We start from the raw sequence: 55,803 nt of genomic DNA, 5'->3' as shown, positions 1-55,803 counted from the left end.
CCCTGGCGGACCACGACCCTCAATCCGGCGAGGCGTTGGCAGCACATGGCTTGGCCGAGGCGCCGCGGCTGGGCGAGGCCATCGACGTGTCGGCGGGCTGGGAACGAGTGATTTCCTGGCTGTTGGCCCCCTGGCTCAACGCGCGGCTGGTGGCCACCCAACAGCTGCAGGCGCTACCCGAAGCACTGGCCACCGACTGGTGCCTGATCGACCAGGCGCTGCCCGCCGGGCTGCCCAATACGGGCCAGCGGCTGCACGCACTGGTCACCGGGGCGGGGGCCTTGAGCGAGTGGTTGGCGAGCATTCACTTCGTCGACAGCGCGGATGACATTGAGGCGCTGCTGCCCAGCCTGGCCAAGGGTGAAAGCGTGGTCAGCCGCGATGGCGTCTGGCGTGGGCGGGGGTGGCTGCATCAGCAGGCCAACGGCGAAGGCGTGGATGCCCTGCTGGTGACCCGCCGCCGCTTCACAGAGCTTGCCGAGCAACGCGCCCAGGCCGAAGAGGCGCTGGCGCTGCTCGATGCGCAGTGCGATGCGGCCAGCGAGGCGCTGGACGCGCTGGAGGAGCAGCGTGAGCAGCAGGCCGAGCAGGAGCGTGATCACGCCAGCGCCCGCCAGCAGCTGGCCATCCAGGAGCAGCGCCTGGCCCAGCGGCTGGAGCATCTGCAAGGCCGTGCCGCCGAGCTGGACGATGAGCTGGCCCAGCTGCAAGAGGATGAGGCGGAGTTAACGCTTACTTTGGAAGAGCAGCGCGCCCGCTGGCATACCGCCATGGAGCAGCTGGAAGCCGCCTCCGAAGCCCGAGAAACCAGCGCCGAGCAGCGCCATCAACAGCGTGAGCAGCGTGAGCGGCTCAATCAGCAGCACGCCCCGCTCAAGGCACGGCAACAGGCGCTGGCGCTGGAGCGGGAAAGGTTGAAAGCCGAGCGTGACAGCCTTCAAGCCCAGCAGGCCCGCTCCAGCGATAGCGAGGCGCGGCTGACCCTGCGCATTGCCGAGCTGGAAGAGTCGCGGGAAATGCTGGTAGAGCCGGATGAACTCGCCAGCGAAGAGTTGGAAGAGCTGCTGCATCAGCGCGAGCAGCAGGAGCGCCGCCTGAACGCGACGCGCCAGCAGGCCCAGGCCCTGGCCGAGCAGCTGCGCAATGACGAGCTGGCCCGCCAACAGCACGAGCGCAATCTGGAGCAGAGCCGCGAACAGCTACAGCAGCGGCGCATGGATGTGCAAGCGCTGGCGCTCAAGGCGGCCACCCAGGACGAGCAGCTGGCGGAACTGGGGCACAATGCCGATGAACTGGCCGAGACGCTGCCCCAGGACGCCAGCGAACCCACCTGGCAGGAGCGGCTGGAGGATACCTCCGAGAAGATTCGTCGCCTGGGCGCCATCAACCTGGCGGCCATCGAAGAGTATGACCAGCAGGCGGAGCGGCGCAACTACCTGGAAGCCCAGCATGCAGAGCTCAGCGAAGCGCTGGAGACTCTGGAGCGCGCCATCAAGCGCATCGACCAGGAAACCCGGGTGCGCTTCAAGGAAACCTTCGAACAGGTCAATACCGGGCTGCAAACCCTGTTCCCCCGCGTGTTCGGTGGCGGGGCTGCCTGGCTGACCCTGACAGGAGACGACCTGCTGGAAACCGGTGTGGCGATCATGGCACGCCCACCGGGCAAGAAGAACAGCACCATTCACCTGCTGTCCGGTGGCGAAAAAGCGCTCACGGCGCTGTCGCTGGTGTTTGCCATCTTCCAGCTCAACCCCGCGCCGTTCTGTATGCTCGACGAGGTAGACGCGCCGCTGGACGATGCCAACGTGGGGCGCTACGCCAAGCTGGTCAAGGAGATGTCGGAGAACGTCCAATTCATCTACATCACCCACAACAAGATTGCCATGGAAGCCGCCGAGCGCCTGATGGGGGTGACCATGCAGGAGCCCGGCGTCTCGCGGCTGGTGTCGGTGGGCATCGACGAAGCCGCCGCGCTGGTGGATTAGCCTTCGCCCAGCTCCCGCATCACCGCGTACAGCGCCGATTTCGCTTCGAAGCCCGCGCCGGGAATGTCCGGTAACCCCACGTAGCCATTCTCGACGCGAATGCCGTCGGCAAAGCCACCGAAGGGCTGGAAAACATCCGGGTAGGACTCGTTGCCTCCCAGGTGCAGCCCCGCCGCGATATTCAGCGACATTTGGTGGCCACCGTGAGGCACCACGCGGCGTGAGGACCAGCCAAGCTCATCCATGACTTGCAGCGTGCGCATGTACTCCACCAGGCCATAAGAAAGCGCGCAGTCGAACTGCACGAAATCTCGGTCTGGGCGCATGCCGCCATGACGGAGCAGGTTGCGCGCATCCTGATGAGAGAACAGGTTTTCGCCGGTGGCCATGGGCAGGCTGTAATGGTTGGCCAGTTCCGCCTGCAGCGCGTAATCCAGCGGGTCTCCGGCCTCTTCGTACCAGAACAGGCGGTAAGGCTTCATTGCCTCGGCGTAGGCAATGGCCGTTGGCTGGTCGAACCGCCCGTTGGCATCGACCGCCAAGCGGCTGCCATCGCCCACCACCTCCAGCACGGCCTCAATACGGCGCAGGTCTTCATCCAGAGAGGCCGCGCCAATTTTCATCTTCACTACCTCGTAACCGCGGTCCAGGTAGCTACGCATCTCGTCTTGCAGCTTGGAATGGTCTTTGCCGGGGTAGTAATAGCCTCCTGCCGCATAGACCCACACCTTGTCGTCGGCCTGCCCGCCGCGATACCGGTCGGCCAGCAGGCGATACAGCGGCTTGCCCTCGATTTTCGCGACGGCATCCCAGATGGCCATGTCGATCGTGCCTACCGCCACGGAACGCTCGCCGTGGCCGCCTGGCTTCTCGTTGGTCATCAAGGTTTTCCAGATCGCGAACGGGTCCAGGTTGTCGTTCGCATGGTCGATCAGGCTGTTCGGGTCGGCCTCCTTGATGCGATCCAGGAAACGGTCGCGCATCAGAGCACCCTGGCCATAGCGTCCGTTGGAGTTGAATCCGTAGCCAATCACAGGCTTACCGTCACGGATGACGTCGGTGACGACCGCCACCACCGAACAGGTCATCTTGGAAAAGTCGATGTACGCATTGGCGATGGGGGAGGCGATAGAGACGGTTTTCTCACGAATTTCCAGAATACGCATGGCAGGCTCCTCAAACAGTGGTCGCATCACCATAGGGGGTGACAGTGGCGGCTGACTAATGCTATTAGTCAGCTACCCCATGCTGAAATGGCATTGCCCGCGATGGAACTGAACTGGTTGGAAGACTTCAATGCCTTGGCCGAACACGGCAGTTTCATCCGTGCCGCCCAGGCGCGCCATGTGACGCAACCCGCGTTCAGCCGTCGAATCAGAGCGCTGGAGCAGTGGATGGGGGTGGCCCTTTTCGTGCGCACGCCCCAAGGCACCACGTTGACCGAGGCGGGCCAGCATATTCAGGCCAGTGTCATCGATGCCGCAGGGCGACTCTATCGTTTACGCAGTGAAGCTCAGGAAGTTGCCCAGCGCGCGACGGCGGCGCTCCAGTTTGCGGCCACTCATTCACTCTCGTTTACTTTCTTTCCGCGCTGGATACGCCAACAAGAGCAAAGTGCCGCGCTGCATGCCGTACAACTTCACTCCGATACCATGGCCAACTGCGAGCAGCTCTTACTGCGCGGAACGGCACAGTTTTTATTGAGCCATCGAGACCCCGCCGTCGACTCGCCTCTGGAAGCGGAACACTTCGAGAGTCTCACCGTCGGTCAGGATCGATTGATTCCTCTGGTGGGGCGCGAGCTGGGGCTTGGCGCGGCTTCCTCTTTTTTTCCTTATTTAGCGTACACTGACGCCTCGGGGCTAGGGCGCATCTTGCGCCATCGTCTGGGTCAGCGGCAGCCAGCCACACTCTCCTCCCAGGCCCATTTCAGCAGCCATCTGGCCGCCGTGCTGATGTCCATGGCCATCGAGAACAAGGGGTTGGCCTGGCTGCCTGAAAGTCTTTCCGAACAAGAAGTTGCGGAAGGGCGCCTGGTGCGCGCGCTGCCCCCGGAGTGGGACGTGCCGGTGGCCATACAGCTGACACGGCCGCGCCAGTTGGCCAGCCCCTTCGCCAGCGCGTTTTGGCAAACGCTGGTGGCTACTCAGAGAGGTCAGAAAGTGACCACTCGATAGCGGCACTTTATGGGCTTGATAAGGTCTTTAGATTGGCCTAAAAAGCGTATATGCAAGTTTAAAAGTGCAAATGCCTGCAAAAAGTGGCCCTTTTTGTAATAATCGCGCTATGCTTGGCACTAAACGTATCTTGATAAGAAGGTCCCCCATATTTGGGTGCCGCGCACGCGCTGCATCTGGTAACCGGTTAGTTGACCCATGGAATGCTCGACATGGAATTAAGAGAGTGGTTAATCATTCTAGGACTGGCTCTGGTGTCGCTCATCGTCGTTGATGGTGCGCGAAGGCTTCAGCGTCAACGGCGTGTCCCGCAGCTGGATCAGGCTGGCAAGGATCTGCCCGCCGTCAAGCCGGAAGAGTTGAGTGACGAGGCCAAGGAAGCGGAAATCAACTGGGAACTGCCCAATGGCGGTGCTCGGGTCGTCAAACCCGCCGATTACAGTGGTCTGGGCCAAAAGCCCAAGTTGAAGCGTCAGGACCACCCCGGGCCTTCCAAAGTCCTTTCTGACTTCCGCCGCTCGTTTGCTCAATCCGTGACCGCAAACGCAAAGTCGTTTACTTCGAAGTCTTCCAAACCTGCCGTGGCCCAAGCGGCAGCAGCGAACGGTGAGACCGCCAAGCGCAGCGAGCCCCCGAAGGCGGCTCCATCGCGTGCCGAACCGTCGATGTCTCCGTCGCCCGTCTCAACTCCTGTTGCACACAGTGCCATGCCCGAGGCAGCGTCCGCTGCTTCCCGAGAAGCCGCCTATAGCGAGCCCCGCCGTGAGCCCAGCCTGTTTGCGGGTGAGCCGACGTCTCAGCATGAAGCTGTAGCTCCAGAAGCCACTGTTCCAGAATCCCCTGTTTCAGAAGCTACTGCTCCAGAAACCACTGTTTCAACTGTTTCAGAAGCCACTGCTCCAGAAGACACTGCTCCAGAAGCCACTGCTCCAGAAGCCACTGCTCCAGAAGCCATCGCTTCAAAAGCCATTGCTTCAGAAAGCACCGTCTCAGAAGCCAAGACTCCAGAATCTCTGGTGTCAGAAGAAACTGGTGCCCCAGAAGCTGTGGCTCCTGAAACCATCGCCGTGGCGTCTGCTGCTCCGGTTTCCGTCGAGTCAGCCATCCAGCAGCAGCCTTCTCCAGAAACGGCTGCTCCCACGGTGTCCGAGCCAGCGGTTGAGCCCGTATCCACCGCAGCGGCTGCCGAAGACGACCACAAAGCCACGGCGGCCGCTGTCGCTGAGAGCGTCGAGCCTGTTCTGTCCGCCACGGACACGCCGGAAAGCACGCCGCTGAGCGCCGTAGAGCCGGAACCCGATGCCGAGCCGGTGCTGCGCGCCGAGCCGGAAGATGCCGTCTTTGCCAAGTCCTCCGAGACGCCCAGGCGTCGGCAGCTGCGTTCGGATATCGCAGGCGACGTGGACGAGCTGGATGACGACGAGGTAGACCGCTACCGCTTGGTCGACTTCGAAGGTATTGGCCGCTCCTTCAAGCGCCGTATCATCGAACGCCGCAAACAGAAAGCGATCAAGAAAGCCGAAAAAGCCAAGCGTGCCGAAGCGCTGGCCAAGCAGAAAGCCGAGCGCAAAGCCCTGGAGGCCGAGCAGCGCCGCGTGGCCAAGGAAGCGGCAGAAGCAGAAAAAGCGCGCATTGCTCAGGAAAAAGCCCAGGCTCGCGAGCTGGCGGCGACGGACGCTGCTGCCAAACGCACCTCGCGTGGCAAGGCCCCGGCGCTGGACAGCTACGATGACGCCGACCGCTACGCAGCCCCCGCCGCTGCCCGCGGTGCCTATGACGATGCTGCTTCCCATCATGATGACCGCTATGCGGCTTATGATGCAGGTCGCACCGATGCTGCCGACTACGATGATGCCTACGCAGAATTCGATGGTGCCTATGAAGAGCCTGCCTATGAGGCACGCGAAAGCGTGGTACGCGCTCATCCGACGCTGGAGAAAGCGCTGCGCCACGACGTCAACGGCGAACACGCACGAGAAACCCTGGCCGATGCCGAAGAGATGATCGTCATCAGCGTGCTGTCTCGCGACCCGGAAGGGTTCGACGGCAGCAAGCTTCTTGAACTGATGATGGCGTGTGGCCTGCGTTACAGCCGTACCATGGGTGTCTTCCACCGGTTCGAAACCGAAAGCGCCGAGAGCGAGCTGCAGTTCTCCATGGTGAACGTGCTGAAGCCCGGCACTTTCCCCATCGAAGAGATGGACGAGTTCGTCACCCCGGGCATCACCTTCCTGATGCCGCTGCCCGGTGCGCTGGATAGCGCCGCTGCCTTCGAGGCCATGGTGGAAACCGCCATGGTGGTGGTGCGTCACATGGGCGGTGAATTGAAAGACGAGAACCGCAGCGTCATGACGGCGCAAACCATCGAGTTTGCCCGCCAGCGGGTGCGCGAGTTCGAGCGTCGCCATCGACTGCATCGCCAGTTGCAGGCACGCTAAACGTTTCTGTCATGCCCACACCCGCCTTCTACCCGAAGGCGGGTGTTTTTGTTATTGCCGTTTCGATTGCTGTCCGTTTTTAATACTGTCCATTTTCATGTCGCACTGACCCCTTTTTCATCTGTTTCGGAATGCCCGCATGAGTTCGCTAGACCCCGCCCTGCTAGAAGAGATTGGCCAATTGCGCGCTGATCTGGATGACGCCAATTATCGCTACTACGTGCTGGACGAGCCCACGCTGACCGATGCCGACTACGACCGCAAGCTGCAACGTTTGCAGCAGATCGAGGCAGAACACCCTGACCTGATATCGCCAGACTCGCCCACCCAGCGAGTGGGCGCGGCCCCGGCGGAAGGCTTTCCGGAAGTGGCCCATGCCATTCCCATGCTGTCGCTGGACAACGCCTTCAGCCGTGAAGACATCATCGCCTTCGCCCAGCGGGTGGCCGAACGTCTGGAGTGCCAGCCCGAGGAGATCGAATTCAGCTGCGAACCCAAGCTGGATGGCGCAGCGGTCTCGCTGGTGTACGAACAGGGCGTGCTGGTCAGCGGTGCAACGCGTGGCGATGGGCGTACGGGCGAGGGCATTACCTCCAACCTGCGTACCTTGCGCTCGGTGCCGCTCAAGCTGATGGGAGGCACGTTGCCCGAGCTGGTGGAGGTGCGTGGCGAGGTCATCATGCGCCACGCCGGGTTCGAAGCGCTGAACCAGCGTGCCCGAGACGAGGGCAGCAAGGTGTTTGCCAACCCGCGTAACGCGGCAGCAGGCAGCCTGCGCCAACTCGACCCGCGCATTACTGCAACGCGACCGCTGGAGTTCCACGCCTATCAGGCGGCGCGGTTGGAGCCCGAGATGGGCGATACCACCCATAGCGCCTTGATGGCCAGGCTCTCCCAACTGGGGTTCAAAACCAGCGCCGAGCTGAGCGTGTTGCAGGGGCCAGACGCCGTGGCCGACTACTGTGAACGGCTGGGCGAAAAGCGTGATCAGCTGGGCTACGACATCGACGGCGTGGTGATCAAGGTCAACGACCTGCGCCACCAGCGGGAGCTGGGCTTCGTGGCCCGCGCGCCACGCTGGGCGGTGGCCTTCAAGTTCCCTGCCCAGGAAGAGGTCACGCTGCTCAACGACGTGGAGTTTCAGGTAGGCCGTACCGGCGCGATTACCCCGGTGGCACGGCTAGAGCCGGTTACGGTGGCTGGGGTGACGGTGTCCAACGCCACGCTGCACAATGCCGACGAGATCGAGCGGCTGGGCGTCATGATTGGCGACACCGTGGCCATTCGGCGGGCGGGGGACGTGATTCCTCAGGTGGTACGTGTCGATGTCGAGAAGCGCCCTGCCGAAGCCCGCGCCATTGTATTCCCTGACCAGTGCCCGGTGTGCGGCTCCGAGGTCGAGCGCCTGGAAGGCGAGGCGGTGGCCCGCTGTTCCGGCGGCCTCTACTGCGCGGCCCAGCGCAAGGAAGCGCTCAAGCACTTTGCCAGCCGCAAGGCCATGGACATCGACGGCCTGGGGGAGAAACTGATCGAGCAACTGGTCGAGCAGGACTGGGTCAAGACCCCCGCCGAGCTGTTCCACCTGACCGTCGAGCAGCTCAAAAGCCTGCCGCGCATGGGTGAAAAGTCCGCCACCAACCTGGTCAATGCGCTGGAAAAAGCCAAGCAGACCACGCTGCCACGGTTCATTTACGCACTGGGCATTCGTGAAGTGGGCGAAGCCACTGCTGCCAACGTGGCCAACCACTTTGGCACGCTGCAAGCCCTTCAGGAGGCCGACACGCCTGCGCTGGAAGCGGTCAACGACGTGGGGCCCATCGTGGCGAAACACATCCATACCTTTTTCCGGCAGCCGCACAACCTCGACACCCTGGACGCGCTGATTGCGGCGGGGGTCGTCTGGCAGGAAACCGAGGTGGCCCAGGGGCCCACGCCGCTGGAAGGCCAGTCCTGGGTGCTGACCGGCGCCATGGAGAGCATGACCCGTGACGAAGGCAAGGCACGTTTGCAGGCGCTGGGGGCCAAAGTGGCGGGCAGCGTGTCCAAAAAGACCACCTGCCTGGTGGCCGGTGAGGCTGCGGGCAGCAAGCTCACCAAAGCCGAGGAACTAGGCGTCGAAGTGATCGACGAAGCCACCTTTATCGAGCGTTTGAGCGCGTGGGAGCAGAGCGAATGAGCCGTTTCATAGAAGTACCCGCCCGCATGCTGCCGCCCGAGACGCTGGATGCGCTGCTGGAGGCGTTCGTGACCCGCCAGGGCTACGATACCACTGATACCGGCGAAGGCATGCGCGGCTGGGTCGCCGAGGTCAAGCGGCAGCTGGAGCGTCACGAGCTGATCATCGCCCATGACCTGGAGCTGGAAATGACCGAAGTGATGACGCTCGCCCAATGGCGTGCCTTTGGGCGAGAGCTGGCCGATGACGAGGAAGAGGGCGATTACTGAGCGCGGATCAGCGCACTGATCAGGCGCCTTCCCGGGTGCAGGTGGTCCACCAGCGGCTGCTCCAGGGGGAGCGGCTCATCGCACAGGCTGGAAGCCAGCACTTCGGCGCACAGCGGCGCGCTGGCCAGCCCACGAGAGCCATGGGCAGTGGAGATCCACAGCCCGCCATGGTGTTGGCCTGGGGTCTCTGGCACCTTCGAGGCATCCTTGGCCAGCGCCGCGTAGGCCGTGCGCCACGCGGCCGCGTCGGGCACTGGCCCGGCATAGGGTGTCTTGTCGGGGCTGGCGGCGCGCACGGCGGCTCGGCCCGTCAAGGCGCTGGGTGTCAGCGGGCCCGTGGCGGCCTCCAGCGCCGCGACCCAGTCGGGCAAGGCCTGGCGCAGCTCGTCGATATTGCGCTGATGGTCTGCGTCGGCGGTGTGGGTGGTGGCATCGTTGGGCACGAAGCTGGCGCCGAAGGTGAGCACGCCCTCCAGCGGCGGCGACACATAGCCCCCCGCACACACCACGCGCTGAGGAGCCGCCGTGCCCTCCGGCAGCGGTAGCTCGCTCACCTGGCCACGCACCTGCTGCAGCGGCAGCTCCGCCGTCTGGGCGAAACGGTTGGCCAATGACGCCGTGGCAATCACCACCTGGTCGGCGGCCAGGGTGTCGCCGTTGGCCAGGGTGATCTGCCAGCCCGCTGGCGTGGCGTGCAGCGCCGTGGCCTCCCCGTGGCGCAGGGTGATGCCGGGGTGTTGCAGCAGTTGCTCGCAGAGCCGTTTGGGCTGTACCCATCCCGCCTGTGGGTAAAAAAGGCCCTGTGCCGCTGCCGTGGGCACCCCGGCCAGCGCGTCGGGGGCCTCGCTGGCCGCGACCAGCGTTTCCGGCAGCGGGTGGTGGGCCATGAAGCGCTGCTGGCGGCTGGCCTCTTTCTCGCTCAAGGCCAGCTGCACCACGCCGCAGGGCTGCCAGAGGGGCGGCTGCTGTGGCCCCGCGGCCGCGAGTTGGCCCAGCCAGCGCTGGCTGTAGAGCAGCCCCGCCAGGTAGAAGCGGCTCTGCAGGTTGGTCTCCACCGCAAGCTTCACGTACAGCGCCCCCTGCCGATTACCCGACCCGCCCGCGCCGGGCTGCTCACGCTCCAGCACCGTTACCTGGCGGCCGCGCCGTGCCAGGGCGGCCGCCACGCTGCTCCCGGCCATGCCTGCGCCAATCACCACGATGTGCTGTGAGCGAAGGGTGGGCGGTGGCGTAAACCACGGCGTCCGCTGGCGACGGTTGTCCACAGGCGGTGTGGCAATACTGCCGGCCAGCATTTCCCGCTTGCGACCGAAGCCAGGCACCTTCTGCCATGCGAAGCCTGCGGCTTTCAGGCCGCGCTTGACGATTCCCGCGCAGGTGAAGGTGGCAAAGGTGGCTCCGGGCCGCGAACGGGCCGCCATGGCAGCAAACAGCTCGGGCTGCCACATCTCCGGGTTTTTGGAAGGGGCAAAGCCATCCAGGAACCAGGCATCCACCTGGCCTTGCAAGGCTTCCAGCCGTTCGGTGGTGTCGCCAAAGTGCAGGTCCAGGGTGACGCGTTCGCTCAGGTGCAAACGGTGAACGCCGCTGACGGGATCGGGCCACAGGGCGCAGAGCGCCTGTGAATAACTGGCCAACGATGGCCAGGCGCTCAGGGCACGCGCCAGGGCAGTGTGGCCTAACGGGAATTTTTCGGTAGAGAGCAGGTGCAGCCGTGCCCCTGGCGGGGCGTGGCGTTCGAAGCAGGCCCAGGCACACAGCATGTTCAGCCCGGTGCCAAAGCCGGTTTCTCCAATCACGAATGCTCGGGGTGCCTGCCACTCGGCAAACCGCTGGGGCAGGTGGTTGGCCGCCAGAAAGACGTGTTCGGTTTCCGCGCGACCGTCCTCCCGGGAAAAATAGACGTCACCGAAGGCATCTGAGTGCGGGGCATCGTCGTTCCAGGAGAGCGTCGGGGCGGTCATGGCCGCCAGCGGGGGCAGGTCAGTGGGGCGCTGGGTCACGCGAATATCCGTGGTGGTCGAAGGGTGAACGAAGGTGGTCAAAAAATGATCAATTTGTTCAGCAGGGCGCTATCTCTGGCTTATAGAAAAGCGTCCGCCGTGTTTTCACAGAGTTTTCCACAGGCTCTGTGAAAAAGCAGGCGGACCCTCCACAGTCGCCCTTGTGGGTCAAGGCAAAACTTTCTTGAACGGCTTAACAATTACCTTGGCATAGACCCCGGCAATGATGTAAGGGTCGGCGTCCGCCCAGGCCTTGGCCGCTTCCAGGCTGTCGAATTCGGCCACTACAAGGCTGCCGCTAAAGCCCGCTTCGCCGGGGTTGTCGGTGTCGATGGCCGGGTGGGGGCCAGCCAATACCAGACGGCCTTCGTCACGCAGCGCTTCCAGCCGTGCCAGATGGTCCGGGCGGGCGGCCAGTCGGCGCTCCAGGCTATTGGCCACATCTTCACTGATAATTGCATACAGCATGGGGATAACTCCTTGAAGGCAGTGCGGTTGGGGAAGCCTTGCAATCGCTCCCGGCATTGACCGCGTGCTGGTTAACGCGCACCATGGCGAGCTGTTGTTGTACCACACGCCTATTCTGACAAACTCGCCACACGGCGTCATGCTAATGCCACGACTTCCTGAAGCTTTTCCCCCTGCACTGCCCCGTGTGTTCGATGCCGATCAGCGCTACCCGGTCGATTTGCACATGCACTCTACCGCCTCGGATGGGTCGCTGCCGCCTGACGAGCTGGTGGCGCTGTGTGCCGCCCGAGGCATGACGCACATTGCCCTCACCGACCACGACACCATGGATGGCACGGCAGAAGCCAGCCTGGCCGCCGAGCAGGCGGGCCTGTGTCTGGTGCCCGGCTGCGAGTTATCCACGCGCTGGCAGGGCATCAATATTCACGTGGTGGCGTTGATGCCGGGCGGCCTGCAGGGAGCGCTGGTGGAGGGCCTGGAGCAGCAGCGCCAGGCGCGTATCCAGCGGGCTGAAGTGATTGCCGAGCGGCTGGAGAAAATGGGCCTGCCCGATGCGTTGGCCAAGGCCCGCGCCCAGGCCGGCAGCGACCGCCCGTTGGGGCGCCCGGATTTTGCCCGTGCCTTGGTGGCGGAAGGCGTGGTGGCCGACTGGGCCGGAGCCTTCAAGCGCTACCTGGGCAGCGGCAAGAAGGGCGATGTGAAAGCCCACTGGCCCGAGATTGCCGATGCCGTGGGCTGGGTGGTGGCGTCCGGCGGCGTCGCGGTGCTGGCCCACCCGCTGCGCTACGGGCTGACCCGGCGCAAGCGCGGCCTGTTGCTGGATGCTTTCACCGCCGCAGGGGGCGAGGCGGTCGAGCTGGTCAGCGGCCAGCAAAACCCGGACAGCACTCGCGACCTGGCGCGTCAGCTGGTGGAGCGCTCGCTGTACGCCTCGCTGGGCAGCGATTTTCACTTTCCCGGCAGCCACGCCGCCCCCGGCAGCATGAGCGTGGTGCCACGTACCGCCGCGCCGCCCATCTGGGAACACCCTCGGCTGGCGCACATGCGCAATGCCGCGCCGGGCATGCTGGCGGCTGGGTGATCACGCGCCGTATCGGCTAAGCTGTAGGTATCGCGCCAACGAATGTGCAACGAACGGACCGCCGAACGGCAGGAGCAAGCGATGAGCCAATATTTCCAGATTCACCCCGAGAACCCGCAAAAACGGCTGATCGATCAGGCCACCGAGATCATTCGCAAAGGGGGCGTGGTGGCGTACCCCACGGATTCCGGCTATGCGCTGGGCTGCCACCTGGGCGAAAAGAAGGCCATCGAGAAGATCAAATGGCTGCGCTCGCTGGACGACAAGCACAACTTTACCCTGATGTGTTCGGACCTTTCCGAGATCGGTACCTACGCCAAGGTAGACAACGCCGTGTTCCGGCTGCTGAAAGCCCACACGCCGGGGCCTTACACCTACATTCTGGATGCCACCACGGAAGTGCCGCGCCTGCTGCTGCACCCCAAGCGCCGCTCGATAGGCGTACGCGTGCCGGACCACCGGATTACCCACGCCTTGCTTGAAGCGCTGGGTGAGCCGCTGATGAGCGTGACGCTGATTCCGGTGGGGGAAACGCTGCCCATGAGCGACCCGGAAGAGATCCGCGAGCGCTTTGGGGCGCATCTGGATCTGATCATCGACGGCGGCGCTTGCCACCTGGACCCGACCAGCGTCATCGACCTGCGCGAACTGCCGCCGACCATCGTGCGGGAAGGGCGCGGCGACACCACGCCTTTCCAGTAGCGTTTCACTCGTTCTCTTTCACAAGCCCTTTTTCCAGCTGGCCATGACGCCAGCGCCTCCCGGCGCTGGCGTCATTGTTGGGGGGCTTCCTCGGGCGGTTCTTCCTTGGGCTTGCGCGGGTCTTCGCTCTCTTCGTCCAGCCAGGTGCCACAGCGTAGGCAGTAGCGGGCGCGCTTTTCGTGGCGGTCGTGGCCGCAGCCGGGGCAGGCTTCTTCCGAGTAGCGGTCTTCGCGGATGGAACGGATCACCTGGGCCGAGAATACCCCGGTGGGCACGGCAATGATCGAGTAACCAATCAGCATCAGGATGACGGTGATGGACTTGCCCAGCGGGGTGGCGGGCACGATGTCGCCGTAGCCCACCGTGGTCATGCTGACGATGGCCCAGTAAATGGAGATCGGGATGCTGGTGAAACCTGCCTCATCGGACTCGATGGTGTACATCAGCGCGGCAAACAGGGTCACCAGCATCAGAATGCTGAAAAAGAACAGCAAAATCTGGCGCAGGCTGCGCTTCAGGGCATCCAGCAGCAGCCGTGCTTCGCCGACGAACTCCATCAGGCGCAGGATGCGGAAAATGCGCAGCACGCGCAGAATCCGCACGATCACCAGCGCATGGGCGCCGGGCAACAGCAGTACCAGCCAGGTGGGGATGATCGCAATCACATCGACCACCCCGTAAAAGCTCTTGAGGTAGACGGTGGGCCGCTCCAGGCAGTAAAGGCGCACCAGCAGCTCAAGGCTGAACAGCAGCGTGAACATCCACTCCATGTAGAAAAACAGCGAGTCGTAGCGCTGGGCGTACTGCTCTACGCTGCCCAGCAGAATCACCGCCACGCTCAGCAGGATGGCGATGATCAAGGCGATATCGAACGCTTTGGCCCCCGGGGTATCCGACTCGAAAATCACGTGGAATAACCGCGTGCGCAATCCTTCGGCACCGGGGCTGAGGTCAAAGCTCATGGTTTCGTCCTGAAATAAGCGGCCAAGGGGGATGCGTTTCAGCGTAGCGCGGTTTGCTGACCAAGGCGACGGGCCAGCGTCAACGCTGCAACGCCATACGCCGCCGTGGGCTGGCCGGTGGAGCCCAGCTCGGCCGTCAGCGTGAGGGCCTCGCGCCGTGCGGCGTCATCCAGCGATGGGTGCTGGGCCAGTTCACTCAGCGCCTGTTGGGCCGCCGCCAGGTGCTCGGGGTGGCCACTGTCATGGAAGGCATCCAGCGCCACGGTGGCACGGTGCAGCCATGCGCTGGGGGTGCTGGCCTCGGGCAGCGTCCACTGCTGCTGGCCCAGAGCATTGCCTCGGGCGGCCTTGCTGCTGTCGGAAGGGCGCAGTGCCACCCGCTCTGCCAGTGCCAGGGCCAACCCCCATAGCGCATCGGCGCTGCCCTCTTTCAGCTCCAGTTCGACCTCGCCAATAGGGGCGCGGGCGCTGCCCGCCACGATTTCCCCTTCGTCCACCACCAGCTCGATGGCGCTGCCTTGCCATGCCAGCTGCCAGGTACGGCGGTGGAAATCGGTGCTCAGCGTGGGTTGCAGCGCCGCTATCTGTTCGGCCAACGGCCCTTGAAACGGCGGCAGCTTGGCCAGCCCGACCTGGTCGAGGGCGTGCTCGTCCAGCGGCCACTCCCACTCTTCACGACGCGATAACCCGCCGCCGCCCTGGCCTGCGGTCTTGACCGTTTGCAGCACGCGCTGGCCCAGTCGGCGCAGCCGAACGGCGACCCGGCCAGCGGCCAGATGGCCCTGGGGAGTATCGAAATAGGTGTTGGTCAAGGCCTGCTGCTGGGGCGGCTCTGCCAAGAGCGGATGGGCCAGCAGCGCGTCGAGCGCGCCGGGCCCCAGGGCCAGCTTCAGTTCGACTTCCTGAGGGGCTGCCGGATGAGGGTGTTGGGTCATGACGCTTCCTGCCAAGTGGTCTATGTTGCTTATTGATGACGGTTGAATGAACTTTTTATGACGCAGCCGAGCGCACTCTTTATACTGTCGCCCGCCATTTCCAGGCTCCCCGAAAACAGGCTAAAGGCTCTATGGTAACCTCCAACCCTTTTTCCGCGATGTTTGGCCGCTCGCCATTCCAGCCGCTGCTGGCCCACATCGTCAAGGCCAATGAATGCGCCGACCTCCTCCTGCCGTTCTTCGAAGCGACCCTTGCCGGTGACTGGGACGCCGCCGCCGAGCTGCGCGAGCAGGTGACTTCTCTGGAGCACGAAGCCGACACCCTCAAGACCGAGCTGCGGCTCAACCTGCCCAACAGCATGTTTCTGCCGGTCTCGCGCTCGGACCTGCTCGATTTGATCAGCGTACAGGACAAGATCGCCAACAAGGTGCGTGACATTACCGGCATCATGCTGGGCCGTAAAATGCGCGTGCCCGACGAGCTGGCCGATTTGATGCGCGAGTACATGGCCACCAGTGTGGCCTGCGTGGCCCAGGCGCGCCAGGCGCTGGAAGAGTTGAAGGACCTGCTGGAGTCCGGCTTTGGGCGCAACGTCTCGGACGTGATGCAGAACATGATCCGCGAGCTGCACGTGCTGGAGCACCAGGCGGATGATCAGCAGGTGGCGATTCGCCGCCGTCTTTTCGAGCTGGAAAGCCAGCTTCCCCCCGTGGATGTGATCTTTCTCTACAAGATCATCGACTGGGTCGGCGAAGTCTCCGACCGCGCCGAACGCGTGGGCAGCCGCCTGCAGATCCTGACCGCACGCTAAGGGGCTCCCATGCAGATTATTGCTCAGCACGGCGACATCTTTATCATTCTGGCCTGCCTGTTTGGCTTCTTCATGGCCTGGGGCGTGGGTGCCAACGACGTGGCGAACGCCATGGGCACCTCGGTGGGATCGAAAGCGATCACCATCAAGCAAGCCATCATCATTGCGGTCATTTTCGAGTTTCTGGGGGCCTGGCTGGCCGGGGGCGAAGTCACCGCCACCATTCGTGGCGGCATGCTGGACCCGGCACTGCTGGAAGCCAACCCGCAGCTGCTGGTATACGGTATGTTGTCGGCCCTGCTGGCGGCGGGTATCTGGCTGATGATTGCCTCGGCCCGAGGCTGGCCGGTGTCGACCACTCACTCGATCGTGGGCGCCATCGTGGGCTTTGGTGCCGTGGGACTGGGCGTGGAAGCCGTGGCCTGGAGCCGCGTGGGCACCATTGCTTCCAGCTGGGTCATTTCGCCGCTGCTGGCGGGCACCATCGGCTTCGTGCTGTTCAAATCGGTGCAGTACCTGATTTTCGAGAACCAGGACCCGTTTGCCGCCGCCAAGCGCTACGTGCCGGGCTATGTGTTCCTGGTAGGCTTCATCGTTTCCATGGTCACCCTCACCAAGGGGCTGACCCACGTGGGGCTCGACCTGAGCTTTGGCCAGAGCTTCCTGCTGTCGATTCTGATCGGCATCGTGATCATGGGCGTCGGGGTGGTCATGCAGCGGCGTATCAAGTACGTGCAGAGCGCCAGCGACCACTTCGGCTATGCCAACGTGGAACGGGTATTCGGCGTGCTGATGATCTTCACTGCCTGTGCCATGGCGTTTGCCCACGGCTCCAACGACGTGGCCAACGCCGTTGGCCCGCTGGCGGCGGTGATCAGCGTGGTGCGCAGCGACGGCGTGATCGACAGTGCCGCGCTGGTGCCCTGGTGGGTGCTGGTGCTGGGCGGTGGCGGCATCGTGGTGGGCCTGGTGACCTACGGCCATAAGGTGATCGCCACCGTGGGCACCGGCATTACCGAACTGACCCCCAGCCGTGGCTTTGCCGCCACGCTGGCGGCAGCCACCACCGTAGTGCTGGCTTCGGGCACCGGGCTACCCATCTCGACTACCCACACGCTGGTGGGGGCGATCCTCGGCGTGGGCCTGGCCCGCGGCATGGCGGCGCTGAACCTGCGGGTGATCGGCACCATCGTCATGTCCTGGCTGATTACCCTGCCCGCCGGGGCGGGGTTGGCCATCGTGTTCTTCTTCATGTTCAAGGGCATGTTCGGCTGATACACCTCTCCCCAGGCTAACGCTTGGCGGGTATACGGCGGCACCTTCGGCAGCCGGTCTCGACAGGAGATCGCTGCAATAGAAGGTGCCGCTGTTTTTTATGCTCTGTTAAAGTAAGCGTGATCACTTTCATTCACCTGCTGCCGGAGAGCGGCCCTTGGACACACGTTTCCCCTTTGTCGACTGGTTTCGTAATGCCTCCCCGTACATCAATGCCCACCGGGGGCGAACCTTTGTCATCCTGATTGAAGGCGAAGCCATGGCGTCGGGCCGAGGAGAGCAGCTGATTCAGGATCTGGCCTTGCTGCACACGCTGGGCGTGCGCCTGGTGGTGGTGTTCGGCATTCGCCCCCAGGTGCATGAGGCGTTGACGGCCGCCGGTGTGGAGCCCACTCGGGTGGATGGCCGCTGGGTCGCCGACCGCGCCGTGATGGCCCATGTGGAGCAGGTAGCGGCGCACCAGCGGCTCTGGCTGGAAGCGCGGCTCTCGTTGGGGCTGCCCAGCACGCCGCTGCACGGCGTGGAGCTGAGCGTGATTTCCGGCAATCTGGTCACCGCCAAGCCGCTGGGCGTGCGCGAAGGCGTAGACTTCGATCACAGCGGTGAGGTGCGCCGGGTGCGCGCCAGCGCCATCGAAGGGCTGCTGGAGAAGGGCTCGCTGGTGCTGCTGCCGCCGCTGGGGTTCTCCAGCACCGGAGAAGTGTTCGATCTGGACGCCTCGGAAGTGGCCCAGCACGCCGCCGTGGCGCTCAAGGCAGACAAGCTGATTCTGCTGGGCGAATCCGAAGGCCTGGAAGACGAGCAGGGCGCACTGCTGCGCCAGCTTTCACCTTTCGAAGCCGAACCGCGCTTGCAGCAGGCCGTGCCCGGTAGCGAGCTGGCGCGCCATCTCAACGCCGCCTGCACCGCCGCCCGGGAAGGCGTGGCCCGCACGCACCTGCTCTCCTGGCGCAACCATGATGCGCTGCTGGGGGAGCTGTTCACCCGCGACGGCGTGGGCACCATGATCACCCAGCACCGCTACGAGCAGCTTCGCCCGGCCACGCTCAATGACGTGGCGGGCCTGCTGGAGCTACTGGAGCCTCTGGAGCGGCGCGGCATGCTGGTGGCCCGCTCCCGGGAGCGCCTGGAGCATGAAATCGACGACTACATGGTCATCGAGCGCGACGGCATGGTGATCGGCTGTGCGGCGCTGCACGTCTTCCCCGAGACCACCGTGGGCGAGCTGGCCTGCGTGGCCGTGCATGGCAATTACCGGGGCGGCGAGCGCGGCGAGCGACTGGTCGAAGCCCTGGAGCGACGCGCCCGCCAGCGGGGGCTTTCCGATATGTTCGTGCTCACCACCCATACCGCCCACTGGTTCGTGGAGCGCGGCTTCCGCGCCGCCAGCCTGGAAGACCTGCCCCCCCTCAAACGCGAGGCCTACAACCACGCCCGTAAATCCAAGGTGCTGGTGAAAAATCTGGCGGGTTAGTATTGGCGTGAGGAGTGAGGGGTGAAGAGCCAGTAGCAGTATCGTAGCGCGTGGTAACGAGCGCAGCGAGGCACCCGCGAAGGGGCGGCGAGGAGCCGCCCCGGAAGGCTGCTCAGGTATTCAGAATCACGCCACCGTTCAGGTGCAGTGTTTGGCCGCTCATGTAGGATGACTCTTCACAGGCCAGGTACACGTAGGCCGGGCCGATTTCACTGGGCTGTCCGGCGCGTTTCATCGGCACCTGATTGCCGAACTCCGCGACTTTCTCTTCATCGAAGCTGGCCGGAATCAGCGGTGTCCAGATGGGGCCGGGAGCCACGGCGTTGACACGGATGCCTCGGTCCATCAGCGACATCGCCAGCGAGCGTATCAGCCCCTGAATGGCGCCCTTGGTGGCGGTGTAGTCGATCAGCGTGTCATTGCCCTTGAAGGCATTGATGGAGGAGGTGGCGATGATGGTGTCGCCTTCGCTCAGGTGAGGCAGCGCCGCCTTGGTCAGATAGAAGTGGCTGAACACGTTGGTCTGGAAGGTGCGCTGCAGCTGGTCGTCCGGGATATCGGTGATGTCGTCCCAGTCGTACTGCTCGGCTGCGTTGTGGATCACGATATTGATCTTGCCGAACTCCTGCCGGGTGCGGTTGACGATTTCTCGGCAGAAGCTGGGCGCGGCCACATCGCCTTTCAGCACCAGGCAGCGGCGGCCTTCGGCCTCTACCAGCCGCTTGGTCTCTTCGGCGTCGCGGCTCTCCTTGAGGTGCACGATCACACTGTCGGCCCCTTCACGGGCGTAATGCACCGCAATGGCTCGGCCGATGCCGCTGTCGCCACCGGTGATGATCGCCACTTTATCCAGCAACTTCTCGGCACCGCGATAGCTGTCGCGAATGTACTCGGGCTCGGGGCGCATGGCATGCTCATCGCCCGGCTGTTTTTGCTGATGCTGTGGGGGTTGCTGTTGGTCGCTCATGTGCGGTCACTCCTTTTTAGGCACAGACACGTAACTCCTTCCATGAAGGCAAGTACTCATTTCATGAAGGCAAGTACACACGACGCTGCGATGAGCGCTACCACCCGCATCCTGGGGTGCAGAGCGCTCCAGCGCCGTGCTTACAACGTAGACCAAAGGCGCAGGCCGGGGCAAATGCCGGAGCAGGCCATTCACTGCCGATAGCGACAATTAATAAATGCTATTTAAACACTGCATGAGTGGGTGCCAAACGGGCCGGGAAGGGGGTAACTCGCTGCTTTGGAAAGAGAAGCCTGAAAACCAGGCAGGGCATTACACGGCCCTGCGGTGCGGCCTTCATGGCAAGCGGACGGGGAGCGGCTATAGTGAGGGAGGCAACACACACCACCAAGGATCAGGAGGTAGCATGTCCCCGGATAAACACGACCAGAAGCAAGAACAGAAAAAAGACCAGCGCGACGATCATCACGGCGACGCCAACCCGATGCCGGATACCCATCACGTCAATCCTTCCCCGGACGAGTCATCGGACAAAAAGTAATCACCCGTGCGGCGCTATTTCTGATAGCGCCGTTTTACTTCCACGTTCAATCGCCCCTCACCCAGCTTCAATTTGAGCAGCTGGCCCGGCTGAGTATCCTGGGCGCGGCGCACGATCTGGCCTTGTTCGTCCTGGGCGATGGCATAGCCACGGCCTAGTACCGCCAGCGGGCTGACCGCGTTGAGTGCCCGGGCGGCGCTGTGCAGGCGTGCCTGGCGCGCTTCCAGCTGGCGCTGCATGGCGCTGGCCAGGCGGCGTTGCAGGCGTTCGATGCGCTCACTTTCTGCCCGGTGCAGCCGGGCCATGTCCTGGCTGGCCAGCCGGCGGCCGAGCTGGCCAAGCTGGCGCTGCTGTTGGCTCAGCGTGAACTGCATGGCGCGCGCTAGCCGCTGGGTAAGGGCTTGCAGGTGCTGGCGCTGGTGGGCCAGCCGCTCTCCCGGGTGGCGGAGCCGAGCGCGCAGGGCGTCCAGCCGCTGGCTATCGCGCTCCAGGCGGGTTTGCAGGGCGCGCTGCAGGCGCTGTTCGGCTTGCCGAAGCTGGCGCTTGAGGGCGTGCTGGTCGGGCACCAGCCGCTCGGCGGCGGCGGAAGGGGTAGGGGCGCGCATGTCGGCGGCGAAATCCGCCAGGGTGACATCCACCTCATGGCCCACGGCAGACATCACCGGCAAACGGGAGTGGAAGATGGCCCGGGCCAAGTGCTCGTTGTTGAACGCCCACAGGTCTTCCAGGCTGCCGCCGCCTCGGGTGATCAGCACCGCATCCTGGGCGGGGTCGAGTCGCGTCTGGCGGTTGAGCAGCGCCAGGGCAGAGATCATCGCCGGGGCTGCCTCTGCGCCCTGAACCGGCACGGGAATCAACGTCACGTCGGCCAATGGCCAACGCGCTGCCAGCACCGCCAGCACATCGCGGATGGCGGCGCCGCTGGCGGAGCTCAGAATCAGCAGCTTGCGGGGTGGAAAGGGCAGGGGGCGGGCGTTGGCAAATACCCCTTCGCCTTCCAGCTGCGCCTTCAAGCGCTCGTAGGCCGCCAGCAGCTCGCCCAGCCCCGCCGCCTGCACGGCGTCGGCGATCAGCTGGTAATCGCCGCGGGGCTCGAACAGCGAGACCCGGCCGCGCAGCTTGACCTGGTCGCCATCGCGCATCGGGGCCGAGACGAACCGTGCCCGCTGGCGAAACAGCGCGCAGCGCACCTGGGCGCGGTCATCTTTCAGCGTGAAGTAGATATGCCCGGACGCCGGGCGCGACACGTTGGAAAGCTCGCCTTCCACCCACACATCGCCCAGGTCGTTCTCCAGCGCCTTGCGCGCCTTGAGGTTGAGTTGACTGACCGATAGCAGGGGGGCGTTGGGAGCGCTCATGGGAGTTTCCAGTCGCGGGTGAAAGCGGGGATGCGGCCGCTTATTAGACAATACGTGCAGGGCGCACAGCAATGGCCTTGACGGGCTCTCTGGCGTACCATGCGCGCGGAAGGCGGCGCTGCAAGATAAACGTCATCAAAATGTCACAAAACCATGCTAGGGTGCCCGCCGACACAAAAGTGTCACGAAAGCGTCACAATAGATGTTCACCAACAGGGCAGATTGCTCATGTCGAATCTCGGACCTTCACAAGATCGTCCTGCGCTGGCTCGCCAAGCGCCTCACGAAGTGCCCGCCTGGCTAAGAGGTATCTACGCTGGCTTGTGCTTGTATCTGTTCCTGGCTGCTCTGAACGTTCTGGGTGCGGGGTTAGGCACCTTCGGCAGCGACAGCGACGTTCTGACCCGCGCCTTCGCCTATGGCCAGAACCCCTTCATCGCCTTGATGGCGGGCGTGCTGGTCACCATGATCGTGCAGAGCTCCTCGTTCACCTCGGCGCTGATCGTGACCCTGGTGGCCAGTGGCGAAATGACCCTGGGCACGGCGGTATTCGCCATCATGGGGGCCAATATCGGCACGGCCGTCACGGGCGTCATCGTGGCGCTGGCCAACGTGCGCATCAAGCGTAACTTCCGCCGCTCGTTCACCGCGGCGCTGATGCACGACCTGTTCAACATCCTCACGGTGCTGCTGATCTTCCCGGTGGAGTGGCTGACCGGCATGTTCCACGAGCGTGGCTACGGCATCTTCACCCGTTTGGCGGCCTGGCTGGCGGACCTGATTGGCCTGGAAGAAGTCGCCCGCCCCAACAGCCCTATCAAGATCATTACCGCCCCGGTGGTAGATGCCGCCAACTGGCTGGGCGCGGCGCTGATGCCCACCACCGCCGCCGCTGGGCTGATGGTGGCAGGCATCGGCCTGCTGCTGATGTTCACTGCCCTGGTGTTCATGGTGCAGAACCTGCGCGGCGCGCTGCTGCGCCATATGGATGGCCTGTTCCGCACCTACTTCTTTCGTACCGATGCGCGGGCCTACGGCGTGGGTGTGGTCTCGACCGTGCTGGTGCAGTCCAGCTCGATCACCAGCAGCCTGATGGTGCCGCTGGCGGGGGCAGGGGTGGTGCGCCTGCGCCGCGTACTGCCGTTCATGATGGGGGCCAACCTGGGCACCACCGTGACCAGCGTACTGGCGGCGACCGCCAACCCGATTGCGGCGGCGATGACGGTGGCGCTGTTTCACGTTATCTTCAACCTTACCGGCACCGCGATCTGGTGGCCGCTGCGGGTCATTCCGCTGCGTATTGCCACCTGGTATGGCCGCCTGGCAGGGCAGCACATTCGCTATGCGTTCCTGTTCCTGATCGGTGTGTTCCTGATCGTGCCGCTGGTGGGCATCACGCTGACCGAATTCTTTATCCGCCTGCGCTAAGCGCGGCCAGTTGAGAGGTTTCCCCATGTTCAAACAGCTTTTTAGTGCGCTTACCTCGGAAACCAGCATCGACCAGGCCTATGCGGACCTGACCCAAATGCTGGAGCATGGCGCCTGGATGTTCTCACGGGCCAACGAGGTGCTGTACAGCACCGTGGCCGCCGAGGACGTACGCACGCCTCTGTACGAGCGCGACGTGGCGGTCAACGAGCTGGAGCGCTCGATTCGCCGCAAGGTGTTGCGCCACCTGACCGTCAACCCCGGCCACGACGTGGCCATTTGCCTGGCGTTGATGAGCGTGGCCAAGGACGCCGAGCGTATCGGCGATTACTGCAAGAACGTCTTCGAGGTAGGCGCGTTCTACACCGAAGGCTTCCATGTAGACCGTTACCAGAAGCCCCTGGACAGCATCTCCGAGCGCTTGCGGGGGCTGTTCAGCGAGCTGATTGCGGCCACGCGCAACTCCGACGAGAAAAAGGCCCACGGCATCATCACTGCCACCCGGGAGATTCGTCACATCAGCGACGAGCTGATCGAATCCCTGCTGCGGGAAGAGGACAGCATCGAGTTCCACGAAGCCGTGGCCTACTCGCTGCTGGCGCGCCACTACAAGCGCGTGGCCTCGCACCTGGCCAACATCGCCACGGCGGTGACGGGCCGCCTGGAAGACCTCGACTTCCCCAGCGAAGCCGACGACCGCGCGCTGGACTAAACCGCCCGCGCCACACCGCAGTGGGCTTCGCCCAGGCCAACGCAGAGGGCCACCTTCAGCAGATCATCGCAGGATGGTTTGCTGGGGTGGCCCTCGAAACGTTATAATGGGCGATTAACCTTTCACGCCCCATCTTCCCACTTTACATTGGGTGTTGCCGCTATGCTACGTATGGCCCAAGAAGCGCTTACGTTCGATGACGTACTTCTCGTTCCTGGCTTCTCCGACATTCTGCCCAAGGATGTCAGCCTCAAAACCCGCCTGACTCGTAACCTCTCGCTGAATATTCCCCTGCTGTCTGCCGCCATGGACACCGTGACCGAAGCGCGTCTGGCAATTGCAATGGCCCAGGAAGGCGGCATCGGCATCATCCACAAGAACATGACCATGGCCCAGCAGGCCGCGGAAGTGCGCAAGGTGAAGAAGCACGAAAGCGTGATCGTCAAAGACCCGGTCACCGTGAGCCCCAAGGCCAAGCTGGAAGACCTGCTGGCCATGGCCCGCGAATACGGCTTCTCCGGCTTCCCGGTGGTGGAAGGCGAAACCCTGGTGGGCATCGTCACCGAGCGTGACATGCGCTTCCAGCCCAACGTGGGCGACAGCGTGGCCGACATCATGACGCCCCGCGAGCGCCTGGTCACCGTACCGGAAGGCACCGAGCTTGAAGTCAGCAAGGCCAAGATGCGCGAACACCGCATCGAGAAAATGCTCATCGTCGATGACGCTTTCCACCTGCGCGGCCTGGTGACTTTCCAGGATATCGAAAAAGCCCGCACCTACCCCATGGCCGCCAAAGACAGCGATGGCCGCCTGCTGGTAGGCGCCGCGGTGGGCACCGGCCCGGAAACCCCTGACCGCGTGGCGGCCCTGGCCGAAGCAGGCGTCGATGTGATCATCGTCGATACCGCCCACGGCCACTCCAAGGGCGTCATCGACCGCGTCCGCTGGATCAAGGAACACTTCCCGCAGATTCAAGTGATCGGCGGCAACATCGCCACCGCCGCCGCCGCCACTGCGCTGGCCGAAGCGGGTGCCGATGCCGTGAAAGTGGGCATTGGCCCCGGCTCCATCTGCACCACGCGTATCGTGGCTGGCGTGGGCGTGCCGCAGATCAGTGCCGTGGCCAACGTGGCCGAAGCGCTGAAGCCCTTCGACATTCCGCTGATTGCCGACGGCGGCGTGCGCTTCTCCGGCGATTTGGCCAAGGCCATTGCCGCTGGCGCAAGCGCCGTGATGGTAGGTGGCCTGCTGGCCGGTACCGAAGAAGCACCGGGCGAAGTGGAGCTGTACCAGGGCCGTACCTACAAGGCCTACCGTGGCATGGGCTCCATGGGTGCCATGTCGCAGAGCCAAGGCAGCGCCGACCGCTACTTCCAGGACAAGGACGCCGGTGCCGAGAAGCTGGTGCCGGAAGGCATCGAAGGCCGCGTACCCTACAAGGGCATGATGAGCGCCATCGTTCACCAGCTGATGGGCGGCCTGCGCGCCTCCATGGGTTACACCGGCTGCCGCGACATTCAGGAAATGCGCACCAAGCCCGAGTTCGTACAGATTACCGGCGCTGGCTTCAACGAGTCTCACGTTCACGACGTGCAGATCACCAAGGAAGCACCCAACTACCGGGTGAGCTAACCAGCGCAGTTAGTGACACGGCGGCGGGCATTGCCCCGCCGTCTGCTTTTTAGCCAATGCGGGCATTCCGCGTTATAGAGGCTTCGCCATGAGTGACATTCACGCCCACAAGATTCTGATTCTCGACTTCGGCTCCCAGTACACCCAACTGATTGCCCGCCGCGTGCGCGAGATCGGCGTATTCTCTGAAATCCGCGCCTTCGACATCACCGAAGAAGAGATCCGCGAATACAACCCCAACGGCATCATCCTGGCCGGTGGCCCGGAATCCGTCACCGAGCTGGACTCCCCCCGCGCTCCCGAGTGCGTGTTCGAAATGGGCCTGCCGGTGTTTGGTATCTGCTACGGCATGCAAACCATGGCCGAGCAGCTGGGCGGCAAGGTGGAAGGCTCCAACCAGCGCGAGTTCGGCTACGCCCAGATCCGTTTGGACGCCGAAACTGCCCTGTTCAAGGACATCAAGGACCACGTAGACCCCGCCACCGGCAACGCTCTGCTGGACGTGTGGATGAGCCACGGTGACAAGGTCGCCAAGGCCCCGGACACCTTCACCGTGACCGCCTCTACCCCGAGCTGCCCGATTGCGGCCATGGCCTGGGAAGAGAAGCAGTTCTACGGCGTACAGTTCCACCCGGAAGTGACCCACACCCTGCAAGGCCAACGGATTCTCGAGCACTTCGTGCTGGATATCTGTAAAGCCGAAAAACTGTGGACCCCCGCCCAAATCATCGAAGATCAGGTACAGCGCGTACGCGAGCAAGTCGGCGACCGCCACGTACTGCTGGGCCTTTCCGGCGGCGTAGACTCCTCCGTAGTAGCCGCGCTGCTGCACAAGGCGATTGGCGATCAGCTCACCTGCGTATTCGTCGATAACGGCCTGCTGCGCAAGAACGAAGGCGACCAGGTCATGGAAACCTTCGCCAAGCACATGGGCGTGAAAGTGATCCGCGTGGACGCCGAAGAGCTGTTCCTGGAGAAGCTGCACGGCGAAAAAGACCCGGAAGCCAAGCGCAAGATCATCGGCAACACCTTCATCGACGTGTTCGATGACGAAGCCAGCAAGATCGAAGGCGTGGAATTCCTGGCCCAGGGCACCATCTACCCGGACGTGATCGAATCCGCCGCCTCCAAAACCGGCAAGGCGCATGTGATCAAATCCCACCACAACGTGGGTGGCCTGCCGGAAACCATGAAGCTCAAGCTGGTCGAGCCGCTGCGCGAACTGTTCAAGGACGAAGTGCGCAAACTCGGCCTGGAACTCGGCCTGCCCTACGACATGGTCTACCGCCACCCGTTCCCCGGCCCCGGTCTGGGCGTGCGCATTCTGGGTGAAGTGAAGAAAGAGTACGCCGACATCCTGCGCGATGCCGACGCCATCTACATCGAAGAACTGCGCGCCGCCGGTTGGTACGAAAAAACCAGCCAGGCCTTCGCCGTGTTCCTGCCGGTGAAATCCGTTGGCGTGGTCGGCGACGGCCGCCGCTACGAATGGGTCATCGCACTCCGCGCCGTCGAAACCATCGACTTCATGACCGCCCGCTGGGCCCACCTGCCCTACGAGCTGCTGGAGAAGGTTTCCAACCGGATTATCAATGAGCTGGAAGGCGTGTCGCGGGTGACCTATGATGTGAGCAGTAAGCCGCCTGCTACGATTGAGTGGGAGTGATTTTTCAATAAATTGATTAGGTAAAAAGCCACCCGACTTTCGGGTGGCTTTTTTTTTAATCTAAATATAGAATTGTTAAATATGCCTGCTAACTGGGGAGTATGATATGAGAAAAAGGTCAGCGGTAACTCTTCTTGAAGGAACTTTGTTAGCAGGCATGGAGAAGTCTAAGCTCAAATCAACTTGGGGTATATATAAAGGAGATGTTGAAAGCTCTAATGGAGTTATTAGTAGTGTTTACTTAAAGCCAAAAATAAATAATGTGGATTCTTTAAGGGAATTTTTTGCTTCTTTTGTAGCGCAGTCTTATGGGCTTAAAGTACCTATACCATACCTTGTTAAAATTCCCGAAAATTATGGAATAACCTCTTCTCAAGAGGATTTTTCTGGAAAGTATGTTTTTGGTATGGAAATAAAAGAGTATCCTGATTTAAGCAGAGCTGTTTCGGCTGGTTTGTTTAAAGACTCAAATTTTGGCTACGATTTCTTTAAAAACAAAGATGTTTCCATCGCTTGTGTTTTCGATGAAGTTCTTGATAATAGAGATAGGCATCATGAGAACTTACTTTTCAATGGTAGTACAGTTTTTTTTATAGATCACCAAGAAATTTTGCGAGCATGCAAGGAGAGAGGTAAATTTGGCTTTGATTTATTAGAAAATAAAGAGCTAGGTGATGATAACTGGTTTGTAGATGTATCTGGCCAGTTCGTGGGTTTAAAAAGACCCAGCTTGGAGAGAAGAGTGTTAAAAGATGTTAGAGAGAAATCGTTTGAAAGTTTTCCCAAAAAAAATTACGATGAACTCTGGGGTTCTTATCTTTATGTCAGTAAGTGCTTAAAGCTTGACAAAAGTCTGTTTTGCAAAAGATTAGCCATGGCTTATTTTGTTAGATCAAAAAATATAAAAACATTGATTAAAAAGACTTTTGATAGTCATGGGCATGCACAGCTTGGGTTAAACGTATGAAGAATAAAATTTTTTTAAATTGGTGGCCTGTATATCTTGAGCCAATATTGGATTCAGGTGAAAAAATATGTGTTGGTATCTGTTACAGGGATAAGTCAGGCAGTACTTTTTATAAGTTACTTTTGAATAGTGAGATCTCTGGTGCCATCTATCGTGATAAAGCTCTCTCGATGGGAAGATTATCATCGTATTCATGTGAAATGGCCTGCAAATATATAGATTCAAGGAAAATGTATGAAAGCGATCTGCTGTCTACAGAAAAACTTGAGATTTCAGCAGGGGTTTATTTGGGTAGTAAAAGAATTGTGGAAGGGTACAAGTTTGAAGAAATTCATTTGAGAGTGGTGAAAAAAGTTTCTTGTTTTTCTTTTATAGAGTTCTATAGTGAAACAGGTCTTGAAAAGGCGCCACTTGAAAGCTTGGTTGACTTGGTAGAAAAAGATTTTATTGAAAAAGGATCTCATCTCTCAAAAGATTTTAATAAAAGCTTGAAAGTTTATAATTCTATTAAGAAGTTCCATTTTGCTGATAGTCGTGGTTGCTTAGTGGCTGAGTTTTTTAAATTTCAAAAAGGAGCAAAGATCTATAAAGCTGAGATTTCATGCTTGAATCTAGGTATGACAAAAGGGCATTATGAAAAGCAGGTGTTGATTGCGCTTATGGATAAAAAATATGATATAAAAAAGAAAAGGTTACAAGGAGTAAAAGAGGTTGAAGGGGTCGTTCGACATTTAGATATTCACTTGGAAGTTGTTGAGAAGCGAAGCGATATGGTAAGTTATATCGAAGCCAATGCTGCTTAATTTTTTATTTTTCTAAAGTGTGTAGAGCTGTTTAGAATCTCTGTGCGCTTGTTGATAAGAATGCTGGTTTTGCTTATAAATATATTTTAGTTAAAATTTTATTCCATTTTAAAATTTTGTTATCACTGTGCTGCAAGAGCGCCAGTGTATTGCTACCCAGCACGGTATTCAACGGCAGGTTATCGATTTTGGCTAGCGGCCTTTGCCAGGGTTCGGTGGTGGTTGAGTCACGCCATTCTATTCGCTCAGAAAAGCTCTTGGTGTTAACGACCAGAACCAGTGGCTTTTCATCTTCGGTGAAATAGCGGTTGGCGGTGTACTCGACAGCCTCTGCCAAATTTAGATGAATGCCGTCCTCCTTTTTATCGTTTCCACATCGTGCTACATAGCCTAGTCGTAAGGCCGCCTGCCAGTTTTTTTCGGTAATGACTCGATATAATTGCATGCCTGCCCCTTTCTGTATGCCGCCATGGCAACGAATTATGTCACTCGTAACGTGCTCTACTGTATCTCAGTCTATTACACGACCTGGATAATACCAATGTTAGCGCTGCCCTAAAATCAGTCACTGCCCACCGTCACCAGCATCATCGCCATCATGGATAAAGCAATGCCCAGCTTAGCTTAGCCACTGATTGGCTCCTGGCGCACCATCCAGTTTAGTGCTACGGTAATGAGAGGGTGGCATCGGGTATGCAGAAGCTTTGGGATGCTTTAATGGATCAGATGTTAAGTACGGTCTCTTCAGTTATCGGATTATGTGGTATCAAGAATACACTATCGATGTAGGGAGTTTAGCGTGTTCAAAGTAAATCCTTTTTTATATCAACTAAGAGATGGTTTATACAGAGCTACTTGTTTAAATATTAGCGGCTTTAAATTAAAGCTCACCAATAAAAATAGTCAGAAAATATATTCCCGTGAGTAGCAGGATCAAGCCAGTAGCAACTAACATAGCTTTTTGCACCGTATATGGCATTTTTTTTCCGAGGCAAGATGCCAAATAAGCATACAATAAATCTGTTGAAACGCTTATTGATAAGAATATGGAGCATAGGATCATATACTGGATCAAGAAACTTCCGTTATCTACGATGAATAAAGGCAGGACGGTTGCAAAAAAAATAAAACCTTTGGGGTTTAATGACGTAATTAAAAAGCCATTTAAAAAACCTGAACCTTCAAAGTGTGCCTTCTGCTCCCTGATGTGCGTTTTCTTTAGTTCAAGTAATGATTTTATTCCTATTAACAAAAGAAATCCTCCTCCTAAGAGAGTAATATATTTGTTTATAAATGTCATATGGTTAGTTAATGAATAAATTAAAAAATATGAGATGGCCATCAAGAAAAAGTCACCTAAAAATATACCAGGTATTATTTTTAAGCAGCTTTTAAAACCATTTTGCAATCCACTAAAAATCACAAGAGATGCAGTCGGGCCTGGGCTCAATACTTGCCCTATTGTCAGTATTAAGAAGCTAGCCCAGAGCATTATGTTTTCTCCTGAAAATTATTAAATGAAAATTTAATTTCAGCACCACCTATCAAAGTGAAAGGAGTTTTAATATAAGAAAATTCTATTGGTATGCATGGCGGTGACATTCCAGATATAAACTTGGACAGGTTTTTGAGACTGTTTGAAGATGCAATTGTATAAAAATTTCCGCTATTCCAGGTTATTACTGAATACATAAAATGCTTTTCTAAACACTCTTTTATTTCTTCTATGCTAACCTCATTATGATACATTCTGCCTACAATAGTTTCATTTTTTTTGAGTATTTCTTCTTTTTCAAAATATAAGGATTTAAAGTCTTCATTTTTCTGTTTTTCTCGTTTTAAATATTCAGTTTCCGTGTTAGCCTTGAATTTTTCGTTAAGTATAAGAATGCCATCATTTTTAAGTAGCTTGCAAATGTGGCCTAACTGTCCATCTCGGTTGCTAGAGTACATTTGGAAAGTGGTATCTTCCATTAAAACATCAAATCCTTTATAAAAGCTAAAGTTTCTGTAATTAAATTTCAAGATTTTTTGGCTGATTTTGTGAAAGGGGCCCAGAAAGAAGGTAGAGTTTTTTGTATAGTTTCTACTATAGAAGTTTATTTTGTTTTCAATGTTTGGACTGCAAGAAAGGGTTTTTATTTTTCCATTAGCAGCGTATCCAAGCGTGCGAGCTAGAGAACCCTCTGCTGCACCTAGAATATAGTAATTAAGTACTTGGTTAGTCTCTTTTGAATAATTTAGCAATGCGTCTCCTATTCTTACTTCTTCTTCTAAGCGGAAAGGTATGCTGCAGTAGTAATGTAAATCAAAATCGCCCCAAAATTGTTGATGCAGTTTAGAAAATTTAATAAGGTCTTCATTTTCTTCAATTAAGTCGAATTTTATCATAGGCTTACATTTCGGCATGCCAGAAAAGCCTGCTGCGGTGTCAGAGAAGAAGTCGTACATCTCATTCAATCTAGGGGCTTTGTTGCACTCTTCATGAAATGATTTTTCGAAATCCATAGTCATCCCCTTATAAATTTTGGTCAATAGAATCCAAGGGTTAATGCGTAAAGACAATTTTTGAGCAAGTCTTTAGTCTTGGGTTGAGAGCAAGATCGGTAGGTCTTCATTATTTAGCTATTGACTTGATAGGGCTTGCAAAAAATTATTATTTTTTTAAATTTTCATCAAAAGTTTTAATGTTGCACACTGATCTAGGCAACATCCTCATAGAAAATCATTATTTCAATTAAAACCAAGTGTTTATGGTGTTTATGAAACTTTATAGGATGATGTTTTCTATTCCTCACCTTTAGTTATATTCATATGTCAAAAAAACGTCTGATGTTGGTAAATGCTTTGATGGTTTAATGTTGATATAGTAACCAATAATATATAATATTATGTAAATTGATTGTATGTTGGGCTGAATTCATTTTTAGCGTAAAGGTGCGTTTATGGCTTATGTTGAAAATACTTTAAAACTAAAGCAGGATTGTTTTTTTAAAATATCAAAAAATGAAAGTGCGTTTTGGGAAGGAGGATGTGCAAGTTTGGTTTGTCGAACTGGATTGGGGCGGCAAGAAATATCGATAACTACAGAAAGTCCGACTCTATATTTGAATTTAAAGGGGAGGGCTGAATGTGGTGAGTATTATTTAAATGGGCGTCAAATTCCTTTTGTTGTCAGAAAGCCTGGTTCATTAGTCTTCTTGCCAGCTGGTTATACTTGGGAGGGGTGGGATACAGGTGATTCTACAGCCTCTTACTTGTCAATTGAATATGACGTTTCTTTTATAAAAAAGTTAGATGATGAGTTTTCAAATGCTCTTGGTTTTAGGTTGACACCAAAGCTGGGCTTTGAGCACGAAACTATACAGCAAGCTGCAAGATGTATAGCGAAAGAGGTGAGTTATAAAAATATAACTAGCCCGTTGATGGCGAAAAGCTATGCTACTGCTATTATGTTAGAAGTTTTCCGGTGTGGTAGTAATAAAGTGCAATTCGCTAAGGGCGGGCTTTCGCCAGCTTGTTTGTCTAGAATTTTAAGTAAAATAGAAGGTGAGATTAAAAGTTCAATTTTCATTGACGAGCTTGCTGAAGAAGCAGGCTTAAGTACCTCACATTTCATCCGTGCTTTCAAACAGTCAACTGGGTACGCACCTTATTGTTATATTAGTAACTGTCGCTTGAGCTATGCAAAAAGCTTATTGAAATCAACGTCAATGTCGATCACGGATATTTCTTTAGAGTGTGGTTATTCTAGTTCAAGCCATTTTTCAAATACATTTCGGCAAAAGATGGGGACTACGCCTAAAAGGTACCGTATCAGTTGCCGTTAACCCCCTTGTTTCTATTCTGGATGGGAGCTAGCCCATTCCCTGAAAGTGCATCCAAAAAAGTGTGTTTGGTATCGATATTAGTCACTGTCCACCGTGACCAGCATCATCGCCATCATGGATAAAGCGATCCCCAGCTTGGCGTAGCCACTGATTGGCTCCTGGCGCACCATCGAGCCTAGTATCACGGGAAGGAGTGGGTAGAGCGACACCATCAGGATGCTGATCATGGCCAGTTGCCCTTCCCGCGATAGCGCATACAGCGTTAGGCCAAGGGCGCTAATGCCGCCTGCAGCGGTAGCGAACAGCGGGTGTTGTCTACTGGCTGGCTGGGGGCATCGATAGAAGGGAAGCAGAAGGGCAGCCCCTGCCAGCATACACACGGCAATGCCGTACTCGGCGGCGGGCTCCGGCACTTGCCCGAGTGCGAATAGCTGGAGGGCAAAGCCTGCCCCTGCGCCCAAACCAAGCCATAAACCGCTATAGTTTTTGCAAGTGCCGTGCATGGCCTTGGGAGTTCTCCCTCCGGTTGTTAGCCAGATGGCAGGCAGAGCCACCGTCACGCCAAACCATACCCATTTGCCGGGGCGCTCATCCAGAAACAGCAGTGAAAGTGCCAGTGCGATGACCACCATGGCCACCGAGCTGACTGGCACCACCAGGGCGAAGGCTGCCCGAGAAAGGCCCCAGTAGAGTAGCAGCGCGCCTAATGCCGAGCCAATACCCGCCAGGGCGCCCCATTTCCAAACGCCGGGTGCCCAAGTGGCGAGCATCACCGCACCAGGAAGGGCAACGAATGCGCCGCCCAGGTGTGTGAATAAACCAATATTCAGCGCTGGGTAGTGACGTGAAAGCAGGCCGTTGATGAAGTGCGTACTGCCAAGCAGCAACATGGCAAAAAGGGCAAGGGCGATAGACATGGTGGCTCCCCGTCAGGATGATCGATAAAGGCACCAGCTTAAAAAGCGAAAGGGCGCGGTGAGAAATTCGATTAGCTCATCCCAGCCATGAGGAGAGGTCATGATCCGGGGCGCAGATATCACCATTGCTCAGTTACGGGCACTGTTGGCCGTTGAGGAAGCGCAGTCGTATACCCGTGCAGCTGAACGTTTGGGTGTTAGCCAATCAGGGGTCAGCCATGCCATGCAGTCATTGGAGCAGCGTGTCGGCGGTGCCTTGATGGTGAAAACACCGCAGGGAGTCGAGCCGACGGCGCTGGGTGAGTTAGTACTCGCTAGCGCGAGAAAGATCATGGGTGAGCTACAGGTGCTCAGTCATCAGGTATCGCACCACCATCATGAAACCGACACGACGCTCAAGATTGCCGCGATACCCAGTGCGCTGCATGGTTGGTTAGCCTCGGTGCTGTCAGTCTTTTCGAGCCGATACCCAGAAGCCATGGGGCTGGTGCTGGAAGGTGTGGAGGAGGAAATCAAGGAGTGGGTAGAAAGCGGCGTGGTGGATGTTGGCATCACAACGGATACCACGCGGCTCAACCTGGGCTACTGGCGTGAGCACTTTGATTGGCAGTTGATCAGACAAGACGAGATCGTTGCTGTGCTGCCCAGTAGCCATCCGTTGAGCCAGCATGCCAGCGTAAGCGTCTCAGCGCTGGCTGAGCACCCGTTGGTCATGTCATCCGGGGGCTGTGAGGCTTTGATTCAGCAAATTTTTGCAAACTCCTTGGATGCATCGGAAGGGGCGGTGCAGGTCGATTTTTGGGTGCGCGATACACGCACGTTGCTACAGATGGTGGCTAACGGTGTGGGCGTCAGTCTGGTGCCCACGCTGGCGTTGGTGAATAAGCTCAACGCCGATCTGGTGACGCGCTCGTTGTCGCCTCGTGGCGTTCGCCAACTGATCGCCTTCTGGCCCAAAAAGAAGCCGCTTGGCCCCGTCGGGCGGCAGCTGCTGCAGGCGTGCCGTGCCTAACCAGGCAAGAAGTCGGAGCGCATATTCATCGCTTTGTGAGGAGTAGCATCATCTTGATGCACTCTTAGCCCATCAGAGAAAAGATGATGTGCTGGACCTTGGGGGCGACGTAACCCCCTTTTAGTGTCCGATTCTATGGGCTAGGAAACTGGCCATAAAAAAGCGTTTCAGCGCAGAAAAGACTATTTGATGCCGTCGCGTGGAGTGACCTCCAATATTCTGAGCGCTCAATATTAGCAGCGTAGTATGTGACGACGCGTGCGGGTACTACACTGCTGCCAAGGCTCCAGTACCTCAGTCTGGACTTAGAATCGCGCGGTGTTTTACCTTCTCCTTGTTATGGTGTCTTCCTAATCGAAAGAAACCTGCTTTTTCGAATAGCTCGGTCAAGAGAGTTGACAAGGAAGCCATATTTTACCCGGTTGGCGGCTGTTAGGCTGCTGTAGCAGAGTTTAAACAGCGTCGCTTAAAGGGGCCTCTGATTGGGCTTTCGCCCTCTTAATATGATCTCAATAAAAAAATTGGCATGTCTACCCATTCGAACTTGTTCTACTCAGCAAAGAACACGTTGAGTACATGATCCAAATGGACTTCCATCGCCCTCCGCGCCGCCTCGGGATCGCGCTCTTCTATGGCCCTGACAATTCGCTCATGGTCGCCTTGAGAGCGTCGCGGCATGTCGGTTTCCATGAAAAGCTCCTGCAGCCGCCGGAACATCACCCCATATTGGTGGCCAAGGAGGTGTTTTATTAAAATTGCATAAGCGGCATTGCCCGAGGCTTCGGCGATCCGAATATGTAGAAGACGGTCACCGGCTGCATTACCGCCACCATGGGAGTTGTCGTAGACGTTACGCTCAAAAGCGGCACGGATAGCCTTCAGGTCATTTTCACTGGCATTCATCGCCGCTAGGGCAGCATTTTCTGGTTCGAGGTAACGGCGCGCTTGAAGCAGAGAGAAGGGAGGAATTTCCTCATCAAGATTGATCTCAATCTCGGACTCGAACTCCGGATCGATGGCCCAAGGTTCTTTGTTGACTGCGGCTTGCATCACTGAACCCTTAGCGGGGGTGTAGGGCTCGAGGATCACTACGCCATGCCCAACACGTACCTCCACCTGTCCTACAACCTCGAGAGCGATTAGTGCCTCACGCACAGAGGCGCGGCTCACCCCCAGCGATTGTGCGAGTTCCCGCTCTGGGGGAAACAGGCTCCCCGGGGGGAATTCTCCCTCGATGATCAGTTGTTGGAGTTGGTCAGCGATCTGGCGATACAGGCGCTGCGAGCGAATCGTTTGAATCGGCATGAGTGTATCTCCCACTTTTGTTTGGACCCGTTCAGATCTGAGCGACGGCCTAATCGGTTCTAGTGCTTTTGCGACTAAAGTTTATCTTAAAAGTCTGTGTAACATGCTGCTCAGGCATTGCTTAGTGTCGCGTGCCATCACATACTGAGGTCAATGGTCAGGCCATTAGGCGTCTGGATGTTTAATCTGTTGCATGTTCCCATGATTCGCAGAGGTACGCTACCGAATGAGACTCAAAAACAAGACTGCTCTGGTGACGGCAGCCGCCAATGGTATCGGGCGTGCTTCCGTAGAGCGATTCGTTGCGGAAGGAGCTAGGGTGATTGCCACTGATATCGACACGACTTCATTGGAGGGCCTAAAAGGAGTAGAGGTGCGTCACTTGGATGTTACCGATGTGGCGGCGATTCAACGCCTGGCCGCTGATCTGCCAGCCCTTGATGTGCTATTCAATTGCGCCGGTATGGTGCCAAGTGGGAGTGTATTGCAATGCGACGACGCCACTTGGCAGCGTAGCTTCGCTCTCAATGTTACCTCTATGTACCACATCATCCAGAGCTTTCTACCTGCGATGCTGAATAGCGGCGGGGGAAGCATCATCAACATGGCCTCTTTGGCATCAAGCCTCAAGGGCGTGCCTAACCGATTTGCGTATGGGACTACCAAAGCAGCGGTGATTGGCCTTACCAAAGCGGTTGCCGCTGATTTCATGACCCATGGTATTCGGTGTAATGCCATTTGTCCTGGGACGGTGGACTCTCCATCACTGCGTCAACGCATTGAGGCTCAGGCTAGGCAGGAAGGGCTCAGTACTACCGAAGTGCTGGAGGCCTTCATCGCTCGGCAGCCCATGGGACGGCTGGGTCGACCCGAAGAAGTAGCGGCCCTTGCCACTTTCCTTGCTTGCGACGAGTCTTCCTTCATTACAGGTACTGCCCAGTTGATTGACGGTGGCTGGGCCAACTGATTCTTTTTCTTGTTAGGAGATTATTTCATCATGAAACTGCTGCGATTCGGCCCTGCGGGGCAAGAGAAGCCCGGTCTGCTTGATGGCGAAGGCATCGTGCGTGATCTGTCTGGAGTCATCGATGATCTTGCCGGTAAGGAGTTAGGGGATGATGGCCTGCAGCGTTTGCGCAAATTGGACCCTGCTAGCTTACCTGCAGTGGCTCCTGACTCGCGCATAGGGCCTTGTGTAGGACGAGTAGGAAAGTTTATCTGTATTGGTCTGAACTATTCCGACCACGCTGCGGAAACCGGCGCTGAGGTTCCGCCGGAGCCGGTGATCTTTAACAAATGGACCAGCGCCATCTGTGGCCCGAATGATGACGTGGAGATTCCGCGAGGCTCAAAGAAGACTGATTGGGAAGTAGAACTTGGTGTGGTGATCGGTCGGGGCGGGCGCTACATCGCCGAGGAGGATGCTTTGAACCACGTTGCAGGTTATTGCGTGATCAATGATGTCTCCGAGCGCGAGTTTCAGCTTGAGCGCAGTGGTACCTGGGACAAGGGCAAGGGATGTGACACCTTTGGTCCTATGGGGCCGTGGCTTGTAACACGCGACGAGGTTTCGGATCCCCACGAACTGGATCTTTGGCTGGAAGTGGACGGGCGGCGCTACCAGAACGGCAGCACCCGCACCATGGTTTATCGTATCCCTTTCCTGATCAGTTACCTGAGTCGCTTCATGAGCCTGCAGCCCGGTGACGTGATATCCACCGGCACCCCGCCCGGTGTCGGTATGGGGCAGACGCCTCCGATTTATCTGCGTCCAGGGCAGAAAATGCGCTTGGGTATCGAGGGGCTAGGCGAGCAATCCCAGCGTGTAGTACAAGCCTGAGGACCTGCTCACTTCGACCTATGTATAGCCCTTGATCCTCTGATAATCCTTGAGTCAGGTCTCTGAGTGGGGCATCTTTTGTCCTAAAGGCCTGACCATTGGATCAAAAAACCTGTCAGGCCTTTTGCGCCATGCCGCATCGCGTCTGACCTAAAGGAACTCGATATGCACGTTCTCGTCTGTACAAAGCCCCATCAGCTAGCACTCAGGAAGGCACCGATGCCGACCTGTGGTCCGGGTGAGGCGCTGGTCAGGATTCGCCGCGTTGGCATCTGCGGTACCGACATCCATGCCTACGGCGGCAACCAGCCCTACTTCGATTATCCTCGGGTGCTCGGCCACGAGCTATCCGGAGAGGTGGTCGCCGTCGGTGAGGCCGAGCAGCAGGCTCTGGTAGGTCAGAACGCCTACGTCATTCCCTACTTGCACTGTGGCAAGTGCCGTGCCTGCCGCAGTGGCAAGACTAACTGTTGCCAACATATGCAGGTGATTGGCGTACATCGCGACGGCGGCATGGCCGACTATCTGGTGGTGCCGATTGAACATCTGGTGGCCTCAGCCACGCTCAACCTCGATCAACTGGCGTTGATAGAGTGCATGGCTATTGGTGCCCATGCAGTGCGCCGCAGCGGTATCGTGGCAGGTGAATTGGCGGTCGTCGTCGGCGCAGGCCCCATCGGCATGGGGGTTCTTCAGTTCGCCCGTAGTCGTGGTGCGCGCACTCTCGTGGTGGATACCAATCCCAAGCGCTTGGCGTTCTGCCGGGATACGCTGGGCGCTGACGCAGTGGCACACGCTGTGGATGAGGATGTGGTAGCGTGCATCGAAGCCCTCAATGAGGGTGCGCTGGCCGAGGTGGTGTTCGATGCCACCGGCAACCCCCGAGCAATGAACCGCGGTTTCGATTTCACTGGCCATGGTGGTCGTTATGTGCTGGTCAGCGTGGTCAAGGCTGATATTGAGTTTCACGACCCTGATTTCCATAAGAAAGAGCTATCGTTGCTGGGCAGCCGCAACGCCACCCGGGAGGATTTCGAGACGGTTGCAAGCCTAATGGAGACTGGCGAGCTGCAGGCCGAGGCGATGATTACCCATCGTGGCGCTTTGGGCGAAATGCCCGAACTGATGCCTCAATGGTGCGATCCAGCCAGCGGCGTCATAAAAGGCATGATTACCCTCGACAGTACTGGGGAAGTTCAGCCATGAGCGGCTTGATCACGCGCCAAGCTGCGCATCTGAGCCTTCGTGTTCATGCCTTGGATAACGTGCGAGTTGCCCTTACTGACCTGCCCGCTGGTACCGTCATCGAAGCGGATGGTCACAATCTAATCCTGCCTGCGGCAGTGCGACACAAGCATAAGTTTGCCTTGTCACCCTTGGCAGTGGATGATTTGGTTATCATGTACGGTGTTACCGTAGGGCGCGTTACCCAGCCCATCGTGGCGGGTGAGGCGATTACGACTGAAAACCTTGAGCATTCTACCTCCAGTGCTCGTCCTCAAGGGTGCCACGATAGCTGGCAGCAGCCCGATGTCTGCGCCTTCCAGGGACTGACTTTCGACGGCTATCATCGTTCCGATGGTCGCGTTGGGACAGCCAATCACTGGCTGGTAGTGCCGTTGGTTTTCTGTGAAAACCGAAATATTGAGGTGCTGCGCCAGTGCGTAACCGATGCCTTGGGTGACGACCCCTACCGTGACTACAAACACTTGGCTCGTCAGCTACTGCACGGCGAGGAGGAGGAGCTGCAGGTGATACCGCCCGGAGAGCGACTCTTTCCCAACGTGGATGGAGTGCGCTTCCTGACTCATCACTTGGGTTGTGGCGGCACCGATGGTGATGCCGAGACGCTGTGCCGTCTGCTGGCCGGATATATCTGCCATCCCAATGTGGCCGGTGCTACGGTGCTGAGTTTGGGGTGCCAGAAAGCGCAGATCGCCATGCTTCAGGCGGCCATCGCCGAGCGGGACCCCAAAGGGCTGAAGCCGGTCGAATATTTCGAGCAACAGCGCAGTGAGAGTGAGGCGTCACTAATCCGTGAGGCTCTGGTCGCGGTCTTCTCGGGCCTGAAACTGGCTAACCAAGTGACGCGTCAGCCAGCACCGCTTTCTGAGTTGATACTTGGCGTCGAATGCGGCGGTTCGGATGGCTTCTCTGGGCTTTCCGCTAACCCTTTAGTGGGCGCGGTGGTTGACCGACTGGTGGCCTTGGGTGGCAGCGGCATTCTCAGTGAATTTCCGGAGCTCTGCGGTGTTGAGCATGAGCTGCTGGCCCGCTGCCGCGATGAGCAAATCGGCCAGCGTTTCCAGCAGTTGATGGACGCCTATCAGCGACATGCCGCTGCAGTGGGCGCGCATTTTTCCATGAACCCGTCGCCTGGCAACGTGCGCGACGGCTTGATCACCGATGCCATGAAGTCGGCTGGGGCGGCCAAAAAAGGTGGCGATAGCCCAGTGGTTGACGTGCTCGATTACACTGAACCAGCCACCCGCAAGGGTCTCAACTTGCTCTGTACGCCAGGTAACGACGTCGAATCCACCACTGGCTTGGTAGGTTCAGGCGCCAATCTAGTGCTTTTCACTACCGGACTTGGGACGCCCACAGGCAATCCCGTGGCGCCGGTACTGAAGATATCGAGTAACAGCGAGCTGGCCGACCGTATGCGGGATATCATCGATTTTGATGCTGGCCCAATCATCCGTGGTGAGGCGGAGATCGGCGAGCTTGCTGACGAACTACTCAGGCTGTGCATCGAGGTGGCCTCCGGGCGCCACGTACCAAACGCCGTGCGCTTGGCCCAGCTTGACTTCATTCCCTGGAAGCGCGGGGTGTCGCTGTGAGCATCGCCCTCGACCAGGCTGGGATCGTGCAGTTCGGTACCAGCCGCTTTCTACTCGGACATGCCACCGCCTTCGTCGGCGAGTCGCTGGCTGCGGGGCGCAGCCAGCACGCTATCCTGGTAGTGCAAACCTCGAACCGTCCGGAGGGCAAGGCCAAGGCCCGTGCTTTGGCCGAGCAGCGCCATTATCCGCTACAAGTACGTGGTCTGCGCAACGGTGTCGCCGTGGATTCGCAGAGGCAAGTTGAGAGCATCGCTGGATGTCTGATTGCCGAAGAGCAGTGGCCGACGCTGGAGCAGCACTTCGTCGAGACTGCGCGTTGGGTGGTCTCCAATACTGGCGACAGCGGCTACCACGTCGCTGACGACACCAGCCTGGCCGAGCTGCCGAAGAGCTTTCCCGGAAAGCTGACCAAGTTACTCTACGCCCGCTACCGGGCAGGGCGCGATGGGCTGACCCTGTTACCCTGCGAGCTCATCAGTGGTAACGGCCAGGTGCTCAAGGAGACCGTCATGAAGTTAGCCCGACTTGATCATGCCGATTCCGATTTCGCAGCTTGGCTGGACGAGCGCTGCCTGTGGGTCGATACCTTGGTAGATCGTATTGTCTCAGCAGCTATCGAGCCCGTTGGAGCCGTGGCCGAACCCTATGCTCTCTGGGCAATACAGGCCAAACCTGGCCTAGTCTTGCCCTGCCAGCATCCTGACGTACAGGTGGTCGAGTCGTTGTTCCCCTATGAGCTTCGCAAGCTGCACATCCTTAACTTGGCCCACAGCTATCTGGTGGATCAATGGCACCACTTAGGGTTGGTCTCACGTGTCTCATTCGTGCGCGAAGCCATGCAGGAGCCGGTGCTGCGTGAAGGCTTGCTCCGACTCCTCGATGAGGAAGTGCTGCCAGTGCTGGAGCGGAAGCTGCCGACTCTCGATTTGAAGGCCTATCGTGATGACACCCTGGAACGTTTCAGTAACCCATATCTCGATCACCGACTGGCCGATATCGCTCAGCACCATCAACAGAAGGTTCAGCGTCGTCTACAACCGGTATCAGAAATGGCACGGCGACATGGATTAGTAACGTCTCGTCTCGAGGCGGCCATTAGCCGAGCTGCATCAACTGTTGGGTGATCATGCCCAACCAATAGACCACAATAAATCTAATGAGGAACTCTATATGCGTCTGAACAAGCTCTCGCTATTTATCACTGCCGCCTCCGTGATCGGTATGGGCCTGACCAGCACTGTTCAAGCGGAGACCATCATCCGTGTTGCCTACGGCAATCAACCTGGTGAACCTGTAGATGTCGCCGTCAATCAATGGGCTGAGTGGGTCAACGAGGCCAGCAACGGTGAACTCGATCTGCGCCCCTTCCCGGCCAGCCAGCTGGGCTCTGAGACTGAAGTAATGGAGCAAGCCAGGTTCGGCTCGGCGATCATCTCCATCACCGCCTATAGCAACTTCCTGGACTCGGTACCGGATCTTGCAGTGCTGGACGCTCCCTACCTAGGTGAAGATTTCGAATCCAAGTTGAAGGTCTTTGACTCTGAGTGGTTTGCCGACCAGCTTGAGCAGGTACAATCCTCCGGTTATCACATTGTTATCCCTAACACCATCTATGGCGTGCGCCACTTGCTGTCACGCAACCCGGTCAGCCATCCTGATGACTTGGCTGGTGTGCGAATTCGGGTTCAGAACTCCCAAATGTATGTTGAGGCGATCCGCGCTATGGGGGCCACGCCGACACCAATGTCACTAGGTGACGTGTATCCAGCTCTAGCACAGGGCATGGTTGATGGTGTCGAAAACCCTGCTGCCGTGCTGCATGGCGGCAAATTTCACGAAGTGGTCAAACACCTCAACCTGACAGCTCACATGCATACCGTAGCGCCCTTCGTCACTGGCCTGACCTTCTGGGAACAGCTTAGCGAGGAACACCAGCAGATTCTCACTGAGACTGGTCAGCAGATGGCTGAGTATCTGGGTGAGCTGGTAGCAGCAGAGAGTGAAGAGGCCTTGGAGCGACTGCGCAGCGAGGGTGTAGAAGTGCACGAAGTAGACACTCAACCGTTCCGCGAGCGTGCTTCCGAACAAATCCCTGCCGCTTTCCCGCAATGGAGCGACGGCCTTTACGAAAGCGTCTACGAGCTCATCAATGGCTGAGCATCCCAGTGAATGACAGGCTCCCCGGCGTCGCCGGGGAGCGTCTTGCAAGGAGCTCTCTATGAAGAGGGTCTTTTCTTGGCTTGACCGGATCATGTGCTTGGACGAGGTGGTGGCAACCGCTGCCATATTCGCATTGTTCTTGGTCGCCATAAGCAACATATTCATGCGTTACTTGTTTAATGCACCCTTGGCCTGGACGGAGGAGGTGCTTCAGCTGTTGCTGGTATGGGCCACCTTCCTAGGGACCAGTGCCTTAGTGCGACGGAAGGAGCACGTATTTATTAGTTTTCTCACCGATAAGTTGCCCCCCAGGTTGGCGCGTTGGAACGAATGGATCTTTAGCCTCGGCGTGATCTTGATAAGCGCTTTGGTAATGCTTTACTGGGGCATTCAGCTGCTCGGTTTTTCCGGGTTTCGCAGCACACCGATGCTGCAAATTCCTTACTACTGGATTCATGTGGCGATCCCCGTCAGCGCTGTGGTTATGATCTACCACTGTGTGGCGAGGATAGTGCTGCGCCGCTAAGCAATAGAGGTTTCCCTTATGGCTGTTGGTGTTGCAATCGGCGCCCTGTTCCTGCTCTTCTTCTTGGGAACGCCCGTCGCTTTCGCCCTGTTTTTCTCGACTTTCCTGTATTTCTTCGTTGGTGCAGATCAGCCAACCATAATGCTGATCCAGCGTCTAGCCGGAGGGCTGGAGTCTATCTCACTGTTGGCCATACCCTTCTTTATCATGGCTGGCGTGTTCATGAACCACTCCGGAATCACCGAGCGCTTGCTAAGGCTGGCCGAGCTGCTGACGCGTCGAATGCATGGAGGGTTGGCTCAGTCCAACGTGTTGCTTAGTACCTTTATGGGTGGCCTCTCCGGTTCGAACATCGCCGATGCGGCGATGAACTCCAAGCTATTGGTGCCTAGCATGACTGATAAGGGCTATCCCAAGGCCTTTTCCAGCGCAATCACTGCGTCATCATCGCTAGTCACCTCGACCATTCCTCCTGGCATCGCACTGATCGTCTATGGCTATGTGAACAACGTATCCATTGGACGACTGTTTCTGGCCGGTGTAGTGCCTGGCTTATTGATGGCGCTTTGTCTGATGGCCCTGGTCTCCTGGAAGTGTCGCCGACATGGCTATCAGCCTCCGCAACGGACCAGATTGCCGCGCAGCGAATGGATCAGTGTGACACGAGCTGGAATCATAGCTTTGCTGCTGCCGCTGGTCGTCATCGGGGGTATCCGTATCGGCGTTTTCACACCGACTGAGGCGGGCGCCATAGCGGTTCTCTATGCCCTGATCGTCGGCATGTTTGTCTATCGGCAGATGACACCGCGTATCGTCGCTCTTGCAACCAATGAGTCGCTGATTGCATCGGTTAATGTACTCTTCATCATTGCCGTGGCCTCTGGGTTTGCACGCTTCCTAACTTGGGAGCAGATTCCCCAAGAGATTGCCATGCTGCTCTCTTCTCAGGTGGGTACGGCCATCGCATTTTTGCTGTTGGCTAATTTTATTTTGCTTGTCTTGGGGATGTTTCTTGAGGGAAATGCCATCCTGATCGTGCTCTCACCGCTGCTGGCACCTGTGGCGGCCCAGTTCGGCATTGATCCGGTTCATTTCGGCATCATCTTCATTCTCAATGCTGCTATTGGCACGATTACACCTCCCTTGGGGACAGTGATGTTCACCACTTGCAGCATCACTGGTGTCAAGGTGCCGGAGTTCATACGAGCCGTGCTGCCATTCTGGTTGGTAATGGTCGGCGTGCTGCTAATAGTCACCTTCGTGCCAGCGCTTTCTTTGGCGCTGCCTAATATGATTTTCTAATCTCATGACTGGAGTCATCATGCAAACCATTCAACCCCGCGACTGCTTGCCCGAGGATCTCGACCGGGCACTGCTGGTAGGTAGAGTATGGCGTGATGCGCCTCTCGCTGGCCCGGCCATCGTAGTAGTACGTCAGGGGAGGGTATTTGACATATCTGCTGATGTCGCGACGCTTGCTGATCTACTTGACCGCGATGATCCCGCTGCTTTCGTCGGCGGTCTTGTTGGTGAAGACCTTGGTGCCGTTGAAACTCTTCTCGCGAACTCCCTGGCTGAGCCTAGGATCGCACCTTCATTGCTGGCCCCCTGTGACCTCCAGGCGATCAAGGCATGTGGGGTGACCTTCGCAGTCAGCCTGCTTGAGCGGGTAATTGAGGAGCAAGCCGGTGGTGATCCTCAGCGCGCCAGTGAACTACGCGACGAGATTCAGGAGCTGATTGGCGGAGATCTTTCGCAGATTCAGCCCGGCTCGCCGCAGGCAATGGCGCTCAAAGACGAGTTGCAGGCCAAGGGAGCTTGGTCTCAGTACATGGAGGTGGGTATCGGCCCGGATGCTGAGGTGTTCTCCAAGGCTCAGCCACTATCCTCTATGGGAATGGGTGAGCGTGTTGGATTACACCCGGCTTCCCAATGGAACAATCCTGAGCCGGAGATCGTGCTGGCAGTGGATTCCCGTGGAACGCCCCGTGGCGCTACCCTTGGTAATGACGTCAACCTACGCGACATTGAGGGGCGTAGTGCACTGCTGTTGGGCAAGGCTAAGGACAACAACGCGTCCTGCGCCATTGGGCCCTTCGTGAGGCTGTTCGACGACGATTTCACACTTGACACGGTGCGCCAGGCCCGGGTCGCGCTTCGTATCGAGGGTGCCGATGACGGATTCGTGTTGGAGGATGAAAGCGACATGCGCGAAATCAGTCGCGATCCGCTCGACTTGGTCGAGCAAACCATTGGTGCCCACCACCAATATCCTGATGGCTTCATGCTGTTCCTAGGCACCATGTTCTCGCCGATTCAGGACCGTGACGGAACAGGGCAGGGTTTTACCCATCACCCCGGGGATCGGGTGACTATAGCCACCCCCAGCCTCGGTGCTCTGATTAATGGAGTCGATTATAGCGATCGGCTGCCGCCCTGGACCTATGGACTGCGTGCCCTCTATGCCCACCTGACTCGCCTCGGTCAGGCCTGAGATGATCCCATCCACTACAGCAGGAGAAAAGTATGCCCCTGAACGGACAAATCCTGATTGGCCAGCAGGCCGTCATCGGTAGCTGCGGCGAGATTAACGCCATTGATCCCACTACCGGTAAGCCCTTAGAGCCCGTCTACCGCGGTGGCGGTCAGGCTGAAGTGGACCGCGCGTGTGTGCTTGCCGAGGCGGCCTTCGATAGTTACCGAGAGACTTCGCTCAAGCAGCGTGCGGCCTTTCTTGACAATATTGCCAACGAGATAGAGGCATTGGGAGACGTTCTGATTGAGCGCGCCATGGCCGAGACCGGCCTGCCTCGAGCTCGGCTCGAGGGTGAGCGCGGTCGCACCTGCGGCCAGCTGCGCCTGTTCGCCTCGCTGGTCAGAGCTGGTGATTGGCTTGGAGTACGCCTCGATCCAGCGCTGCCCGAGCGCCAACCAATGCCTCGCGTCGATCTGCGCCAGTGTCAGATTGCACTTGGACCAGTCGCTGTGTTTGGAGCTTCCAACTTTCCGCTGGCTTTCAGTGTGGCCGGTGGAGATACCGCCTCGGCACTGGCTGCCGGTTGTCCAGTGGTTGTCAAGGCCCATTCCGCCCATCCCGGCACCTCTGAGTTGGTGGGGCGCGCTTTGCAGAAGGCTGTGTCTGAAAGCGGCATGCCGGAAGGAGTCTTCTCGTTGTTGTTTGGCTCGGGAAACGAGGTAGGACAAGCTCTGGTTGCCGATCCACGTATCCAAGCAGTGGGCTTCACCGGCTCGCGAGCCGGAGGACTGGCAATACTTGCCACCGCCCAGGAGCGACCCCAGCCGATACCCGTATATGCTGAGATGAGCTCCATCAACCCAGTGTTTCTGCTGCCTCAGGCTCTTGAAGCTCGTGGTCATGAACTTGCCGAGGGTTTCATAGCCTCGCTTAATATGGGCGCTGGGCAGTTTTGCACCAGCCCGGGACTGGTGCTGGGTGTGAAAGGCAAAACGCTGGACGCTTTTCTTGCTGTTGCTGCCGAGGTTCTCACAAAAAGCGCTGCACAGACCATGCTTACCCCAAGTATCTACGGTGCCTATATAGAGGGAGTAGAACAGTTAGCTAGTCATGCCCGAGAAGTGGCTAGGGGACAAGAAGGGGAAGGGCCCCATCAGTGCCAGGCTGGACTCTTTGTCGCTACCGCCACTGACTTCTTGGATAGCGAAGCGCTGCAGTCCGAGGTGTTTGGTTCTGCCTCGTTAGTTATCGAATGCGAGGACCTTGTTCAGATGCGCATGGTGGCAGAGGCCTTGGAGGGCCAGCTAACCGCCACCTTGCAGCTAGACGAAGGCGATGTTGAGGCCGCCCGGCCGCTGTTATCGGTGCTTGAGCGCAAGGCTGGACGGGTGCTGGCCAATGGCTGGCCCACAGGTGTGGAAGTGTGCCACGCTATGGTTCATGGTGGGCCCTTCCCAGCTACCTCAGATACCCGCTCTACCTCGGTGGGCAGTGCAGCCATTCAGCGCTTTTTGAGACCTGTGTGCTACCAAAACCTGCCAATGAGCCTTCTGCCTGAGGCGCTCAAGGATGACAATCCACTGGGGGTGCCACGTCTGGTAGATGGTCAGCGCAAGGCTTAATTGCCATCGCCCCATGTTGATGGCCAGCATGTAGAATTCTTTCGGCGGTCCACGCGGCCGCCTTTTTTCGATTCAGTGGGCGAGGTTCTTTGTCAGCCTCTATATATTTGACCGTGAGGTCTCCATGTTGCTGGCTAAGGCGGGTGAGCGATAACTGCTGCACTATCATCTGCTATACCTTGGAGGCCGAGGAGCTGGATTGCTGCTCTCTGCGGTTGGAGCGCATCCATTCCACAGGTCTGCTTTTCAGGAGCGCGCTTTAGTTGGGACTGCGCTGATGATCATTTATTCCCGAGGCAACAGCCGCCGCAATCTGCTACTCGCAGGGAGCTCCGACGCCTGAAAACGCTATTGTCATTCGTTATGCTCGCAAGCTACGCCAGCATATAACCACTACTACTCCCGTCTCTGGGGTTCCAGTTTCTCACAACCGCTCACGAATGCCTTTGTTATGGGCATGCCTGGTGTTGCACGATTGCTCGGATTTGATGAAGCATAGTGCCGAGGCTACTTTGTCGCTCAAAGCAGCTTTATTAGGTTTTATGGTTGAGTCGTTAGGTCAGTGGCCGTATATGCGGTGGCTGCGTTCACGTTTACGTAGTTGGCCAGACGGCAAGGTCTATGATAAAGATTACTCGGTCGCAGGTTGGGTCATGTTATATCTGTTTTCGATTGCATAATTGGAAACTGAGGCTTTGATTACAATCATTCCGTGGTAATCCGTCAATGAAAGCTCAGTCACTTAGCCGTGAATGTGTTCGTTGTTGTGATATTAGATAATGACAGTGAACAGGGCTGGTTTGCTTTAGGGCGTGCCGTTTCCTAGCCCATGAGCCGAATATCAACCATAATCGGCTCATGTACCGCTTGGGGCAGCCAGGTTGGCCGCAAACTGAAGCAGCCGCCTGCCTTCCATAAACCTCATTCACCTCTGCATCATCCTGAATCGTGATAGAGATTGCGTTTACGTGGCACCCACCTGGCGGGGTTACTTGATGGATGAATGCACATGACGCTTGATTATTTCGTGGCGAACTATGGCAGCCTCGGCTTGTTCGTGGGGGCGAGCCTGGAGGGTGAAGCCGTCGCGATGCTGGGCGGCATCATGATGCATCGGCACCTGATCGGGTTTGGTGAAGCGGTGGTCTCGCTTGCCTTGGGCGCTTTCCTTGCGGATCAGGTGTTCTTCCTGCTCGGGCATGGGTGGCGCAATAGCGCCATCGTTCGCTCGGTTCAGCGTAGCGCGGCGGGTGGGCGGGTACTGACGACGTTCAACGCCCACCCGAATACGTTCGCGTTCTCCTTGCGGTTCCTTTACGGGCTGCGCATGGCCGGTGCGGTGACCATCGGCACGACGAACTTTCCTTGGCCCCGCTTTATCGTGCTCAATGCGCTGTCGGCGCTGATCTGGTCGGCCGCCTGGGTCACGCTCGGTTATCTGTTTGGTCAGGCGCTCGCGCCACTGTTTGAGCGATTGAGCAGCCTTTCCCATGTGGTGTTGGCAGGGGTGGCCGCCGTGCTTTGCGTCGCGGTCGTGGCCGTGGTGGCTGCCAAGCGGAGAAGGGCCCAGCGCTTGAAGATGCACGATTGAGCGCTGCCACCCCCTGCACACGCATTACCCTATCGTTACCGCTTCCGCCGGGCTAGGTCGGTGAGCAGCCCCAGCGTGAGCGCTGCCATGCCGCCGGTGTAGGCGATCAGCGGCCACGCCGTGCTGCCATCCAGCATGACCACCACCGCAGTGCCCACGCCACCCACGATCAGGCTCTGCACACAGAAGTGCAGCGCCACGGCGGTGCCTGCCATGTCGCTGAAGGCGTGCAGCGCGCCGTTGGCGGTCACGGAGGTGATCAACACGATGCCCAAGGCGGCGAGCCACATCGGTAAGACAAACGACCACAGGCTTGGCGTGAAGAACACTTCCCCCAGCCCCAGCAGGCCTGCGCTGGCCAGCAGGGTCAGTACGCCACGCAGGGCGCAGCCGGGAATGCCCCAGCGCGTCACGAAACGTTTGGCAAAGCGCGCCGTCACGATCATGGCCAAGGCCACCGTCGCAAAGGCCACGCTGAACCCCAACTCGCTAAAGCCCGCCCCTTCGATGAGCACTCGGGGGGCCGTCGAGAAGAACACGAAAAACGCCCCCATGGCGGTCCCGAACGCGACCGTATAGACCCAGAAGTGAGCGCTGTTGAACACGCGCCCTATATCCGCCAGGCGGGTGGGGGCGTATGCCTTGCGTGTTTCATGCCATCTCGGGAAGGCGTAGCCGAGGGTCAGCAGGGCCAGAATGCCCAGGGTGATGAACAGCGCGCTCCAGCCCAGGTAACGGGCTATCAACGCGCCCGCGATAGGCCCCAGCGCAGGCACCACCGCCAGCATGGCATTCATCAGGCTGTAGATGACTGCGCTTTCCGGCGTGTTGGCGTACACATCGCGCACCGTGGCAAACATCGCGACCAGCATGGCGGCGGCTCCCATGGCCTGCACCAGCCTGAGCCCCACGAATAGCCAGGCTTCCGTGGTGAACGCCAGGAAAAAGGAGGCCGCCGCGAAAACGAGGGTGCCGCCGATCAGGATGGGGCGACGGCCCAGGCGGTCTGAAAGCGGGCCAAAGAGGATCTGGCCCACGCCCAGCATGATCATGTAGAGCGTCAGCGTGAGCTGAACGACCTCGGGCGTGGTATCGAGAATGCCCGGCATGGCGGGCACCACCGGCAGGTAGATATCCATGCCGAGTGAGGCAAGCAGATTGAAAGGGGCCAGCAACGCCAGCGCCAGGGGTAGGCGATAAGCCCAAGGGCTTGGGTTTTGAATAGGCACAAGAAAAGCTCCGTACGAATCAGCGTATTCGACGGCGGCCTGCAGGGCATCGATGTGATGGTCAGGCTGCCGCAACAACGAGTGAAGCAGGGTTGTTGCGGCTTAGCGGTCTGCTTTTTTGGAACCCATGGGCGTGCTTTTCCTGTGATAGGTCGTGGCTGTCCTTGACGTCGTGAGCGTATCAGATCGTCACAGCGCTGTCTGTTGGCGTGAAACGGGCAATGCCCCCCGCTACAGTGTGCTTTACGATCAACAATGCTTATTCACGGAGGACATACCCATGGCCATTGGCGGCTGGGTTGGGTTGCTGGATGACATTGCCACGCTGGCAAAGCTGTCCACCGCATCGCTGGACGATGTAAGCGCGGCCGCAGAGCGGGCGGAGAAGAAAACCGGTGGTGGGGGTGTTGCACCTTATTTCTGCCAATACGGCGCATGCCACGATGCCATCGCCCTGTACACATGGTAGGGGGCGCCTGGTACTTGAAGGTCGTCAATCAGTCAGAAAATAGGAAACGATATCCATCTCTTTATGAGGAATGCCAATGATTTCAATGCATTCATGGCCAATCAGATAAAAAATAACGTGCTGGCCTTGAGGGTAGCTAAAATAACCTTCTTTGATATCTGGGTGATGTCTTCCTGGCAGGGGATTTTCTGCGAGCCAGTGAAACCGTTTTTCAAAATCCCTTAGATAGGTATTCCGTTGGTTCTTGCCCCACTGCCATTCCGTATAGCGGCCGATATCTTTTAAATCGTCCCTTGCTCTCGGTGTGATACGGAATGTGGGCATTACGATTCGTTATCCAAATCGCTGATTAATGCATCCATTGAGAAATCGTCCACGAATTCACCAGCGCTCGCTTGCTCGGCACCTTGGGCTAGGTGCGTACGTAGCGCCTCAAGTTTGCTTTTGCGTTCTTCCATGGCACGTAATGCATCCCGCACCACCTCGCTTGCGGAGCCGTAGCGACCGCTAGAGACTTCGTTTTTGATAAAGGCTTCCCAGTGCTCTCCTAGGCTAAGGCTAGTCGTTGCCATGGTGTGCTTCCTATGTTCAAAAGTAACAAATATGAATATATGTGTGGCTGACTAGCAAGACAAGTGGGCGTGCATATCGCGGTGGCCACTACAATGGCATTGATGGTGTTTGCGGCTTCCCTGTCCACATGGCGCCACCACCCACGGCAGACCGTGCAGTGGCACTTGGTGCGTCCGCTGGTGGGCTATATCGCCGTGGGCGCTGTGCTGGGCGCAGCGGCGGCCGTGTCGTTAAGCGGCGAGTGGGTGCGATTGGTTAGTTAGCCCTGACGATTGCGAATGCCGTTTTGCGGCCCGGTTTTCTGCATCAGTCAGGGAGTGATGTGCGTCCTTGCAACGTAAGGGGAATCATTTGTCGCGTACCATGGAGGCACACTCTCAGCCTAGGCTTTTTCCATGACCCGCGTTGCCATCTTCGTAGACACTCAGAACGTTTACTACACCGTACGCGACGCCTACGGCAGGCACTTCGATTACCGCCGTTTCTGGGCCAAGGCAACGGCGAACCGGGAGGTGCTGGCCGCCCGCTGCTATGCCATCGACAAGGGCGATGCCAAGCAGCGTGAGTTCCAGAATATCCTCCGTTCGATTGGCTTCGAGGTCAGGTTAAAGCCGTTCATTCAGCGCGCGGATGGTTCGGCCAAGGGTGATTGGGACGTAGGCATCACCCTCGATGCCATCGAGTACGCTGAGAAGGCGGATGTGGTGGTGCTGGTCTCCGGCGATGGCGACTTCGACCTGTTGGCGCAGAAGATCCGTGAGGCCCACGGCAAACGGGTGGAAGTCTACGGCGTGCCCCAGCTCACAGCCGCCTCCCTGATCAACGCCGCCAGCCAGTTCATCCCCATCAAGGGTGACTTGTTGCTGGGGTGATACAGAATGCTGAGCTGATGGGCTGGTTTGCATAGGCTTGGTGTTCGCTCGCAGCGGAACGTGTACTCTTGGTTGTGTATCGGTTGCTAACGTGTGCTCAATTGGGGCTGCATGCGCAGTGAAGCAAGGCTATTCCTATGAGTCGTTATGAAGTTTCTGGTAGTGAAAGTGAGTATCAGCCGGGATCAGAAGATAAGGTGCTGAAGAATCTTGCTGGTATTGATGATCCGGCAGATATGAATATTGCAGAGACGGAGCTGCTTGCAGCGCTCTACATACAGGTGTTTGATACTTTCCCAGAAACGGTTGATTTCAAAAGAATTCGCCATTGGCATAGAGCTTGGCTAGGTAATGTTTACGATTGGGCGGGCCAATACCGAACCGTTGATATGTCTAAGCCCGATATTCGGTTTGCATCGCCTCTGCAAATTCATAGGTTGGCTCAAGCGTTCGAGAACCAGTATCTCGCTCGTTTTGCTACGTTACCTGAGATGGGAGACGAGCAACTGGTCAGCTTTCTTGCTGAAATGCATGTCGAGTTCATACTGATTCATCCATTCCGTGAGGGAAATGGCCGGATCTCACGTTTGCTGTTGGATGTGATGGCTGTCAAGGCGGGGGCTCAACCACTGGACTATAGCTTATGGAATGAGCACAAGGATTACTATTTCAAAGCGATTCAGGCTGGTCTGGAGGGCGACTACCAATTTGTCGAACGTTTGGTTCGTGATGTTTTGTCGGCGCAGTAACGTCGAAGGCATCGCCTCAGGAAGATAAGGTCAACTTGTTGAAAAGCCTTGGGCGAGACATCAGGCGTTTTTCAATCACCTCTGTACGCTCGCCTGTCTCGATCGCACTCGAGCTGGCGACGGCTCGCACAATACGCTCACGAGAGACGATGACTTTATCTGTGGGGGGCCTGCGAACCATTATCGCGCTCCTTGAGTCGTTCTGTTGAACTCATTATAGCAGCTGTCCTTTGATGACACTCCCCCGCTGATGACAGCAGGAGAGTGTTTGCTCATCACACCTCTTCAATACCTTCTACCAAAAAGACGCGGTAATCGGCGCCCAGGAAGCGGTGTTGGCGGGCTTCCTGGTAGGCGGGGCTTTCGTACCAGGCGCGGGCGGCGGCCATGTCGGGGAAGCGCAGGATCACGGCGCCTTCCATGGCGCTGCCTTCCAGCACTTCGAAGTCTCCGTAGAAGGCCAGCGGCTGCGGGTCGTGGCCTTCCCGAGCGGCTTTGGCTTTTTCGCTGTAGCGCTGCATTTCTTCGCTGTTGTGGGTGTGTTCACGGGTCAAAACGACATAAGCAGGCATTGTGTTTCCTTGTTGGTCGACGCTACGGCGTCTCGGTCGGGTGGGTGTCATCGGCTGGCGCCTCGGGGGCGGCGTCGGCCATCGGTTCGATTTGACGGTTTTCCAGGGCGGCCAACGCGACCTTGTAGCAGTCTTCGATGTGGCTGTTGCCCATGTATTTCATGGCGGTAAAACTGATGCCGCCCGCCACGGCGCTGCCAATCAGCGGGACGAATTTGCTGGTGCCTTTGGCGGCAACTTTGATGCCCATCTTGCCAAGCAGGGTCACGATCAGGTTTTTGGTGATGTACCTGCCCGCCATCTTGCTGCCGGTATTGGAGATGGCGGTCATGACGAACAGCTTGCTTTCGGTATCCAGACGGTCGATCTGCTCCGGCGTTAGCCCAAACTGGCTGTTGATCTTGGGGATGATGCGCATCAGGATCGCCACGTCCGAGCCAATGTCCAGCCCCGGCACGGGAATCATCGCCGTACCTGCAGAGAGGCCCGCGCTGCGAGTCACCATGGCATGGCAGGACTTCTTGATGGCGTCGAGTTCTTCCCTTGTTTCGATCATTGCGCAATCCCTTTTAACGATGGAGTGTCATCACCTTAGAGGATGTTGGCCCTCTCTACACAGTGTCTTTCGTACATTATCTTTCGTACGTTGTCTTTCATAAGTTACTTCGTGGTCAGTCGGCTCGGCCAAAAAGGATGCTAATCGCTTTGCCGCCATGCAGCCACTGGCGGGTAAGCAGCTTGGCAGATTTTAGCGCTATAGTGACGTCTCTTTCCCCTCACTGGCTGAGCGCTTTTATCACATGACCTTATTCAGAGCCGCGCTACATCGGCAGTTAGCTCCTGAAGCTCGCCTTCAGCAGGGCTTGTCGGTCACTAATCGTATTATCTGTTTGTTGATTCTATTGGCATCGATCACGGCGATCCTGGAAACCGAACCCACGCTGCGAGCGCTGTCACCGAGGCTGTTTTCGACGCTGGAAGCGATCTTCGTAGCCATGTTTATGGTCGAGTACCTGTTGAGACTTTATGCCGTTGGGGAGGGCCCGCGCTATCGGGGAGTGACGGGGCGGGTGCGCTATGTGTTCTCGTTCTGGGCGTTGGTCGATTTACTGGCCATCGTGCCGTACTTTCTGGGCTTCATGGTCCACAACAACGCTTTCCTGTTGCGCCTTCTACGCTTGGCGCGAATGCTGCGACTTGCCCGGCTGGGCCGCTTCAGCCAAGCGTGGGCAGCCTTGGCGGCAGCGCTGAAGTCGCGCTCCCATGAGTTATGGCTCAGTGCAGGCGTGGCCGGTTTGCTGCTGCTGTTTTCGTCTTGCTGCTTGTATCTGGTAGAGGCCGCCGCGCAGCCCGAAGCGTTTGGCAGCGTGCCTCGGGCGCTGTGGTGGAGTATCGCCACGCTCACTACGGTGGGCTATGGGGACGTCACACCGGTCACGGCGCTGGGCAAATTTTTTGCGGGCTTAACGGCGGTGGCGGGCATTGGGATCATCGCCATGCCAACAGGGATATTGGCGGCCGCATTCAGCGATGCGTTTCAGCAGAAACGTGACCACCTGACAGAGAAATAGAACAGGTCTGACAAGTGGTGTCGTGTTTGCCTACCTGCACTCTGGGGGCAAGCGCTTCGCTCATGGCTTGCCGCCGTGGCCAAAACGGGAAAATCCGACCCAAACGGCGGTACCTGCGAAAATGGTGACCACCAATGAGTGTGCAAAACCAAACGGCATCATGCCCCAGGCTCCCCGTGCATGTATCAAGACATTAACAAAACCGAGCATCCATGTGAGCAGCAGTAGCGCCGGGTAGACCAGTAGCATCATGCTGCGTGGCTGGGCACGGAAAAAGCTGATCATGGCGCTGAGTAGCGCAATGCCTGCAAAGAGCAACCCGCCTGCGTTGAGCCAGAAAGCAAGGGTCGTCCATTGAACCTGATAGCTGCTGTAGTAGGCGTAATTACTGAGCGTGGCCCCTAGAAAAAACGGAAGGCACCCCACTAACAACACTGAGTGAAAGAGGGGGAGCCCCGGTCGGTAGGTGTGTGTATGGGTAGCTTTCACGGCATGCTCCTTATGCTGATCTAGCGAGTGACTATCCTTGGCGGGTGTCATGCTGAGCCGCCAAGCAACGACTTCCTGTGTTGCTTGAGCAGTGTAGGTCAGTAGCCTGCATATACCCAAAGCGAAGCAAGCATTTTCAAAGGGTTGGCGGTTGATGGCCCTGTCGATGTCATCCCTGCGTGCCTACTCAGGCAGCCTTGCAATGACCTTGATTTCAAAGTCGAATCCCGCCAGCCATGTGACGCCGACCGCCGTCCAGTTGGGGTAGGGCTTTGCTGGGAACGCGCGGGCCTTGGCTGCCATCACGGTAGCGAATTGGGCCT

At 58.0% G+C, this 55,803-nt stretch carries 53 protein-coding genes (1 of these 53 only partly in view); 35 read left to right on the top strand and 18 right to left on the bottom strand.

Annotated elements, in window-relative coordinates; translation table 11 throughout:
• A protein-coding gene (gene smc / locus FEU76_RS08590; RefSeq protein ID WP_144982168.1) for a chromosome segregation protein SMC crosses the window boundary here: on the top strand, positions 1-1,985 show its 3' portion. Its footprint begins 1,513 nt before the window's first position; the window shows 1,985 of its 3,498 coding nt (coding positions 1,514-3,498); its start codon lies off the left edge, out of view; it ends in the stop codon at positions 1,983-1,985.
• Here smc and FEU76_RS08585 read toward each other — a convergent pair.
• Positions 1,982-3,151, bottom strand: a complete 1,170-nt coding sequence (locus tag FEU76_RS08585; protein ID WP_144982165.1) for a mandelate racemase/muconate lactonizing enzyme family protein — start codon at positions 3,149-3,151, stop codon at positions 1,982-1,984. The two genes, smc and FEU76_RS08585, sit on opposite strands and share 4 nt — an antisense overlap.
• Positions 3,152-3,253: 102 nt before the next feature.
• Here FEU76_RS08585 and FEU76_RS08580 point away from each other — a divergent pair, with 102 nt between their 5' ends.
• The 4 genes from FEU76_RS08580 to FEU76_RS08560 all read left to right on the top strand — a co-directional run bounded on the left by FEU76_RS08580 (position 3,254) and on the right by FEU76_RS08560 (position 9,045).
• The gene (locus FEU76_RS08580) at positions 3,254-4,162 is read left to right on the top strand and encodes a LysR family transcriptional regulator (RefSeq protein ID WP_144982162.1); all 909 of its coding nucleotides are present in this window, start codon (positions 3,254-3,256) and stop codon (positions 4,160-4,162) included.
• A 212-nt stretch (positions 4,163-4,374) separates the two neighbouring features.
• Positions 4,375-6,600, top strand: coding sequence for a cell division protein ZipA (gene zipA / locus FEU76_RS08570; RefSeq protein WP_186299118.1), 2,226 nt, complete (start codon positions 4,375-4,377; stop codon positions 6,598-6,600).
• A gap of 139 nt (positions 6,601-6,739) precedes the next feature.
• Complete coding sequence (gene ligA / locus FEU76_RS08565; protein WP_144982159.1) at positions 6,740-8,776, top strand: NAD-dependent DNA ligase LigA; 2,037 nt, start codon at positions 6,740-6,742, stop codon at positions 8,774-8,776.
• The gene (locus tag FEU76_RS08560) at positions 8,773-9,045 is read left to right on the top strand and encodes a YheU family protein (RefSeq protein ID WP_016914817.1); all 273 of its coding nucleotides are present in this window, start codon (positions 8,773-8,775) and stop codon (positions 9,043-9,045) included. Before ligA ends, FEU76_RS08560 begins: the two co-directional genes overlap by 4 nt.
• Here FEU76_RS08560 and mnmC read toward each other — a convergent pair.
• Together mnmC and FEU76_RS08550 are read right to left on the bottom strand one after the other, a co-directional pair.
• The gene (mnmC, locus tag FEU76_RS08555) at positions 9,039-11,009 is read right to left on the bottom strand and encodes a bifunctional tRNA (5-methylaminomethyl-2-thiouridine)(34)-methyltransferase MnmD/FAD-dependent 5-carboxymethylaminomethyl-2-thiouridine(34) oxidoreductase MnmC (protein WP_260851390.1); all 1,971 of its coding nucleotides are present in this window, start codon (positions 11,007-11,009) and stop codon (positions 9,039-9,041) included. The genes FEU76_RS08560 and mnmC overlap by 7 nt on opposite strands.
• Before the next feature lie 207 nt (positions 11,010-11,216).
• The gene (locus tag FEU76_RS08550) at positions 11,217-11,516 is read right to left on the bottom strand and encodes a YciI family protein (protein WP_016914815.1); all 300 of its coding nucleotides are present in this window, start codon (positions 11,514-11,516) and stop codon (positions 11,217-11,219) included.
• A 145-nt stretch (positions 11,517-11,661) separates the two neighbouring features.
• Here FEU76_RS08550 and FEU76_RS08545 point away from each other — a divergent pair, with 145 nt between their 5' ends.
• Together FEU76_RS08545 and FEU76_RS08540 are read left to right on the top strand one after the other, a co-directional pair.
• Entirely contained in the window at positions 11,662-12,600 is a 939-nt protein-coding gene (locus FEU76_RS08545) for a PHP domain-containing protein (RefSeq protein WP_039183517.1), read from the top strand.
• Positions 12,601-12,681: 81 nt separating this feature from the next.
• Entirely contained in the window at positions 12,682-13,302 is a 621-nt protein-coding gene (locus FEU76_RS08540) for an L-threonylcarbamoyladenylate synthase (protein WP_016914813.1), read from the top strand.
• 71 nt (positions 13,303-13,373) lie between these two features.
• On the opposite strand, the gene FEU76_RS08535 is transcribed toward FEU76_RS08540, so the two are convergent.
• Together FEU76_RS08535 and FEU76_RS08530 are read right to left on the bottom strand one after the other, a co-directional pair.
• Entirely contained in the window at positions 13,374-14,264 is an 891-nt protein-coding gene (locus FEU76_RS08535) for an ion transporter (protein WP_144982156.1), read from the bottom strand.
• A gap of 38 nt (positions 14,265-14,302) precedes the next feature.
• On the bottom strand, positions 14,303-15,199 hold the full coding sequence (locus FEU76_RS08530) for a CYTH domain-containing protein (protein WP_144982153.1): 897 nt from the start codon (positions 15,197-15,199) through the stop codon (positions 14,303-14,305).
• 131 nt (positions 15,200-15,330) lie between these two features.
• Between FEU76_RS08530 and FEU76_RS08525 the strand changes: the two genes are divergently transcribed.
• From FEU76_RS08525 to argA, 3 genes are all read left to right on the top strand, one after another.
• Positions 15,331-16,011, top strand: a complete 681-nt coding sequence (locus FEU76_RS08525; protein ID WP_039183511.1) for a TIGR00153 family protein — start codon at positions 15,331-15,333, stop codon at positions 16,009-16,011.
• A gap of 9 nt (positions 16,012-16,020) precedes the next feature.
• A complete protein-coding gene (locus FEU76_RS08520) occupies positions 16,021-17,286 on the top strand; it encodes an inorganic phosphate transporter (protein ID WP_144982150.1) in 1,266 nt (421 codons plus the stop codon).
• A gap of 157 nt (positions 17,287-17,443) precedes the next feature.
• Positions 17,444-18,760 carry an amino-acid N-acetyltransferase gene (gene argA, locus FEU76_RS08515; RefSeq protein ID WP_039183507.1) on the top strand — a complete coding sequence of 439 codons (1,317 nt, stop codon included), beginning with the start codon at positions 17,444-17,446 and terminating at the stop codon, positions 18,758-18,760.
• 112 nt (positions 18,761-18,872) lie between these two features.
• Here the strand turns inward: argA and FEU76_RS08510 are convergent, their stop codons facing one another.
• Positions 18,873-19,727 (bottom strand): SDR family oxidoreductase, encoded by an 855-nt coding sequence (locus FEU76_RS08510; RefSeq protein WP_039183505.1) that lies wholly within the window; start codon positions 19,725-19,727, stop codon positions 18,873-18,875.
• 406 nt (positions 19,728-20,133) lie between these two features.
• Between FEU76_RS08510 and FEU76_RS18730 the strand changes: the two genes are divergently transcribed.
• Entirely contained in the window at positions 20,134-20,268 is a 135-nt protein-coding gene (locus FEU76_RS18730; RefSeq protein WP_260851381.1) for a hypothetical protein, read from the top strand.
• 14 nt (positions 20,269-20,282) lie between these two features.
• On the opposite strand, the gene xseA is transcribed toward FEU76_RS18730, so the two are convergent.
• On the bottom strand, positions 20,283-21,626 hold the full coding sequence (gene xseA, locus FEU76_RS08505; RefSeq protein ID WP_144982147.1) for an exodeoxyribonuclease VII large subunit: 1,344 nt from the start codon (positions 21,624-21,626) through the stop codon (positions 20,283-20,285).
• A gap of 228 nt (positions 21,627-21,854) precedes the next feature.
• Between xseA and FEU76_RS08500 the strand changes: the two genes are divergently transcribed.
• From FEU76_RS08500 to FEU76_RS08475, 6 genes are all read left to right on the top strand, one after another.
• Entirely contained in the window at positions 21,855-23,054 is a 1,200-nt protein-coding gene (locus FEU76_RS08500; RefSeq protein ID WP_260851380.1) for a Na/Pi cotransporter family protein, read from the top strand.
• Positions 23,055-23,079: 25 nt separating this feature from the next.
• Positions 23,080-23,766, top strand: a complete 687-nt coding sequence (locus tag FEU76_RS08495; protein WP_039183500.1) for a phosphate signaling complex PhoU family protein — start codon at positions 23,080-23,082, stop codon at positions 23,764-23,766.
• A gap of 162 nt (positions 23,767-23,928) precedes the next feature.
• Entirely contained in the window at positions 23,929-25,398 is a 1,470-nt protein-coding gene (gene guaB / locus FEU76_RS08490; protein WP_039183498.1) for an IMP dehydrogenase, read from the top strand.
• Between the two features lie 88 nt (positions 25,399-25,486).
• Positions 25,487-27,064, top strand: coding sequence for a glutamine-hydrolyzing GMP synthase (gene guaA / locus FEU76_RS08485; RefSeq protein WP_144982144.1), 1,578 nt, complete (start codon positions 25,487-25,489; stop codon positions 27,062-27,064).
• Positions 27,065-27,170: 106 nt separating this feature from the next.
• Complete coding sequence (locus tag FEU76_RS08480) at positions 27,171-28,031, top strand: hypothetical protein (RefSeq protein ID WP_144982141.1); 861 nt, start codon at positions 27,171-27,173, stop codon at positions 28,029-28,031.
• A complete protein-coding gene (locus FEU76_RS08475; RefSeq protein WP_144982138.1) occupies positions 28,028-28,834 on the top strand; it encodes a hypothetical protein in 807 nt (268 codons plus the stop codon). Before FEU76_RS08480 ends, FEU76_RS08475 begins: the two co-directional genes overlap by 4 nt.
• Before the next feature lie 73 nt (positions 28,835-28,907).
• Here the strand turns inward: FEU76_RS08475 and FEU76_RS08470 are convergent, their stop codons facing one another.
• From FEU76_RS08470 to FEU76_RS08460, 3 genes are all read right to left on the bottom strand, one after another.
• Positions 28,908-29,279, bottom strand: a complete 372-nt coding sequence (locus FEU76_RS08470; RefSeq protein ID WP_144982136.1) for a DUF952 domain-containing protein — start codon at positions 29,277-29,279, stop codon at positions 28,908-28,910.
• Positions 29,280-29,714: 435 nt separating this feature from the next.
• A complete protein-coding gene (locus FEU76_RS08465) occupies positions 29,715-30,326 on the bottom strand; it encodes a LysE family translocator (RefSeq protein WP_144982133.1) in 612 nt (203 codons plus the stop codon).
• Positions 30,326-31,342, bottom strand: a complete 1,017-nt coding sequence (locus FEU76_RS08460; protein ID WP_144982130.1) for a class I SAM-dependent methyltransferase — start codon at positions 31,340-31,342, stop codon at positions 30,326-30,328. The genes FEU76_RS08465 and FEU76_RS08460 overlap by 1 nt, the downstream gene beginning before the upstream one ends.
• A 437-nt stretch (positions 31,343-31,779) precedes the next feature.
• Here FEU76_RS08460 and FEU76_RS08455 point away from each other — a divergent pair, with 437 nt between their 5' ends.
• Entirely contained in the window at positions 31,780-32,664 is an 885-nt protein-coding gene (locus FEU76_RS08455; RefSeq protein ID WP_144982127.1) for a helix-turn-helix domain-containing protein, read from the top strand.
• A 77-nt stretch (positions 32,665-32,741) separates the two neighbouring features.
• On the opposite strand, the gene FEU76_RS08450 is transcribed toward FEU76_RS08455, so the two are convergent.
• Entirely contained in the window at positions 32,742-33,581 is an 840-nt protein-coding gene (locus FEU76_RS08450) for a DMT family transporter (RefSeq protein ID WP_144982124.1), read from the bottom strand.
• A 100-nt stretch (positions 33,582-33,681) separates the two neighbouring features.
• On the opposite strand from FEU76_RS08450, the gene FEU76_RS08445 reads away from it, so the two are divergent.
• Positions 33,682-34,593 (top strand): LysR family transcriptional regulator, encoded by a 912-nt coding sequence (locus FEU76_RS08445; RefSeq protein ID WP_144982121.1) that lies wholly within the window; start codon positions 33,682-33,684, stop codon positions 34,591-34,593.
• Positions 34,594-35,142: 549 nt separating this feature from the next.
• On the opposite strand, the gene FEU76_RS08440 is transcribed toward FEU76_RS08445, so the two are convergent.
• On the bottom strand, positions 35,143-35,898 hold the full coding sequence (locus tag FEU76_RS08440; protein WP_144982118.1) for a FadR/GntR family transcriptional regulator: 756 nt from the start codon (positions 35,896-35,898) through the stop codon (positions 35,143-35,145).
• 226 nt (positions 35,899-36,124) lie between these two features.
• Here FEU76_RS08440 and FEU76_RS08435 point away from each other — a divergent pair, with 226 nt between their 5' ends.
• From FEU76_RS08435 to FEU76_RS08385, 11 genes are all read left to right on the top strand, one after another.
• A complete protein-coding gene (locus FEU76_RS08435; RefSeq protein WP_144982115.1) occupies positions 36,125-36,865 on the top strand; it encodes an SDR family oxidoreductase in 741 nt (246 codons plus the stop codon).
• A 30-nt stretch (positions 36,866-36,895) separates the two neighbouring features.
• On the top strand, positions 36,896-37,738 hold the full coding sequence (locus FEU76_RS08430) for a fumarylacetoacetate hydrolase family protein (protein ID WP_144982112.1): 843 nt from the start codon (positions 36,896-36,898) through the stop codon (positions 37,736-37,738).
• 219 nt (positions 37,739-37,957) lie between these two features.
• Positions 37,958-38,944, top strand: a complete 987-nt coding sequence (locus tag FEU76_RS08425) for a zinc-binding alcohol dehydrogenase family protein (protein WP_446718803.1) — start codon at positions 37,958-37,960, stop codon at positions 38,942-38,944.
• Complete coding sequence (locus FEU76_RS08420; protein ID WP_144982107.1) at positions 38,941-40,578, top strand: UxaA family hydrolase; 1,638 nt, start codon at positions 38,941-38,943, stop codon at positions 40,576-40,578. Before FEU76_RS08425 ends, FEU76_RS08420 begins: the two co-directional genes overlap by 4 nt.
• Positions 40,575-41,705: a mannitol dehydrogenase family protein gene (locus FEU76_RS08415; RefSeq protein WP_144982104.1), complete on the top strand. Its 1,131-nt coding sequence runs from the start codon at positions 40,575-40,577 to the stop codon at positions 41,703-41,705. Before FEU76_RS08420 ends, FEU76_RS08415 begins: the two co-directional genes overlap by 4 nt.
• Before the next feature lie 46 nt (positions 41,706-41,751).
• The gene (locus tag FEU76_RS08410) at positions 41,752-42,738 is read left to right on the top strand and encodes a C4-dicarboxylate TRAP transporter substrate-binding protein (protein WP_144982101.1); all 987 of its coding nucleotides are present in this window, start codon (positions 41,752-41,754) and stop codon (positions 42,736-42,738) included.
• 61 nt (positions 42,739-42,799) lie between these two features.
• Positions 42,800-43,267, top strand: coding sequence for a TRAP transporter small permease (locus FEU76_RS08405; RefSeq protein ID WP_144982098.1), 468 nt, complete (start codon positions 42,800-42,802; stop codon positions 43,265-43,267).
• A gap of 18 nt (positions 43,268-43,285) precedes the next feature.
• A complete protein-coding gene (locus FEU76_RS08400) occupies positions 43,286-44,569 on the top strand; it encodes a TRAP transporter large permease (RefSeq protein WP_144982095.1) in 1,284 nt (427 codons plus the stop codon).
• A gap of 19 nt (positions 44,570-44,588) precedes the next feature.
• Positions 44,589-45,761 (top strand): fumarylacetoacetate hydrolase family protein, encoded by a 1,173-nt coding sequence (locus tag FEU76_RS08395; RefSeq protein ID WP_144982092.1) that lies wholly within the window; start codon positions 44,589-44,591, stop codon positions 45,759-45,761.
• 32 nt (positions 45,762-45,793) lie between these two features.
• Positions 45,794-47,365: an aldehyde dehydrogenase (NADP(+)) gene (locus tag FEU76_RS08390; protein WP_144982089.1), complete on the top strand. Its 1,572-nt coding sequence runs from the start codon at positions 45,794-45,796 to the stop codon at positions 47,363-47,365.
• 1,009 nt (positions 47,366-48,374) lie between these two features.
• The gene (locus FEU76_RS08385) at positions 48,375-48,956 is read left to right on the top strand and encodes a DedA family protein (RefSeq protein WP_186299117.1); all 582 of its coding nucleotides are present in this window, start codon (positions 48,375-48,377) and stop codon (positions 48,954-48,956) included.
• A 35-nt stretch (positions 48,957-48,991) separates the two neighbouring features.
• On the opposite strand, the gene cml is transcribed toward FEU76_RS08385, so the two are convergent.
• Positions 48,992-50,179 (bottom strand): CmlA/FloR family chloramphenicol efflux MFS transporter, encoded by a 1,188-nt coding sequence (cml, locus tag FEU76_RS08380; RefSeq protein ID WP_446718805.1) that lies wholly within the window; start codon positions 50,177-50,179, stop codon positions 48,992-48,994.
• A gap of 286 nt (positions 50,180-50,465) precedes the next feature.
• Between cml and FEU76_RS08375 the strand changes: the two genes are divergently transcribed.
• Positions 50,466-50,654: a DUF808 family protein gene (locus FEU76_RS08375; protein WP_144982078.1), complete on the top strand. Its 189-nt coding sequence runs from the start codon at positions 50,466-50,468 to the stop codon at positions 50,652-50,654.
• 24 nt (positions 50,655-50,678) lie between these two features.
• Here the strand turns inward: FEU76_RS08375 and FEU76_RS08370 are convergent, their stop codons facing one another.
• Both FEU76_RS08370 and FEU76_RS08365 read right to left on the bottom strand, forming a co-directional pair.
• Positions 50,679-50,978 (bottom strand): type II toxin-antitoxin system RelE/ParE family toxin, encoded by a 300-nt coding sequence (locus FEU76_RS08370; protein WP_144982075.1) that lies wholly within the window; start codon positions 50,976-50,978, stop codon positions 50,679-50,681.
• Positions 50,978-51,226 (bottom strand): type II toxin-antitoxin system ParD family antitoxin, encoded by a 249-nt coding sequence (locus FEU76_RS08365; RefSeq protein ID WP_144982072.1) that lies wholly within the window; start codon positions 51,224-51,226, stop codon positions 50,978-50,980. The genes FEU76_RS08370 and FEU76_RS08365 overlap by 1 nt, the downstream gene beginning before the upstream one ends.
• 93 nt (positions 51,227-51,319) lie before the next feature.
• Between FEU76_RS08365 and FEU76_RS08360 the strand changes: the two genes are divergently transcribed.
• The 3 genes from FEU76_RS08360 (at position 51,320) to FEU76_RS08350 (ending at position 52,848) form a co-directional block, all read left to right on the top strand.
• Positions 51,320-51,490, top strand: a complete 171-nt coding sequence (locus FEU76_RS08360) for a TSUP family transporter (protein WP_260851379.1) — start codon at positions 51,320-51,322, stop codon at positions 51,488-51,490.
• A gap of 132 nt (positions 51,491-51,622) precedes the next feature.
• A complete protein-coding gene (locus FEU76_RS08355) occupies positions 51,623-52,099 on the top strand; it encodes a LabA-like NYN domain-containing protein (RefSeq protein WP_096922391.1) in 477 nt (158 codons plus the stop codon).
• Positions 52,100-52,236: 137 nt separating this feature from the next.
• Positions 52,237-52,848, top strand: a complete 612-nt coding sequence (locus FEU76_RS08350) for a Fic/DOC family protein (RefSeq protein WP_096922392.1) — start codon at positions 52,237-52,239, stop codon at positions 52,846-52,848.
• Between the two features lie 275 nt (positions 52,849-53,123).
• Here the strand turns inward: FEU76_RS08350 and FEU76_RS08345 are convergent, their stop codons facing one another.
• Both FEU76_RS08345 and FEU76_RS08340 read right to left on the bottom strand, forming a co-directional pair.
• The gene (locus FEU76_RS08345) at positions 53,124-53,420 is read right to left on the bottom strand and encodes a DUF1330 domain-containing protein (RefSeq protein WP_144982069.1); all 297 of its coding nucleotides are present in this window, start codon (positions 53,418-53,420) and stop codon (positions 53,124-53,126) included.
• Between the two features lie 22 nt (positions 53,421-53,442).
• The gene (locus tag FEU76_RS08340) at positions 53,443-53,976 is read right to left on the bottom strand and encodes a hypothetical protein (RefSeq protein WP_144982066.1); all 534 of its coding nucleotides are present in this window, start codon (positions 53,974-53,976) and stop codon (positions 53,443-53,445) included.
• A 244-nt stretch (positions 53,977-54,220) separates the two neighbouring features.
• Between FEU76_RS08340 and FEU76_RS08335 the strand changes: the two genes are divergently transcribed.
• Positions 54,221-54,991 (top strand): potassium channel family protein, encoded by a 771-nt coding sequence (locus tag FEU76_RS08335; protein WP_144982063.1) that lies wholly within the window; start codon positions 54,221-54,223, stop codon positions 54,989-54,991.
• A 60-nt stretch (positions 54,992-55,051) separates the two neighbouring features.
• Here FEU76_RS08335 and FEU76_RS08330 read toward each other — a convergent pair whose 3' ends face one another.
• Positions 55,052-55,480, bottom strand: a complete 429-nt coding sequence (locus FEU76_RS08330; RefSeq protein ID WP_144982059.1) for a hypothetical protein — start codon at positions 55,478-55,480, stop codon at positions 55,052-55,054.
• Between the last annotated feature and the right edge of the window lie 323 nt (positions 55,481-55,803).

It is taken from the genome of Halomonas sp. C22 (assembly GCF_007655045.1).
GTDB classification, from domain to species: domain Bacteria; phylum Pseudomonadota; class Gammaproteobacteria; order Pseudomonadales; family Halomonadaceae; genus Vreelandella; species Vreelandella hamiltonii.
The sequence above is the reverse complement of the archived record's forward strand: the minus strand, read 5'-3'. Positions and strand labels throughout refer to the sequence as shown.

Excerpts from the sequence above, each read along its gene's own strand:
- FEU76_RS08585 (WP_144982165.1), bottom strand. The coding sequence starts at position 3,151 with ATGCGTATTCTGGAAATTCGTGAGAAAACCGTCTCTATCGCCTCCCCC.
- FEU76_RS08580 (WP_144982162.1), top strand. The coding sequence starts at position 3,254 with ATGGAACTGAACTGGTTGGAAGACTTCAATGCCTTGGCCGAACACGGC.
- zipA (WP_186299118.1), top strand. The coding sequence starts at position 4,375 with ATGGAATTAAGAGAGTGGTTAATCATTCTAGGACTGGCTCTGGTGTCG.
- ligA (WP_144982159.1), top strand. The coding sequence starts at position 6,740 with ATGAGTTCGCTAGACCCCGCCCTGCTAGAAGAGATTGGCCAATTGCGC.
- FEU76_RS08560 (WP_016914817.1), top strand. The coding sequence starts at position 8,773 with ATGAGCCGTTTCATAGAAGTACCCGCCCGCATGCTGCCGCCCGAGACG.
- mnmC (WP_260851390.1), bottom strand. The coding sequence starts at position 11,009 with ATGACCGCCCCGACGCTCTCCTGGAACGACGATGCCCCGCACTCAGAT.
- FEU76_RS08550 (WP_016914815.1), bottom strand. The coding sequence starts at position 11,516 with ATGCTGTATGCAATTATCAGTGAAGATGTGGCCAATAGCCTGGAGCGC.
- FEU76_RS08545 (WP_039183517.1), top strand. The coding sequence starts at position 11,662 with ATGCCACGACTTCCTGAAGCTTTTCCCCCTGCACTGCCCCGTGTGTTC.
- FEU76_RS08540 (WP_016914813.1), top strand. The coding sequence starts at position 12,682 with ATGAGCCAATATTTCCAGATTCACCCCGAGAACCCGCAAAAACGGCTG.
- FEU76_RS08535 (WP_144982156.1), bottom strand. The coding sequence starts at position 14,264 with ATGAGCTTTGACCTCAGCCCCGGTGCCGAAGGATTGCGCACGCGGTTA.
- FEU76_RS08530 (WP_144982153.1), bottom strand. The coding sequence starts at position 15,199 with ATGACCCAACACCCTCATCCGGCAGCCCCTCAGGAAGTCGAACTGAAG.
- FEU76_RS08525 (WP_039183511.1), top strand. The coding sequence starts at position 15,331 with ATGGTAACCTCCAACCCTTTTTCCGCGATGTTTGGCCGCTCGCCATTC.
- FEU76_RS08520 (WP_144982150.1), top strand. The coding sequence starts at position 16,021 with ATGCAGATTATTGCTCAGCACGGCGACATCTTTATCATTCTGGCCTGC.
- FEU76_RS08510 (WP_039183505.1), bottom strand. The coding sequence starts at position 19,727 with ATGAGCGACCAACAGCAACCCCCACAGCATCAGCAAAAACAGCCGGGC.
- FEU76_RS18730 (WP_260851381.1), top strand. The coding sequence starts at position 20,134 with ATGTCCCCGGATAAACACGACCAGAAGCAAGAACAGAAAAAAGACCAG.
- xseA (WP_144982147.1), bottom strand. The coding sequence starts at position 21,626 with ATGAGCGCTCCCAACGCCCCCCTGCTATCGGTCAGTCAACTCAACCTC.
- FEU76_RS08500 (WP_260851380.1), top strand. The coding sequence starts at position 21,855 with ATGTCGAATCTCGGACCTTCACAAGATCGTCCTGCGCTGGCTCGCCAA.
- FEU76_RS08495 (WP_039183500.1), top strand. The coding sequence starts at position 23,080 with ATGTTCAAACAGCTTTTTAGTGCGCTTACCTCGGAAACCAGCATCGAC.
- guaB (WP_039183498.1), top strand. The coding sequence starts at position 23,929 with ATGCTACGTATGGCCCAAGAAGCGCTTACGTTCGATGACGTACTTCTC.
- guaA (WP_144982144.1), top strand. The coding sequence starts at position 25,487 with ATGAGTGACATTCACGCCCACAAGATTCTGATTCTCGACTTCGGCTCC.
- FEU76_RS08480 (WP_144982141.1), top strand. The coding sequence starts at position 27,171 with ATGAGAAAAAGGTCAGCGGTAACTCTTCTTGAAGGAACTTTGTTAGCA.
- FEU76_RS08475 (WP_144982138.1), top strand. The coding sequence starts at position 28,028 with ATGAAGAATAAAATTTTTTTAAATTGGTGGCCTGTATATCTTGAGCCA.
- FEU76_RS08470 (WP_144982136.1), bottom strand. The coding sequence starts at position 29,279 with ATGCAATTATATCGAGTCATTACCGAAAAAAACTGGCAGGCGGCCTTA.
- FEU76_RS08465 (WP_144982133.1), bottom strand. The coding sequence starts at position 30,326 with ATGCTCTGGGCTAGCTTCTTAATACTGACAATAGGGCAAGTATTGAGC.
- FEU76_RS08460 (WP_144982130.1), bottom strand. The coding sequence starts at position 31,342 with ATGGATTTCGAAAAATCATTTCATGAAGAGTGCAACAAAGCCCCTAGA.
- FEU76_RS08455 (WP_144982127.1), top strand. The coding sequence starts at position 31,780 with ATGGCTTATGTTGAAAATACTTTAAAACTAAAGCAGGATTGTTTTTTT.
- FEU76_RS08450 (WP_144982124.1), bottom strand. The coding sequence starts at position 33,581 with ATGTCTATCGCCCTTGCCCTTTTTGCCATGTTGCTGCTTGGCAGTACG.
- FEU76_RS08445 (WP_144982121.1), top strand. The coding sequence starts at position 33,682 with ATGATCCGGGGCGCAGATATCACCATTGCTCAGTTACGGGCACTGTTG.
- FEU76_RS08440 (WP_144982118.1), bottom strand. The coding sequence starts at position 35,898 with ATGCCGATTCAAACGATTCGCTCGCAGCGCCTGTATCGCCAGATCGCT.
- FEU76_RS08435 (WP_144982115.1), top strand. The coding sequence starts at position 36,125 with ATGAGACTCAAAAACAAGACTGCTCTGGTGACGGCAGCCGCCAATGGT.
- FEU76_RS08430 (WP_144982112.1), top strand. The coding sequence starts at position 36,896 with ATGAAACTGCTGCGATTCGGCCCTGCGGGGCAAGAGAAGCCCGGTCTG.
- FEU76_RS08425 (WP_446718803.1), top strand. The coding sequence starts at position 37,958 with ATGCCGACCTGTGGTCCGGGTGAGGCGCTGGTCAGGATTCGCCGCGTT.
- FEU76_RS08420 (WP_144982107.1), top strand. The coding sequence starts at position 38,941 with ATGAGCGGCTTGATCACGCGCCAAGCTGCGCATCTGAGCCTTCGTGTT.
- FEU76_RS08410 (WP_144982101.1), top strand. The coding sequence starts at position 41,752 with ATGCGTCTGAACAAGCTCTCGCTATTTATCACTGCCGCCTCCGTGATC.
- FEU76_RS08405 (WP_144982098.1), top strand. The coding sequence starts at position 42,800 with ATGAAGAGGGTCTTTTCTTGGCTTGACCGGATCATGTGCTTGGACGAG.
- FEU76_RS08400 (WP_144982095.1), top strand. The coding sequence starts at position 43,286 with ATGGCTGTTGGTGTTGCAATCGGCGCCCTGTTCCTGCTCTTCTTCTTG.
- FEU76_RS08395 (WP_144982092.1), top strand. The coding sequence starts at position 44,589 with ATGCAAACCATTCAACCCCGCGACTGCTTGCCCGAGGATCTCGACCGG.
- FEU76_RS08390 (WP_144982089.1), top strand. The coding sequence starts at position 45,794 with ATGCCCCTGAACGGACAAATCCTGATTGGCCAGCAGGCCGTCATCGGT.
- FEU76_RS08385 (WP_186299117.1), top strand. The coding sequence starts at position 48,375 with ATGACGCTTGATTATTTCGTGGCGAACTATGGCAGCCTCGGCTTGTTC.
- FEU76_RS08375 (WP_144982078.1), top strand. The coding sequence starts at position 50,466 with ATGGCCATTGGCGGCTGGGTTGGGTTGCTGGATGACATTGCCACGCTG.
- FEU76_RS08370 (WP_144982075.1), bottom strand. The coding sequence starts at position 50,978 with ATGCCCACATTCCGTATCACACCGAGAGCAAGGGACGATTTAAAAGAT.
- FEU76_RS08365 (WP_144982072.1), bottom strand. The coding sequence starts at position 51,226 with ATGGCAACGACTAGCCTTAGCCTAGGAGAGCACTGGGAAGCCTTTATC.
- FEU76_RS08360 (WP_260851379.1), top strand. The coding sequence starts at position 51,320 with ATGGCATTGATGGTGTTTGCGGCTTCCCTGTCCACATGGCGCCACCAC.
- FEU76_RS08355 (WP_096922391.1), top strand. The coding sequence starts at position 51,623 with ATGACCCGCGTTGCCATCTTCGTAGACACTCAGAACGTTTACTACACC.
- FEU76_RS08350 (WP_096922392.1), top strand. The coding sequence starts at position 52,237 with ATGAGTCGTTATGAAGTTTCTGGTAGTGAAAGTGAGTATCAGCCGGGA.
- FEU76_RS08345 (WP_144982069.1), bottom strand. The coding sequence starts at position 53,420 with ATGCCTGCTTATGTCGTTTTGACCCGTGAACACACCCACAACAGCGAA.
- FEU76_RS08340 (WP_144982066.1), bottom strand. The coding sequence starts at position 53,976 with ATGATCGAAACAAGGGAAGAACTCGACGCCATCAAGAAGTCCTGCCAT.
- FEU76_RS08335 (WP_144982063.1), top strand. The coding sequence starts at position 54,221 with ATGACCTTATTCAGAGCCGCGCTACATCGGCAGTTAGCTCCTGAAGCT.